General features: G+C 64.6%; 47 protein-coding genes and 1 tRNA gene (2 of these 48 running past the window's edge). 27 read left to right on the plus strand and 21 right to left on the minus strand.

What is annotated here, in order from left to right:
- The 5 genes from IPQ13_06425 to rpsU all read right to left on the minus strand — a co-directional run.
- Window positions 1–867: the 5' portion of a DUF4139 domain-containing protein gene (locus tag IPQ13_06425; protein MBL0210536.1), read on the minus strand. Its footprint begins 570 nt before the window's first position; 867 of the gene's 1,437 nt are visible here — the first part of the coding sequence; its start codon is at window positions 865–867; its stop codon lies off the left edge, out of view.
- Between the two features lie 300 nt (window positions 868–1,167).
- Window positions 1,168–1,593 carry an SRPBCC family protein gene (locus IPQ13_06430; GenBank protein MBL0210537.1) on the minus strand — a complete coding sequence of 142 codons (426 nt, stop codon included), beginning with the start codon at window positions 1,591–1,593 and terminating at the stop codon, window positions 1,168–1,170.
- A 166-nt stretch (window positions 1,594–1,759) separates the two neighbouring features.
- Window positions 1,760–3,676 (minus strand): hypothetical protein, encoded by a 1,917-nt coding sequence (locus tag IPQ13_06435; protein ID MBL0210538.1) that lies wholly within the window; start codon window positions 3,674–3,676, stop codon window positions 1,760–1,762.
- A gap of 216 nt (window positions 3,677–3,892) precedes the next feature.
- Window positions 3,893–6,325 (minus strand): Smr/MutS family protein, encoded by a 2,433-nt coding sequence (locus tag IPQ13_06440; protein MBL0210539.1) that lies wholly within the window; start codon window positions 6,323–6,325, stop codon window positions 3,893–3,895.
- Window positions 6,326–6,439: 114 nt separating this feature from the next.
- The gene (rpsU, locus tag IPQ13_06445; protein MBL0210540.1) at window positions 6,440–6,652 is read right to left on the minus strand and encodes a 30S ribosomal protein S21; all 213 of its coding nucleotides are present in this window, start codon (window positions 6,650–6,652) and stop codon (window positions 6,440–6,442) included.
- A 177-nt stretch (window positions 6,653–6,829) separates the two neighbouring features.
- On the opposite strand from rpsU, the gene IPQ13_06450 reads away from it, so the two are divergent.
- Both IPQ13_06450 and IPQ13_06455 read left to right on the plus strand, forming a co-directional pair.
- Window positions 6,830–9,325: a protein kinase gene (locus IPQ13_06450; GenBank protein ID MBL0210541.1), complete on the plus strand. Its 2,496-nt coding sequence runs from the start codon at window positions 6,830–6,832 to the stop codon at window positions 9,323–9,325.
- A 176-nt stretch (window positions 9,326–9,501) separates the two neighbouring features.
- Window positions 9,502–9,735 carry a hypothetical protein gene (locus IPQ13_06455; GenBank protein ID MBL0210542.1) on the plus strand — a complete coding sequence of 78 codons (234 nt, stop codon included), beginning with the start codon at window positions 9,502–9,504 and terminating at the stop codon, window positions 9,733–9,735.
- A gap of 95 nt (window positions 9,736–9,830) precedes the next feature.
- Here the strand turns inward: IPQ13_06455 and IPQ13_06460 are convergent, their stop codons facing one another.
- Genes IPQ13_06460 through lepA form a run of 3 tightly spaced genes read right to left on the minus strand, consistent with a single transcriptional unit; the run spans window position 9,831 to window position 12,117 of the window.
- Window positions 9,831–10,091, minus strand: coding sequence for a zinc finger Ran-binding domain-containing family 2 protein (locus tag IPQ13_06460; GenBank protein MBL0210543.1), 261 nt, complete (start codon window positions 10,089–10,091; stop codon window positions 9,831–9,833).
- A gap of 2 nt (window positions 10,092–10,093) precedes the next feature.
- Window positions 10,094–10,276, minus strand: coding sequence for a hypothetical protein (locus IPQ13_06465; protein ID MBL0210544.1), 183 nt, complete (start codon window positions 10,274–10,276; stop codon window positions 10,094–10,096).
- A gap of 2 nt (window positions 10,277–10,278) precedes the next feature.
- Entirely contained in the window at window positions 10,279–12,117 is a 1,839-nt protein-coding gene (lepA, locus tag IPQ13_06470; protein MBL0210545.1) for an elongation factor 4, read from the minus strand.
- A 74-nt stretch (window positions 12,118–12,191) separates the two neighbouring features.
- Here lepA and IPQ13_06475 point away from each other — a divergent pair, with 74 nt between their 5' ends.
- From IPQ13_06475 to IPQ13_06500, 6 genes are all read left to right on the plus strand, one after another.
- Window positions 12,192–13,712 (plus strand): hypothetical protein, encoded by a 1,521-nt coding sequence (locus tag IPQ13_06475; protein MBL0210546.1) that lies wholly within the window; start codon window positions 12,192–12,194, stop codon window positions 13,710–13,712.
- Window positions 13,709–14,182 (plus strand): nuclear transport factor 2 family protein, encoded by a 474-nt coding sequence (locus IPQ13_06480; GenBank protein MBL0210547.1) that lies wholly within the window; start codon window positions 13,709–13,711, stop codon window positions 14,180–14,182. The genes IPQ13_06475 and IPQ13_06480 overlap by 4 nt, the downstream gene beginning before the upstream one ends.
- 106 nt (window positions 14,183–14,288) lie before the next feature.
- On the plus strand, window positions 14,289–15,710 hold the full coding sequence (locus IPQ13_06485; protein ID MBL0210548.1) for a M20/M25/M40 family metallo-hydrolase: 1,422 nt from the start codon (window positions 14,289–14,291) through the stop codon (window positions 15,708–15,710).
- Between the two features lie 174 nt (window positions 15,711–15,884).
- Window positions 15,885–16,208 (plus strand): hypothetical protein, encoded by a 324-nt coding sequence (locus IPQ13_06490; GenBank protein MBL0210549.1) that lies wholly within the window; start codon window positions 15,885–15,887, stop codon window positions 16,206–16,208.
- Between the two features lie 95 nt (window positions 16,209–16,303).
- A complete protein-coding gene (locus IPQ13_06495; protein MBL0210550.1) occupies window positions 16,304–16,894 on the plus strand; it encodes a hypothetical protein in 591 nt (196 codons plus the stop codon).
- Complete coding sequence (locus IPQ13_06500) at window positions 16,870–17,709, plus strand: HAMP domain-containing histidine kinase (GenBank protein MBL0210551.1); 840 nt, start codon at window positions 16,870–16,872, stop codon at window positions 17,707–17,709. The genes IPQ13_06495 and IPQ13_06500 overlap by 25 nt, the downstream gene beginning before the upstream one ends.
- 15 nt (window positions 17,710–17,724) lie before the next feature.
- Here IPQ13_06500 and IPQ13_06505 read toward each other — a convergent pair whose 3' ends face one another.
- The 4 genes from IPQ13_06505 to IPQ13_06520 form a co-directional block, all read right to left on the minus strand.
- A complete protein-coding gene (locus tag IPQ13_06505; protein MBL0210552.1) occupies window positions 17,725–18,294 on the minus strand; it encodes a DinB family protein in 570 nt (189 codons plus the stop codon).
- 24 nt (window positions 18,295–18,318) lie between these two features.
- Entirely contained in the window at window positions 18,319–19,296 is a 978-nt protein-coding gene (locus IPQ13_06510; protein MBL0210553.1) for a hypothetical protein, read from the minus strand.
- Window positions 19,297–19,491: 195 nt separating this feature from the next.
- Window positions 19,492–21,159, minus strand: coding sequence for a hypothetical protein (locus IPQ13_06515; GenBank protein MBL0210554.1), 1,668 nt, complete (start codon window positions 21,157–21,159; stop codon window positions 19,492–19,494).
- Complete coding sequence (locus IPQ13_06520; GenBank protein MBL0210555.1) at window positions 21,156–21,629, minus strand: hypothetical protein; 474 nt, start codon at window positions 21,627–21,629, stop codon at window positions 21,156–21,158. The genes IPQ13_06515 and IPQ13_06520 overlap by 4 nt, the downstream gene beginning before the upstream one ends.
- 62 nt (window positions 21,630–21,691) lie before the next feature.
- Between IPQ13_06520 and IPQ13_06525 the strand changes: the two genes are divergently transcribed.
- From IPQ13_06525 to IPQ13_06545, 5 genes are all read left to right on the plus strand, one after another.
- Complete coding sequence (locus IPQ13_06525; GenBank protein ID MBL0210556.1) at window positions 21,692–22,657, plus strand: Gfo/Idh/MocA family oxidoreductase; 966 nt, start codon at window positions 21,692–21,694, stop codon at window positions 22,655–22,657.
- Window positions 22,657–23,097, plus strand: a complete 441-nt coding sequence (locus IPQ13_06530) for a GNAT family N-acetyltransferase (GenBank protein ID MBL0210557.1) — start codon at window positions 22,657–22,659, stop codon at window positions 23,095–23,097. Before IPQ13_06525 ends, IPQ13_06530 begins: the two co-directional genes overlap by 1 nt.
- Entirely contained in the window at window positions 23,094–24,038 is a 945-nt protein-coding gene (locus IPQ13_06535) for a beta-lactamase family protein (GenBank protein ID MBL0210558.1), read from the plus strand. Before IPQ13_06530 ends, IPQ13_06535 begins: the two co-directional genes overlap by 4 nt.
- Window positions 24,039–24,243: 205 nt before the next feature.
- Window positions 24,244–26,364: a SpoIID/LytB domain-containing protein gene (locus tag IPQ13_06540; GenBank protein MBL0210559.1), complete on the plus strand. Its 2,121-nt coding sequence runs from the start codon at window positions 24,244–24,246 to the stop codon at window positions 26,362–26,364.
- 88 nt (window positions 26,365–26,452) lie between these two features.
- Window positions 26,453–27,130: a leucyl/phenylalanyl-tRNA--protein transferase gene (locus IPQ13_06545; protein ID MBL0210560.1), complete on the plus strand. Its 678-nt coding sequence runs from the start codon at window positions 26,453–26,455 to the stop codon at window positions 27,128–27,130.
- A 19-nt stretch (window positions 27,131–27,149) separates the two neighbouring features.
- Here the strand turns inward: IPQ13_06545 and clpA are convergent, their stop codons facing one another.
- The 4 genes from clpA to IPQ13_06565 form a co-directional block, all read right to left on the minus strand.
- Window positions 27,150–29,393: an ATP-dependent Clp protease ATP-binding subunit ClpA gene (clpA, locus tag IPQ13_06550; GenBank protein MBL0210561.1), complete on the minus strand. Its 2,244-nt coding sequence runs from the start codon at window positions 29,391–29,393 to the stop codon at window positions 27,150–27,152.
- Between the two features lie 263 nt (window positions 29,394–29,656).
- Window positions 29,657–29,998, minus strand: coding sequence for an ATP-dependent Clp protease adapter ClpS (gene clpS / locus IPQ13_06555; protein MBL0210562.1), 342 nt, complete (start codon window positions 29,996–29,998; stop codon window positions 29,657–29,659).
- A gap of 116 nt (window positions 29,999–30,114) precedes the next feature.
- Entirely contained in the window at window positions 30,115–31,944 is a 1,830-nt protein-coding gene (locus IPQ13_06560) for a hypothetical protein (GenBank protein ID MBL0210563.1), read from the minus strand.
- A gap of 268 nt (window positions 31,945–32,212) precedes the next feature.
- Window positions 32,213–32,298, minus strand: a tRNA-Leu gene (locus IPQ13_06565).
- A gap of 258 nt (window positions 32,299–32,556) precedes the next feature.
- On the opposite strand from IPQ13_06565, the gene IPQ13_06570 reads away from it, so the two are divergent.
- The 4 genes from IPQ13_06570 (at window position 32,557) to IPQ13_06585 (ending at window position 38,874) form a co-directional block, all read left to right on the plus strand.
- Window positions 32,557–32,883 (plus strand): cytochrome c, encoded by a 327-nt coding sequence (locus IPQ13_06570; GenBank protein ID MBL0210564.1) that lies wholly within the window; start codon window positions 32,557–32,559, stop codon window positions 32,881–32,883.
- Window positions 32,880–33,257: a cytochrome c gene (locus IPQ13_06575; GenBank protein ID MBL0210565.1), complete on the plus strand. Its 378-nt coding sequence runs from the start codon at window positions 32,880–32,882 to the stop codon at window positions 33,255–33,257. Before IPQ13_06570 ends, IPQ13_06575 begins: the two co-directional genes overlap by 4 nt.
- Before the next feature lie 16 nt (window positions 33,258–33,273).
- Window positions 33,274–36,675 carry a UvrD-helicase domain-containing protein gene (locus IPQ13_06580; protein ID MBL0210566.1) on the plus strand — a complete coding sequence of 1,134 codons (3,402 nt, stop codon included), beginning with the start codon at window positions 33,274–33,276 and terminating at the stop codon, window positions 36,673–36,675.
- A gap of 123 nt (window positions 36,676–36,798) precedes the next feature.
- Window positions 36,799–38,874 carry a fused MFS/spermidine synthase gene (locus IPQ13_06585; protein MBL0210567.1) on the plus strand — a complete coding sequence of 692 codons (2,076 nt, stop codon included), beginning with the start codon at window positions 36,799–36,801 and terminating at the stop codon, window positions 38,872–38,874.
- 1 nt (window position 38,875) lies between these two features.
- Here the strand turns inward: IPQ13_06585 and IPQ13_06590 are convergent, their stop codons facing one another.
- Genes IPQ13_06590 through IPQ13_06600 form a run of 3 tightly spaced genes read right to left on the minus strand, consistent with a single transcriptional unit; the run spans window position 38,876 to window position 43,712 of the window.
- On the minus strand, window positions 38,876–40,966 hold the full coding sequence (locus tag IPQ13_06590) for a DUF3488 domain-containing protein (protein ID MBL0210568.1): 2,091 nt from the start codon (window positions 40,964–40,966) through the stop codon (window positions 38,876–38,878).
- A 23-nt stretch (window positions 40,967–40,989) separates the two neighbouring features.
- Window positions 40,990–42,546 (minus strand): ABC transporter substrate-binding protein, encoded by a 1,557-nt coding sequence (locus IPQ13_06595; protein ID MBL0210569.1) that lies wholly within the window; start codon window positions 42,544–42,546, stop codon window positions 40,990–40,992.
- A gap of 20 nt (window positions 42,547–42,566) precedes the next feature.
- Window positions 42,567–43,712 carry an anhydro-N-acetylmuramic acid kinase gene (locus tag IPQ13_06600; protein ID MBL0210570.1) on the minus strand — a complete coding sequence of 382 codons (1,146 nt, stop codon included), beginning with the start codon at window positions 43,710–43,712 and terminating at the stop codon, window positions 42,567–42,569.
- A 157-nt stretch (window positions 43,713–43,869) separates the two neighbouring features.
- Between IPQ13_06600 and IPQ13_06605 the strand changes: the two genes are divergently transcribed.
- Entirely contained in the window at window positions 43,870–44,595 is a 726-nt protein-coding gene (locus IPQ13_06605; GenBank protein ID MBL0210571.1) for a hypothetical protein, read from the plus strand.
- 65 nt (window positions 44,596–44,660) lie between these two features.
- Here the strand turns inward: IPQ13_06605 and gatC are convergent, their stop codons facing one another.
- Window positions 44,661–44,951, minus strand: coding sequence for an Asp-tRNA(Asn)/Glu-tRNA(Gln) amidotransferase subunit GatC (gene gatC, locus IPQ13_06610; protein MBL0210572.1), 291 nt, complete (start codon window positions 44,949–44,951; stop codon window positions 44,661–44,663).
- A gap of 183 nt (window positions 44,952–45,134) precedes the next feature.
- On the opposite strand from gatC, the gene IPQ13_06615 reads away from it, so the two are divergent.
- Window positions 45,135–47,006, plus strand: a complete 1,872-nt coding sequence (locus tag IPQ13_06615) for a hypothetical protein (protein MBL0210573.1) — start codon at window positions 45,135–45,137, stop codon at window positions 47,004–47,006.
- Here IPQ13_06615 and tsaD read toward each other — a convergent pair.
- Window positions 47,003–48,022, minus strand: coding sequence for a tRNA (adenosine(37)-N6)-threonylcarbamoyltransferase complex transferase subunit TsaD (gene tsaD / locus IPQ13_06620; GenBank protein ID MBL0210574.1), 1,020 nt, complete (start codon window positions 48,020–48,022; stop codon window positions 47,003–47,005). The two genes, IPQ13_06615 and tsaD, sit on opposite strands and share 4 nt — an antisense overlap.
- 41 nt (window positions 48,023–48,063) lie before the next feature.
- Here tsaD and IPQ13_06625 point away from each other — a divergent pair, with 41 nt between their 5' ends.
- The 8 genes from IPQ13_06625 to IPQ13_06660 form a co-directional block, all read left to right on the plus strand.
- Window positions 48,064–49,005, plus strand: coding sequence for a hypothetical protein (locus IPQ13_06625; protein ID MBL0210575.1), 942 nt, complete (start codon window positions 48,064–48,066; stop codon window positions 49,003–49,005).
- A 25-nt stretch (window positions 49,006–49,030) separates the two neighbouring features.
- Window positions 49,031–49,372, plus strand: a complete 342-nt coding sequence (locus IPQ13_06630) for a hypothetical protein (GenBank protein ID MBL0210576.1) — start codon at window positions 49,031–49,033, stop codon at window positions 49,370–49,372.
- 4 nt (window positions 49,373–49,376) lie between these two features.
- Window positions 49,377–51,656, plus strand: a complete 2,280-nt coding sequence (gene priA, locus IPQ13_06635) for a primosomal protein N' (GenBank protein MBL0210577.1) — start codon at window positions 49,377–49,379, stop codon at window positions 51,654–51,656.
- 141 nt (window positions 51,657–51,797) lie between these two features.
- The gene (locus tag IPQ13_06640; GenBank protein ID MBL0210578.1) at window positions 51,798–52,598 is read left to right on the plus strand and encodes a prepilin-type N-terminal cleavage/methylation domain-containing protein; all 801 of its coding nucleotides are present in this window, start codon (window positions 51,798–51,800) and stop codon (window positions 52,596–52,598) included.
- A complete protein-coding gene (locus tag IPQ13_06645; protein MBL0210579.1) occupies window positions 52,598–53,158 on the plus strand; it encodes a prepilin-type N-terminal cleavage/methylation domain-containing protein in 561 nt (186 codons plus the stop codon). Before IPQ13_06640 ends, IPQ13_06645 begins: the two co-directional genes overlap by 1 nt.
- Window positions 53,151–54,374, plus strand: a complete 1,224-nt coding sequence (locus IPQ13_06650) for a hypothetical protein (GenBank protein ID MBL0210580.1) — start codon at window positions 53,151–53,153, stop codon at window positions 54,372–54,374. The genes IPQ13_06645 and IPQ13_06650 overlap by 8 nt, the downstream gene beginning before the upstream one ends.
- A gap of 14 nt (window positions 54,375–54,388) precedes the next feature.
- Complete coding sequence (locus tag IPQ13_06655; GenBank protein ID MBL0210581.1) at window positions 54,389–55,021, plus strand: hypothetical protein; 633 nt, start codon at window positions 54,389–54,391, stop codon at window positions 55,019–55,021.
- A 14-nt stretch (window positions 55,022–55,035) separates the two neighbouring features.
- Window positions 55,036–57,671 carry the 5' portion of a hypothetical protein gene (locus tag IPQ13_06660; protein ID MBL0210582.1) on the plus strand. 2,128 nt of this gene lie beyond the right edge of the window, so the window shows 2,636 of its 4,764 coding nt (coding positions 1–2,636); its start codon is at window positions 55,036–55,038; the stop codon falls past the right edge of the window.

Below are 57,671 nucleotides of genomic sequence, written 5' to 3' on the forward strand. Positions count from 1 at the left end.
GGTCTGGGCCGCCTTGAGGGTGGTGGGCCGGTCCAGTGTGTACAGGTGGTATTCGAAGAGGTTTTCCTCTTGCATTTGCGGCGCCGCCGCCGCCATCTCCATCTTCATGCCTGCGCCGTTCTTGTAAGCTCTTCGCGGTTCCGGAGCCCGGTTCACGTCGCCCGCGACCAGCTGCAAGGTCGCGTTGGGATAGGCCGCGCCGCTGGTGTTGGTGAGCGTCACCCAGCCGCTCAGGTCCATGGTCTTTTCGTCCGAGGCCAGGTTCGCCACGTAGTCCGCCCGCCAGCCCAGGCCGCCCGTGAGGTAGCTGAGTTCCAGCTTCTGGGCGGCGGCGATCGGAGAGTTCAGGGAGATCACCAACGTAGGCCGCGCCCGCAGGTTCTCCGGAACTTTTGGGAAGACGATGCGCCCCACATAGCTGGTCTCGATGCGGTCGGGGAATTGCAGCACCGTGCCGCTGTTGGTCGCGAGCACCAGGGCTTCTTCCCGCTTCTCGACAGCCTTGCCGTTTTCCTCACGTTGAATCGTGATGATGCCCACCCTTTCGCCGACGTATTTTTCGAGCAGTTTTTGCGGTGTGAGCAGATCGAAATCGAAATTCTGCTCCGCGACCCAGAACCCTTCAGGGTGCGTGATGTCGCGCAACAGCGCGGTTTCGGGCCGGATCTGCGCCGAGACTTCCTGGAAAGCCAGGGCCACCTCGCCCTTGGGCAACCGCACTTCCCGGGTGTCCTTCACCAGCGCCAGGTTCTCGTTGTAGATGGTCACTGCCAGGGACTGCTGATCCTTTTGGGTGGTGGGAATCTCCTTCAACTGCGCGCAAAGCGGCAGCGCGGCCAGCAACAGGGCGAGAGGCGGCATTCTCATGGAAGGCTCCGGGATGTGCCTTCATGATGCCTTGAAAGAAAAGTTGGTGCCCATGAATGCGGCGCCGAGGACCAAGTCCCAAGTCCCAGGTCCAAAGCTCCGTTTCAGTGGATTTTCATCCGTGTGGCTTGAACTACTTTTCAATATGGGAAGGAAACCTCGGCTGATCCATCCTCTCCGATGGCAACTTGGCCAAACCAGTGTCGGTAAGGGGCTCGGCGTTCGCAGCTCCTTGCTGCTTGAGACTTGAGACTTGGGACTTGAGACTTGGGACTTGAGACTTGGGACTTGGGACTTTTTTCAGCCCAGCCCGCCCGCCTCCGCGAGTTCCTGGATCTTCGCGAGGGCGCTGTCCAGCTGGGCCTTCAGCAATTTCTCGGCGCCCATCATCTTCATCATGGGTGGCAGGTCGGCTTCATCCACGATCCGCAGGCTGCAGCCATCGCCGGCCGGCGTGATCTCGAAGCGCAGGGTGTGGTCGAACATCTTCTTGGCACCGGGCACGAGCGTGATGAGGGTGGGCGCAACCCTTTCGCCGATGAGCGCTTCCACGGGCATGGTCATGCCCATCACTTCGATCTTGTAGCGGTGGCTGTCCGCTTCGCCGCTGAAATCCTTGGCCGCGGGTTCCAAGAATGCGCGGTGGTTGGAGAGATCCGCGAGAAACGTGAATAGCTTCTCCGCGGGCAAGGCAAGGGCGGCGGCATCTGTGGCAATCGAGGTCATGGAACCCATCCTGTTTTCAAACCTCGATTGTGGCAGGTGTCGCTGGACAAAGCCTTCGCCGAAAAACACCTCCACACGGCACCCCGGCGAGGAAACAGGGCGAGTGCAGCCACCTGCGCGGATTGCGAGTTGAAAACCGCCTTTGAAATGGGTTTTGAATCCAGCCTCAAAACACCGTGAGGCTGAAATTGACACTGGAGGGCCCGGTGGAGGGGGTTCCCGTTCCACTTTGCTGGATGGTGAACCCGAGGGTCCCGGTGTTCATCCCGACCATATAGCCGGAACAGGGGAAGGAGGGGTTGATGGCCGAAGCGCTGCCCACGGGGATGGTGCCTCCGGTTTGATCCAGGTTGACGAAGGCCATGGGGTTCGAGGTGGTCCATTGCAGGGGCACATTGCCCGTGTTGGTGATGATGATGGGGGAGAAGGGAGTGGGGCAGGGAGAAACCCCGATCTGGTGGGAGAGGAATTCGGAAACCGTGGAAAAGGTGTGGGTGATGATCGCCGGCGTGCCGGAGAAATCGAGGATGCCCGTGGCCATGCCTTCCCCGAGGTAGACGCCGCCTGGGACGAAGATTGCGGGAGGATCCACGGGATCCACGTCAACTCGCCAATGGGAAGGAAGCGCAGCCTGGTTCGGGCTGGTCGCGGTGCCCGCAACCGTGACGGTGGCCGGAGTGCCCGCGATCGGATCGAAAGCTCCAATGGGCACCGGTGGGGCGGGCGGAGGCGCCCAGGGAAGGACGAGGGCGACATTGCCGTCCAGCTTGGTGAACGAATAGGTGAAGGTCCCTGCGGTGGGTGCCCAGTTGGACACGACGAATTGTGCGGGCAGGATTCCGACCCCGCCCGGGAAGGTGTAAGGCCCGCCCGGTTGCACCGTGACGATCGGAACCTTCTTGATTGGCGGGCCGGGAAGGGCCGGAAGGTGGACTAGGTAGTCCTCGACCTCGCCGGAGCTGAAGGAACCGCTGCCGTCCCAGGTGGCCGTGGAGATCTGGTCCCGGGTGAGCGCGATGCGCATCCAGGCGGGATCCGGGAGGATGTTGCCGTTGGAGAAGGCGAAGGCAGGAGGAGAGACAGTAGTGGTGGTTCCGGCCGCGGGCAGGGTGACGGGCTGGTTCTGGACCACCCATTCGGAAGCCCCGTCCCAGACGCCGTTCATGTTCTTGTCGAAGACCGTATTCAGGTACATGGTTCCGCCGGGGCTTCCCGACGGGGCGGTCACCCGCACCGTGATCGCCGCCGGGGGCGGAATCGATGTGAGGACGACGATCATGTTCTGAAGTCCATCCTCATCGGTAAAATCGCCAAGGACCGCGTCGGCGGCCAAGCTGGCCAGAGTTCCGAGGGTCCCGTCCGCGGTGCTCTGGGTCCGCGCTCCGTTGTGGGCGAGCAGGGTCGGAAAGCCACCGACCTGGGCAGGGTTGATGATCCCGAAGACATTGGGGTACCCGGTGGCGGTCCCGTCGGGCGCTTCCCCGAAATTGAAGACGGTGGGAGCCGTCACGGTCACGGTCACGCTCCGCGTGGCCGTGGCCGTGACCGCGCCCTGGGTGTTGGATGCGGTGAGGGTGTAAGTAGTGGTGGCCGATGGGTTGACGGTTTTGCATGTGCCCGTGACGGGGCCCACGCCCTGGTCGATGCTCAGGCCCGTGGCGCCCGTGACGGTCCAGCAGATGGTGCTGGGCTCGGACGCCGCGAGGCTGGCGGGCGTGGCCGTCAAACTGCTGATCACCGGGGCGGGCACCACGATCACGGTGGCGGTGGCGGTGGCGGATCCGGTGGCGTTGGTGGCGGTGAGGGTATAGGTGGCGGTGGCCGCCGGGCTCACGGTCTTGCTGGTGCCGGTCACCGCTCCGACACCTTGGTCGATGGCCAGGCTTGTGGCCCCGGAAACACTCCAGGACAGAGTGCTGCTCTGTCCGGCGGGAATGGCGCTGGGCGTGGCCGTGAAGGCAGCGATCGTGGGCGCAGGTGCGGGCGTGCCGCCGCCTCCGCTGCTTCCCCCGCAGGACACGAGCATGGGGAGGGACGCTGCCAGAAGCGTCCAGGAAATGATTCGCAGCGACCGGATACGCATGAATCCTCCAAAGAATGCGCGGCGAGGGCAACTGAGGATGAGTCCAATTTGAACGGAATCGGTGCCCAAATATGCGGCCTGGGGAAGGAAGCGCAAGGGGAAAAATGGAGGGCAGGGGACGCGCTCCAGCAGACTCCCTGTGGTTGGGATAGACGGAAGGCCGGCTTCCGGATCAGGGGACTCCCGGAGTGGCTTCGTTGGTCCCGCGAGGGATCCTCAGCGGAGCGTGATGAGCGTGGCTCCGGCCCCGCCCTGGCTCAAGGGGGCGTCCTCGATGCCCTTGATGCCAGGGTGCCCCTGCAGCGCTAAGCGCACGGCACTCTTCAGGCGGCCGGTGCCGTGGCCGTGGACGATGCGGATGTGCAGCCGCCCCCCTGCGATGGCGCTTTCCACGAAACGGTGGACCTCCATGTCCACGTCGTCGCTGGCGCGGCCGATGAGGTTCAGTTCTTCCCAAGCTTCGCCGCTGTCCACCCGCACCCGCACCCGGCCTTCGCTGGCCTTCGGCGGTTCAAGTTCTTTGCGATGGAGGGCGTCGAGTTCGCCGGCCCTGGCTTCGAACCGCTTGCCGGGAGCCACTTCCAGGGTCACCCGGTCGCCCTTCATGGCGACCACGCGGCCTTCCAATCCCAGACCTCGGTGGCGGGCGAAGCCGTCCAGCTTGAGGCTTGGAAGATCTTTGTCCGGATTGGATTTGGGGGATTTTGGCTTCAGCTCGGAGGCGGCGATTTTCGTGAGCAGCTTCACCCGTTCGTGGGCCTCCATGCCGATGCGGTCGGCATTTTCTGAAGCCCTGGATTTCGATTTCAGCTCTTTCACGAGGCGCTTGCCTTCGTGATCCAGGAAATCCAGCACGCGCTCCACTTTTTGGGCCCCGTCCCGCTGGGTTTTTTCCTGGGACTCGCGGAGCTGCTCTTCACGCTGCCCCAGGATTCTGCGGTCCTTTTCGAGGCTCTGCTGGCCCAGGCGCAATTCGGCTTCGAGCTGGAGCACCCGCAGGCGGTCCGCCTCGAGTTTCCGGAGGAATTCCCGCCAGTCCTTTTCCCGCCTCCCCAGGACCTGGTCGGCGTGGTCGAGGACCTGGGGCGGCAGGCCCAGGCGCCGGGCGATGGATAGCGCGCGGCTCTGGCCCGGAAGGCCCACCATCAGGTGGTAGGTGGGCGCGAGCTTTTCCTCGTCGAATTGCACGGAGGCGTTCTGGAAGCGGGGGTTGGAAAGAGCCCACTGGCTGATCTCGCCCAGGTGGGTGGAACAAAGCACCCAGGCGCCGCGGCGGCTCAGGGCCTTCAGGATGGCGATGCCCAACGCCGCGCCTTCCTTGGGGTCGGTGCCGGTGCCCAGTTCATCCAGCAGCACCAGGCCGCCGGGTTTGGCATGCTGGAGGATGCTTTTCACATGGAGGATGTGGCTGGAAAAAGTGGAAAGGCTGCCCAAGAGCGATTGGTGGTCCCCGATGTCCGCGTGCAAGCTCGGCAAGGAGGGCAGGGAGCTTCCTTTTTCGGCGGGAATGGCGCAGCCTGCGTGCCCCAGGCAGGCCAGCAGGCCCACGGTCTTCAGCACCACGGTCTTGCCGCCGGTGTTGGAACCCGAGATCACCAGGCCCGGGCGGTCCTCATGCAAATCGAGGGACAGGGGCACCACCTCGTGGTCGAGCGGCTCCAGCTCCAGGGCATCGCGCACCTTGGCCAGCAACAGCGGGTGGCGGGCGAGGGCCAGATGCAGCCGAGGGGCATCCAGTTCCGGCAAGCAGCCTTCGCAGAGGCTCTGCCAGCGGAGCAGCGCGAGGATCTCATCCACCTCCCCCTGGAAGCTGCGCCAACGGACGAAGTCTTCGCGGCGCTCCCGCAGCTCTTCCAGCAGGCGCCTCAGGAAAGCCTGGACCGCTTGCGAATAGGCGCTGTCGGCCTCCACAAAATCGTTGTTGAGCGGCACCGCTCCCATGGGTTCAAGAAATAGCGTGGCGCCCGTGCTGGAACGGTCCAGCACCAGGCCCTCCACCTGTCCCCGGCGGTCCGTGCGGACCGGCAGGCAGAATCGCCCGTTGCGCTCCACGATGGAGGCTTCCTGGAAGGCATCCGCCTGTTCCCTGAGGTACCGGTTCAACCTGGCCTGCACCGATTGGAAGGCGCGCTGGCGGTGGCTGTGCAGTTCGGCCAGGCCAGGCACTTTCAGGGCGTCCAACAGGCCGTCTTCGGTGAAGACGCGGCGGAAACGATCTGCGAGCGGGGCCGGGTCCGGAAGCAAGCCTGCGGTGATGTGCAGACAATCGATGCCCGGATGCGTGCCTCCGGGTGGATCCAGATCCGCGGGCCAGCCGATGCTTGCGACCGACTTCAGCAATTGTGACAAGGCCGGAAGCCCCTCCCGGAAACTCCGCCAGTGATCCGGAAGCAGCCAACCTGCGGGGTTCAGCAATTCATCGAGGGCGGCGTCGAGGCTGGAGATGGGTAGAGCCCCCGGGCGCTCCCGCCACAGCGGCTCCAGCTCCAACTGCCGCAACCGCCGGATGGCCGCCCGGCCGTCGAAAGGATGCATGGCTTCGACTGCCGCACGCGCGGCCTGGGTCCTCGCCCCGGACTTGATCAGCTCGCGCAGGTCCGGAAATTCCAGGGCCTCCAGCTCGGCTTGGGTGGGTTTGGAAATGCGCATGGGTTGATTGTGGATTCGAAGGCTCGGGAACGGGGGTGCCAATGGCTTCGGCTTCAAAGAAAAAGGCCCGTCTGAACGGGCCTTTTTCTTCCTCGACAAGTTACTGGCCTTGGATCAGGCGCCCTTCATGAGGCGGCGCTCCTGGGAGAGGCGCTTGAGGGTCTTCTTGCGGGCGGCGAGCATCTTCCGCTTCCGCTTCGCGGAGGGCTTTTCGAAATGCTGGCGCTTTTTGAGCTCGCTCAGGATCCCTGACTTCTCGCACTTGCGCTTGAAGCGTCGCAGAGCGTTTTCGAACGTCTCGTCTTCCTTGATTTTAACCAATGGCATGCAGTATCACCCCTTCCGCCTCAGATTCCGCCGGACCTGGAGGCCATGGCGGCCTTTCAGAATACACGAGAAGGGCTTTAAATCCATGCCTGAATTCCGGACCCGCCCCTGGCACGGCCGCTTTGGTTGCCGCTATCCTCGTACAAAGGCTACACTTTCATTTTATCAGAAGAAGGCATGTCCCGACCCCTCCTCCTCGTTGTGGATGGCGAGTCCTTAAAATCGCCAGCTTTGGTCGCTACCCTTGAGTTGGATGGCTGGGATATCCGTTGGGCCTCGAACCAGGAGGCCCGCCACTTCATTGATTGGGGCCTGGAACCGAATCTGATCCTGTTGGACCCAGCTCATGGCGGCGAAGCCTCCTTCGAGGTCGCCAAACTGTTCCTGGCCCGCCTTCCGGGGCTTCCGGTGCTGGTGCTGCAGGGGGAGGAAACGGCACCTTACGCGAACTTTCCGAAGGTCTTCAAGGGCTACCTGTCCAAGGATGATGCGGTCCAGACTTGGCCTTCGGCCCTCCGGGCCTATAAACCGGACCTGTCGCGGAGTTCTGGCAGGTTCAGTTCCGAGGACATCTTCGGGGATCTGCTGGCGGATATCGAAGGCGAAACGGCGCCGCCTGCCAAGGATGTGAAGCCGCGCCCGGAAAAGGCCAGCCCGCCGGCACCTCCAGCCCCGGTCGCGCCCAAGGCAGCGGCAGCGGCTCCGGCAGCGCCTGCGGCTCCGGTCGTCCCGGCGCCAGCGCCGCCCAGGCCGGCCACTCCCAAGACCGCGGAAACAAAACCCGTGGTGCCGAAGATCCAGCTTCCGAAATTTCTGTTGCCCGCGCCCAAAGCGCAGCCGGCGCCACCGGCCCCGGCCATCCCGAAAATCACACTGAATCCAGCCTCCAAGGCCGCGGTGAAACCAGTCTCGGCGGTGCCGAGCTCGTCGCCTTCGCACAGCGCCCTATCGATCCCTTCCCCCGCGGCCACCCAGGCCATGAAGATCGAGCCTTTTGTGCCGCCACCACCAGCGCCGCCGCCACCGAAGGCCGGACTGGACAGCGATGACATTTTCGGCGGACTCCTGGAAGAGCTTGAAGGGAACGCCGGCGGAGGCATCGGCGCCGTGCTGGCGCAACCGGCCCCTGACCCCGAAGTCCGGAAACCCGAAGCGGCGCCCCCTGTGCCCCAGCCACCGGCTGCGGCCGCAGCGTTGGTTCCGGAGGCTCCGAAACTGGCAGCCCCGCCGCCGCCTATGGCCCAGGACAAGTCCTCCGAGGCGGTTCCCAAGACTGGCGACCAGCAGGATGACGAGTACACCCTCAGCGGCATTTCCGGCATCTTTGATCCGTTCGCCCTGGAGGCCGAGGCCACGGGTTCGGCGAGCATCGCAGGCCCCACGATCATGGACCGCCCACCGGCGCCCCTGCCGCCCAGCCTTATGGGAACCCAGGCCTTTCCGGACATGTCCGAACCCGCGCCCGCCAATGTGCTGGAGGAGTACGGGAACTACTACCTGCTGGAAAAGATCGCCGTGGGAGGCATGGCGGAGCTCTTCAAGGCCAAACAGCGCGGCGTGCAGGGGTTCCAGAAGATCGTGGCCATCAAGCGCATCCTGCCTCATCTTTCGGACAACGAAGAGTTCGTCACCATGTTCATCGACGAAGCGAAGCTGGCGGCCCAGCTGACGCATCCGAACATCGTGCAGATCTTTGATCTCGGAAAGGCCTCGGGATCCTACTACATCGCCATGGAGTACGTGGATGGCAAGGACCTCCGCTCCCTGCTCCGGAAGGTGCGGGAATACCGGCTGCCCTTTCCGGAGCCCGTGGCTGCCTTCGTGACCATGAAAGTGGCGGTGGCCCTGGACCATGCCCACCGCAAGAAGGCGCTCAACGACCGGGAACTAAAGCTGGTCCACCGGGACATCAGTCCCCAGAACATCCTGATCAGCAGCGACGGCGCTGTGAAGCTCGTGGACTTCGGCATTGCCAAAGCAGCCACCAAGAACACCCAGACCCTGGCAGGCGCCCTGAAGGGGAAGCTCCTGTACATGAGTCCGGAGCAGGCCCTCGGCCAGCCCCTGGACAACCGGTCAGACCTCTATTCGCTGGGTCTCGTGCTCTTCGAACTTCTGACAGGCGAGCGCTGTTTCCACGCGGATTCCGAGCTGGGAGTGCTCGAAAAGGTGCGCATGGGCCGCATCAGCGATGTGCAATCCATCAATCCATCCATCTCCCGGGAGATGGCGGCCATCGTGAACAAGTGCCTGCAAAAAAACGTGGAGATGCGGTATCCGTCGGCCCGGTTCCTGGAGCGGGATCTCAAAGATCTGCTGGTGCGCCAATCCAGCGAACCCACGGATCACGATGTGGCGGAATACGTGAACGCCCTGCTCAAGGGCACGAAAGAGCAGGTGGAGGAAGTCATGTCCGCCCGGTTTGCAGTCCGGGTCTCGGATCTGGCCTTGAAAAAAGGCACTGGGATGCAATCCGGGGAACTGGCTCGGACCAAACTGGAGGATCAGCCCACCACCACCGCAGTGGTCCAGAAGCGGGCGCCAGCGCAGATTCCCATCCCCTTGCCGGAGCTGGAATCCATGGAATCCACCCGATCACCGTGGCTGGTCCGGGCGATCGTGCTGCTCCTGATCATCATTCCAGTCCTGATCTGGATCGCCTGGCACGCCTGAAGCTGGTTCCGCACGAACCGCCACTCTGGCCTCCGGGTAGTTGTTGAAAGACGGCTTAAACTCTGGCAAACCACTTTTAACCTTTGTATGCTTGGTTCCCTTGCTCTAGATTTGAAACCTCGATCACCCTTGTAATCCTGTTCCATCCACTCCACCATTTCCCAGGGAGGCCCCCCATGGACCTGAGCAACGACCAAACCCAGTTCTACGAACAGACCCGCGGACGCTGCAAAGCGGAAGTGGAGCAGATCAACAACACCATCGCCTCGGAAGTGCAGCGGGTGAAGGATCTGCTGACGAATCTGAGCAACCGAAAGGCCGCGGTCCTCCAGATGTACAGCGCCGCCTGCGCTGTGCTGGGCGAGGAAAACGAACTCGCCGGCGAAGAAGGCATGGATATCGAGTTCTAGCCGCCAAGAGGCTCCTGGAAAGCGCGCCCCGGTGGCGCGCTTTCCATATCTGGCTCAAGCCCGGGGGCGGCTGCCCAGGGCTGATACCTAGACGATCAAAGTCCCTTGCTCCCGAATAACGGAGCCGAACACCGGGAGCAGTTGGTCCGGTGCGTGGGGTTGCGGTGCCCGCAGTGGGAACAGATTTGATCGCGCTGGCGCTTGCGCATCCACAGCCGCAGATAGAGCAGCGCGCCGATCAGGATGATCAGCTGCAGTTTCATGCTGGGCGTCAGCACGTACCAAGGGCGCGGCCCGGCGGGCGGCTTGGGCGGTTCCTGCTGGAGTTCGACGGCGGGCTGGCGCATCAGTAACATGCCTAGTTATCAACTTTCAGAATGGCCAGGAAGGCTTCCTGCGGGATCTCCACATTGCCGATGGACTTCATGCGCTTCTTGCCACGGGGCCCCCTCCGCAAGGCCGCAGGCCGAGCGGGAGCACAGGACTTGATGTCCTGTGCGTTCGGGGGGTAGTCACGAGGAAGGCCGAAGCGCATGAACATGCCTAGTTATCAACTTTCAGAATGGCCAGGAAGGCTTCCTGCGGGATCTCCACATTGCCGATGGACTTCATGCGTTTCTTGCCTTCCTTCTGTTTCTGCAGCAGCTTTTTCTTTCGGGACACGTCGCCACCGTAGCACTTGGCGGTCACGTCTTTTCGGCGGGCCTTCACATTGGTGCGGGCGATGAACTTGGCGCCGATGGCCGCCTGGATGGCCACATCGAACATCTGCTGGGGGATCACTTCCTTCATCTTCTGGCAAAGCGCGAGGCCCAGGGCATTGCTCTTGGCGCGGTGCACCAGGATGGAGAGCGCGTCCACGGGCTCGCCATTCACCAGCAGATCCATCTTCACCAGATCCGATTCCGTGTAGTGCTTCATATGGTAATCGAAGCTGGCATAGCCCTTGGAGAGGGATTTCAGCTTGTCGTAGAAGTCCAGCACCACTTCGTTCAGGGGCAGCTCATAGACGAGCATCACCCGGTCGCTGCTGACATATTCCAATCTTTGTTGCAGGCCGCGGCGCTCTTCGCAAAGCTTGAGCAGGCCGCCCACGAAATCCGCCCGGGTGAGGATCGTGGCCTCGATGATGGGCTCTTCGATGCGGGCGATCTTCTGGAGCGGGGGCAGCTTCGATGGGTTGTCCACGATGACCTCGTCGCCGTCGGTCAGGTACACGTGATAGCGCACGCTGGGCGCGGTGGTGATGAGGTCCAGGTTGAATTCGCGCTCCAGCCGCTCCTGCACGATCTCCATGTGCAACAGCCCAAGGAAGCCGCAGCGGAAACCGAAGCCCAGCGCCGTGGACGTTTCGGGCTCGTAGGTGAAGCTGCTGTCGTTGAGGCGCAGCTTGTCCATGGCGGTGCGCAAATTTTCGAAATCATCGCTGCTGGTGGGGAAGATTCCCGCGAACACCACCGGCTGGATCTCCTTGAAGCCCTTGAGCATTTCCGTGGCCGGGGTGGTGCTGTTGGTCAAGGCGTGGGTGATGGTGTCGCCGACCTTCACATCGGTCAGCTGCTTGATCGAGGCCACCAGGTAGCCCACTTCGCCCACGGACATGGTTGGCTGCTTGCTCATCTTGGGATCGAAGATCCCGATCTCGTCCACGCGGTATTCGGAGCCGTTGGACATGAAGCGGATCTGGTCCCCGGCCTTCAGCGTGCCGTTGAAGATGCGGATGAGGCTCACGATGCCGCGGTAGGGATCGTAGTAGCAGTCGAAGATGAGCGCCTGGAGCGGGCCCAGCTTGTCGCCCTGGGGCGCCGGGATGCACTTGACGATCTGCTCGAGCACCGCCTCGCAGTTCTCACCGGTTTTTGCGCTGACGTTCACGGCGTGCGCCGTGTCCACCAGCCCGATGACCGTGTCGATCTGCTCCAGCACCCGCGCGGGGTCGGCGCTGGGGAGGTCCGTCTTGTTGAGCACGGGAAATACTTCCAGGCCGTTTTCCAGCGCGAGATAGGCATTGGCCAAGGTCTGGGCCTCCACGCCTTGGGTCGCGTCCACCACCAGGATGGCGCCTTCGCAGGCGGCGAGGCTGCGGCTCACCTCGTAGGTGAAATCCACGTGGCCAGGCGTGTCGATGAGGTTCAAGGTGTAGGTCTTGCCGTCCTGGGCGGGATACATGCAGGTCACGGCGTGGGCCTTGATGGTGATGCCGCGTTCCCGCTCCAGGTCCATGTCGTCCAGCATCTGGGCCTGCATGTCCCGGTGGGCCACGGTCTTGGTGAGTTCCAGCAGACGGTCGGCCAACGTGGATTTGCCGTGGTCGATGTGCGCCACGATGGAAAAATTGCGGATCAGTTGGGGATCAGTCACGAAGTGCTCCGAACCCGCCATTGTAACGCTGACGGGCCTTCCCCTGAAGCGGGAATCCGGTGGGACTTCGGCCGCCGGCTCTGAGACAATGCCCCATGCACCGATTCCCGCTGATCCTGGCCACCCTCGCATCGCTCGCTCTGCGCGCCCAGGGACCGGTCTCCGGGCAGGTGACCGATGGCCAGCGCGCGGTCGCTGGCGTCCGCGTCTTCGTGGACGAGGGCATCCGCACCGACCAGGACCGCAACGCCTTGATGCCTGCGCTGCGCGGCTATTCCTGGGACATCACGGGAAGCGACGGCCGGTTCTCCTTGCTCGGATCGGCGGAGGACACCCATCCGGTGCTGATTTTCGAAAAGGAGGGCTGGGCCAGGGACATGGTGCACATGCGGAATGGCGAAGCGGCCACCATCGTGCTCCGGCCTGCGAATCAATACCGGGTTGAAAAGGTCCTCGTGGTGCGCCTGGATTTCGCAGACGAAGCGGTGACCATGCCTGACGACGACTTGCGGAGGCTCCTTTTCAACCGCAAACCCGGCCAGGCCAGCGCGGCCAATTTCCTCTATGAAGTATCCAAGGGCAACCTCGCCCTGGAAGAGGGCGCCATCCTGCATTTCACGGACCCGCAGCACACCAAGCCGCGCAATGACGATCAAAGAGCCGGCATGGTGCGGTTCGTCCTGGAGAAATTGAAAGGCCAGGACCTCCACGATTTCGATCGCGTGGACAACCGCACGGGCGCTATGAAGCCCGATGGGAAACCGGACCACCTCTGGATCTTCGCGCCTGGCGAACCGAAATCCATCACCAACAACGACGCCCATCTCCGGCCCGTGACCTTCATGATGCCTCTGCCCTGGAACCCATCGTCCACCTGGCCCGTGGTGTTCATGACTGAACAGGCCCCGCTGGGGAACATCGTCCACGAATCCTTCCACGCCATGGGCGAGCACGCCGTGGACGACTTGTACCTCGGCTGCGAGGACCCCAATACCGCGGGCATCTGGGATCTGATGGACGCCGGACAGTACCGGGGCTGGGACGCGGCCCACGGCGACACCGGCCCTTGGCAGCAGGACACGGGCTACAGCCCTTCCCACCCCGGCCCCTGGGTGATCGGCGAATTGTGGTACCGCGGGCGCTTCGGATCCCTGGTGAAGAAGGAACGGATCAAGGGCCGCGCCTGGGACGGGTGGCTCGCGCCCCTGGAACGGGCGCCGGGAATCGACTCGCAGCGGCTGGTGGTGCCAGATCCCAGGAAAGCGGGCGCCTTCTGGGAATTTTCGGTGCGCCGGCCCTGGGGCTTCAACCGCGGCCGCGTGGGGAACCGCTGGGGGCCTGGGTTCGAAGGCCTCATCGTGGAACACATCGATCCGAGCCTATTGAGCCGGGAAGGCGAGCCGAAGGGGCCCGTGCGCATCATGGACGCTCATCCACGCAGCCCGGAACCGCCCCAGCCGAGGTTCCCCTGCGGCCGGTGGGAGCTGGACGACGCCGCCTACAACCTGGGGCCAGGCGAAACCGCCAAGGGCAGCGATGGGCCCGTGAGTTGGGAAGTGATCTCCGTGGATTCCTTTGGAAGCATGCGGATCCAGGTGAATTTGAGGATCCAATGAAGGAGGTGGCCATGCTGCTCTTCATGCCTGCCCTGGCGATGAACGCGCCCGCGGCGCAGACGCCCGGAGACGTACTCGACCTATGGCATCTCGCGGCGGCGCAGGCCGACGCGGAGCTGTACTTCAGCCTGATGGCTCCGGGCGCGGTGTTCCTGGGGACCGACGCCACCGAACGCTGGACCAAGGACGAATTCCGCGTCTGGGCGGAACCCTATTTCAAGAAAGGCAAGGCCTGGGCCTTCAAGTCCGTGAAACGCCATATGGGCTTTTCCAGGGATGGAAGCACCGCCTGGTTCGACGAGGACCTGGACACGCCGAACCTGGGCCCTGCGCGGGGATCCGGCGTGCTCGTGAAGCAGGGCGGCGCCTGGCGCATCGCCCAGTACAACCTCAGCGTCCCCATTCCAAACCCGCTGATGAAGCAGGTGAAGAAAGAGATCGAGGAGCATCTGAAGGCGGTCGGGAAATGATCCGGATGCCATTCGCGGCCGCTGCTTTTTGACGATCCGTCACGCTCTCCAGGGATTTTCTTCCGCCAAAGCCTCTACCCAGTAACATGAGGGCCAGGAGATCCCCATGCGCGCGATGGTCAAGGCGGTCCTTGTTTTCACTTTGATCCACCTGGTCCCCTTCGTGGCGCAGGCGCAGGCGCCAACCGAGCGCCACCGCCCCGCCGCCGCGCGGATCCTGGGCGCTTCGCTTCAGTCGTCCACGGCCTACGACCAGCTCGGGGAACTCTGCGACCAGGTGGGGAACCGCATCAGCGGTTCCGAGCGGTTGGACAAGGCCATCGACTGGGCCGTGAAGACCATGAAAGCCGATGGACTGCAGAACGTGCACACCGAAAAAATCCTGGTGCCTTATTGGAGACGAGGCGCGGAAAAAGCCTGGACCATCACGCCCCAGCGGCATGAACTGTCCATCCTGGGCCTGGGCATGAGCGTAGCGACGCCCAAGGGCGGCATCACGGCGGAGGTGGCGGTGGTGGGCAGCTTCGCTGAACTGGACAAGCTCGGCGAGGCCGGGGCCAGAGGCAAGATCGTGCTCTACGACGTGCCCTTCACCGGCTACGGCCAGACCGTCGCGTACCGGGTGTTCGGCGCCTCCCGCGCGGCCAAATACGGCGCGGTGGCGGCCCTGGTGCGTTCGGTGGGCAGCCTCAGCTTCGACACGCCGCATACCGGAACCCTGGCCTACGACGAGAAGCTGCCGAAGATCCCCTCCGCGGCGGTGTCCATCGAGAATTCCGCGATGATGGGGCGCATGGCCCGGCGCGGCGAGACCATCCAGCTGCATCTGGAGCTGGAGAACGAACTCATCCCCAACCAGCCGTCGGCCAACGTGGTGGGAGAGATCGTCGGTTCCGAAAAACCCCTGGAGGTGGTGCTCCTGGGCGGCCATCTCGATAGCTGGGATGTGGGGCAGGGGGCCCAGGACGATGGCGTGGGCTGCATGATCTCGCTGGGGGCCGCGAAGGCGATCCTGGACGCAGGCCTGAAACCCAAACGCACCGTCCGCGTGGTCTTCTTCACCAACGAGGAGAACGGCGACTTTGGCGGCAAGGGCTACCGTGACGCGCACCAAGCCGAGCTTGTGAATTTCGTCGCGGCCCTGGAGAGCGACAGCGGCAACGGGCCCGTGAAGGGCTTCAGCCTGGACTTCCAGGGGGAGGGCCGCAACAAGGCCGCCGCCGCCACGCCCGAAGCGAAGGCGCGCGCCGACAAGGGCCTTGCGTTGCTGAAATCCGTCGCACCGCTGCTGGAGCCCCTCGACGCCACCCGGATGGAGATGGGCGGCAGCGGCACCGACATCGGCCCGACCGTGAACGCGGGCGTTCCCGGCGTCGGCGTCAACCATGACACGACCCATTACTGGGAAATCCACCACACCAAGGCCGACACTTTCGACAAGATCATCAAACTCGACATGCAGAAGAACATCGCCGCCGTGGGAATCATGGCCTATGTGCTGGCAGAGATGGAGGAGACGCTGCGGTAGGGTTTCGCCGGGTGGGGCCGCCTGGCGCCGCTGGAAATCCGGAGTCCGCCACACTACGGGCCGTGTCGGCCCTGTCTTTTCCTTGACTGAAGCAGGCGGAGGGCGTATCCAGAAACAGGAACCCACCCGTCCGATCCCCTTGGGATGAACCGCATCCCTTTCCAGGAGTAGTCCGTGCGAAAAAAGGCCTTCGATCCGACCCGCGATCATCGCATCACCCGGGAGGAGGCCGCCGGCCTCGTCAAGGCCTACCAGGACAAGGCCGATAAGGGAGCGCATCACGCTTCGGCCTTCAACCGAAGCGCCTTTGAACAGCTTCTGGCCCAGCCCGGAGCCGCCGGCATCCGCATCTACCACGCCCAGCACAAGGACGGATCGCCCACCATGGTGATGGTGGCGGTCGATGGAAAGGGCGAGGATCTCGCTGGCCCCGGCAATGTGTTCACCCAATTCGGGACCGACTGCCCCCCGTTCTGCGCCTCGAAGTCCTGGACCTAGCTGCCCAGCTCCGGATGAGCCAGTTCACGGTCATTCTTTGGATTGGTTGGGGGATTCAACTGATCAGTCCCCTCTTTCCTGTTTCGGCCGCTCTCGTGAACCGGAGGACTTCCCGGTTCATCAACCTGCCGTGGATGGATCGCCTCGCGGTAGCCGTGGGTTTCGATCTCGTGGTGAATTGGGCCCTGCTCGGGATGGCCTTCCGCCACGTCCATAACGCCTGGCTCACCGACTTCGCGATGGTGCCCCAGGTGTTGCTTTCTCTGTGGGTGCTTTCAGGCCTGGGGCCACGACCCATTCCGCCCAGGATCCTGGCGACGGCCGTGGTCGCCTTCCTGGGCAGCGCCACGCTGGAGGCTTCCTTGATCGGATTCGGCCGGAAATGGCCGGTGACCCTGATCCTGGCGAGCCTCATCCTGCTCGGATTCTGCCTCTGGCGGCTGAAGGACCTGATTGCCCAGCCGGAGGGAGAGACGGTCTACAGGCAGCCCGCATTCTGGCTGCTGGGCGGCTGGGTGCTGGGGCAAGGGATGCATCTCACCTTCATCCCCCTGGCCGATCTGTTCCTGAAGAGCCTTCCCAAGGCTTGGATCCTCGTACCCTGGATCATCACCTATTTTCTTGGCCTGTCCCTGAACCTCGTCCTTTCTAAGGCCTTCCTGTGCCGGAAATCCGCCTGGTCCTGAGCTTCATCCTTGGAACCGTCTTCCTGTTGGCGGTGGGGGGGCTGGCGCTGTTCGCCATGGCTCAGGCCAAGAACCGCATCATCCGCGAGCAGCGCCGCTCCCTGGAGGCGGAACAGCGGTTCCGGAAGACCCAGGAAGCCTTCATGGACAACGCCCACCACGAGTTGAGGACACCCCTGCAGGTGCTGACGGGGCACCTCCAGATGCTTGAGGTCCTCGGCCCGACACCTGAGCAGACCCTCATCCTGGACAAAGCGAGGGGCGCCGCCGATCGCTTGGGGCGCCAGGTCGAGGGCCTTCTTGATCTTTCAAGCCTGGCCCAGGGCACCCTCGTCCTCCGCCCAGGCTTGGAGGATCTCGGCGCGCATCTTCAACCCATCGCCGATGACTTCAGGGCCCAGGCCCTGGCCAAGGGGCTCACCCCCGCCGTTGCGCTGGACCCGCTACCCCGTCCGGTGCGCTGCGATGCCCCGAGGCTCTGCAAGGCTCTGGAAGCCTTGCTGGACAACGCTCTGGGATTCACCGAGCGGGGCAACGTCGCCTTCCGCCTGAGGGCCACCCCCGAGCCTGGAGCATGGCATCTCCGCTTCGAGATCGAGGATGAGGGCCCGGGCCTGCCGCCGGACTGGGAGCGCCTGATGCACCCTTTCGAGCAGGAGGAGCGCAGCCTCCGCCGTCGCCGGGGCGGCCTTGGCATCGGCCTGCCCCTGGCGGTGGGCATCGTGGAGTTGATGGGCGGGCGATTGGGGTTGATTCCAAAGGCGACTGGAACGCAGGCCTGGGTGGAGATCACCCTGAGCGAGTCCGCGGTTTGATTTCGAACCAGAGCGCTACTTCTTGCGGCTCGCCGGCGGAATGATGCCGTTCATGCGGAGGTAGACGGCCATCTGGCCGTAGTGGTCCATGCCGTGGAAACCAAGGAGGGCGGCCATTCCCAGGGGCGTCATGGTGCCTTCGCCGAAGGGGCTCTTCATGGCCTTGGTGCCGTTCTGGGGCGTGATGCCCTTGATGGCCTTGCGGGCGTAGTCGAAGGAAGCCTTCAGGAAGACCGCGATATCAGCCTTGGTTTTGAGGTTGTCGGGGCCCATTTCGGCATTCCCGAGCTCGACCGGGGGCTTCTCCCCGAGGACGGCGGCGCCCACGAGGTAGTTTACGGCCGCCACGTGCTTGACCTGCTGGGCGAAGGTCTTGACGCCCTTGAACTCGCCTTGGGTAGGGGCCCAGTCGTATTTGTCTTCGGGCATGGCATCGGCTGCGGCGAGGAACTGGCCGGGCACCCATTGAAAGGTGCCATCGATGGCAGCGCCGATGGTGGGCTCGGCCGCGGGCGCCGGCACGGGTTTCGCGGCCGGAGTCTGCGCCGCAAGCGACAGGCCGAGCAGGAGAGCAACTGGATTCATCCGCATCAGATCCTCCGTGAGGGCTTAGTTATTGGGTGTGCTTAAGGACCGGACTTCGAGCGCCGGGAGGCAGGGGGAGGGCGGGTTGTTGGTGGTATTTGCGTCTGAAAGCCTGAAGTAGGGATCGAACTGGGTGGTCTGGACGGTCGGAGCCAGGGTGGCCGTGGCCGAGTTCTGGATGGTGTTCCAGTAGAGGTTCAGCGATGGGAAGACCCCGAACGGCGTGGCGAGCTTGGTGGCCATCCGGGTCTGGGTCACCCTTGATGTTCCCGTGTAGGTGTTTCCGGCATTGGGCCCCGCCAGCACGTTCCATTGGAAATCCCCGGTGACCGAACTGAAGCAGATCAGGGAATTGCCCGAATCGTCCAGGAAGCTGGTGTCGTAAGCGGGAATGATGTTGTAGAAAATGGTGCCGTTCCAGATGCGCGGCGAGAAGGTGTTGGCGAAAGGATAGGCTTTGCCGAAGCCGTGGTAGATGGTCAGATCCGAATTGGAATAGTCGGTGGTCCCGTTGGTGTACCGGATGACACCGAATCCGATGGGGCTGGTGCTTGTGATGTAGAAGGCATAGACCTGCCCCGCATCAAGGGTCAATCCGCCTACGGGGAGCGGCGTGGGCACGTTGTCGCCCAGGCTGGTGACGACGGAGCTTCCGAGGAGGGTCCAGGCTCCGGCGTTCGTTTCGAAACCCACGGAAGTCCCGGCCTTGTAGTAGACCTCCATCGTCGTGGATGGGTAGCTGGTTGAAAGGTTGATGGCGAAACTGGTGATGGTGATTTTATTGATGGTCTGGACATCGAACATGTTGCCGTTCTGGGAATTGTTGCCTGCAAACAGCGTGGTCAGGCTGCCGGTGGGAACCACGGGCGGGGTCATCAGGGCTGTCAGGGCTTGGGGTACTGGACCCGCCGGAGTGCCGGAATCCTGGGCAATCTGCCCGACCAGGCTCGTCGAAAACGAGAGCAACAGGGCGGCAAAGAGTGGGCGGAAGGTCCTTGGCATCGAGATCTCCTGTGAGGAAGGGGTGTGGGTAGATTATTCCCTACTGAGAATTCGCCGCAATAGTATTTTCCTTTGCCAAATCAAATTTTGGGCCATCTTCCAGGAGTTGGGAGGGTTCCTGGTAGTGCCTGTGATGCACGCGACCCTCGGAGCCGCCAGGGCCGGTCGCGTGGCGGCCTGATCCTGCCTAGCTCGTCACTCGGCCTTTTTGGCGGACGGTCCCGGATCCGCACCCACGATGTCATGGGCCCCACCCACCGCCAGGATCGGGAAGCGCAACGGCTCGCCCCAGGCGCCGTCGCTGCGCAGCAGACTTTCGTGGAAGAATCCCCAGGTCACCAGGCCATCGGGGCTGCGGGGATCCAGCAGGTAGAAGGCGACGCGGCCCAGGGGCTGGTCGAGGGGCACGTAGAGCGCCTGGTCCAGGTCCACCCGGGTCCAGCGCGGAGCCTTTGGGAGCGGGGATTCTTCGGGGGTCCAGGCTCCCTTGAGGGTGAGGCCGATGCTGCCCTGGAAGAATTGGGCAGCGACCGTGCGACTGGTTTCATGAAAGAAATTCAAGGGCGACCTCGGCCTGGCCGACCCCGGCAACACCTTGATGCCGTGGGCCTCCAGCACCGGCCGCACCTTGAAGGCGTAGGCCGCGTCGACCAGGTAGCCCTCCGGCACCGCGATGGATTCCCGGGGCGCCCAAGTCACGAAACTTGGCAAGTCGAGGGTCGCGCGGGAAGCTTCGCCGATGACGCGCCCATCGGCATCTTTCAGGGGCTGCACCACGTCGAAGGAATGGCGCTCTGTAAGGGCGAAATCCGCGGCAAGGGGCAGGCTGGGCGTTCCGGCCTGCCAACTGTCCATCCAATGCCGGCGCGCTTCTCCGAGGACGCGCCGCACCTCGCCGCGGTGGGCGGCGATCCAGTCCAGGCAGGCCAGCACGAAGGTCCGGGTGTCCGCGATGCGGTCCGCGTAGCTCCGGTAGACGTAGGCTTCGGACAGGATCGCCAGGCGGTTTTGAAGCCCTGGATAGTTGCTCAGGTAGCGGGGCCGGAAATCGAAAGTCTCCCAGCCCGCCGGGACCTCGCCCGGCTTCAGGGACTCGGGGCGGAAGTTGCCGTAGTCATAGGCCGGAAGGCCTCGGCTTTTCAGGCCGTCGCGCACCTCGTTCAGCAGGCGGCGGTTGAAGGTCAGCAGGTCCGGATCCGCTCCCAGGGCCAGGCTCGGCGCGTAGGTCAGGTGGAAGCCGTGGTAGCTCCCGTTGGTGGTGTGCAGGTCGAAGACCACGGCCGGGTCGAAGTCCTTGAGCATCGCAAGGAACCAGCGGGTGTTCGCAGCCTGGGCCTTCATCAAGTCGCGGTTCAGATCCAGGCCACGCGAATTCTCGCGCCGGCCGACGCCGCTTTCAGGGTTCGGCTGGTACCTGCGGATGGCCGGATCCAGGGCATCCGTGCCGTCGGCGTTGTAGGCGGGGCAGACCACCAGATCCAGGTGCCGCCGCGCCGCCGGATGCAGTCCTTGCAGGAACTCCCGCACGATGAGCTGCACCGCCTCCTTGCCTTCGACCTCGCCCGCATGGATGTTGGCGTTGAGGTAGACGCGCAGGGCGTCCTTGGATGCGGCAGGCAGACGCCAGGCCAGCAGCGGTTTTCCAGCCTCGGTGGCCATGGGCGCATGCCGTGGCCGGTAGGGCACCAGCGCCGGCGCGCGGCGGCTTAGGGCTGCCATGAATCCGCGCACCTCCGCCACGGTGCTGGTGCGGGCGTGTCGGGTGGATTCAGGGACGGTGCGCGGCCAATCGCCCGCCGATGGCATCGCGCAGGCCAGCACCGCCCATACCAGGGGCGCGGGCGGATGGTTCCGGAGGATCAACGGCCCGCGGGAACGGTGCTGTCAGGCGCGGACTGGGCCATGGGGACCGGCATGGGTTTCGATTTTTGGCCGAAGATGCCCTGGTTGTACATCACGAAGCTCGCCAGCATGAAGAGCAGCAGGGCAAGCATCGCCGCGCCGCGCTTGCCTGCAGCCAGTCCCTTCGGCGCCATTTCCGAGCAGGCCAGGAGAATCAGCACCAGGGTCAGTTTGACGTGCATGAAGTGTTCCAGGAGAAGGTTGCTCCCGGCCTTCAAATAAATCAGGAAAGCGCCGATGCCCGCCACCAGCGCCAGTCGGAAGCCCCAGCCCACCGTGCGCTTCCATACCGTGGCCGCCAGGCCGCGGAGGTCCTCGCGTTCATCTTCGTAGCCCGAAAGCAGCAAGGCCACGACCGCGCCGCCCCCGGCCACGGACAACAGGATGAAGTGGAACCATTTGACGAGCGAGAGGGAATCGAATGCAGGCATGTGGACCTCGAAGTTCCCAATAGCTTAGCTGATGCTCGCCTACACTGTTGGGGGAGGATTCCATGTCCAGATTTCGCGTCGCCGTGGTGGGTGTGGGGCACCTGGGCCAGCACCACGCCAGGATCGCATCCAGCTCGGAGACCGTGGACCTGGTGGCGGTGGTGGACCCTTCCGCCGAACGGGGAAAGGAGATCGCGGAAAAATTCCATACGCGCTGGGCGCCGCAGGTGTCGGATGTGCTCGCCGAGGTCGATGCGGTGCAGATCGCAGCCCCCACGGGGCTCCACCACGCGATCGGCGTGGAAGTCCTGAAGGCGGGCAAGCATCTGCTCATGGAAAAGCCCCTGGCGGCGAATCTCCTGGAGGGTGAGGCCTTGCTGGCGGTCCTGGCGGTCGCGCGCAAGACCAACCCGGACTTGGTGGCCTGCGTGGGCCACCTGGAGCGGTTCAATCCGGCTGTGGTGGCCCTTCGCGCGGCGAACTTCAAACCCAAGTTCATCGAAGCCATCCGCGTCTCGCCTTTTCCCATGCGCTCGCTGGAAGTGGATGTCGTGATGGATGTGATGATCCATGACCTGGATCTGCTGATGGCGCTGGTGCAGCGGCCCGTGGTGGATGTGGAGGCCGTGGGCGTGCCGGTGCTCACGAAATTCCCGGACCTGGTGAACGCGAGGCTCAAATTCGAAGGCGGCGCCTTCGCCACGGTCACCGCCAGCCGCGTGGCGCGCAAGAAGGAGCGGACGCTGCGGGCCTTCGGAAACCAGGAATACGCCAGCCTGGATTTCGCCGCCCAGAAGCTGGAGATCCTGCGTCTGAAGATGGGCGAAAACGGCCCGGAAGTCATCCCTGAGACCGTGGACATCGAGGAAGGTGAACCGCTCAAGCTCGAAATCGAAGCCTTCTACCAGGCCTGCCAAGGCCGAGGCCAGGACTACGTCTCGTGGGCCGACGGCCTGGAGGCCATGCGGGTGGCGGACCAGGTGCAGAAAGCGGTCGAGTCGAGCCTCGCGGCGATGCTGGAGGATTGATGGGCTTCATCCACCGCAGCGATATCGTCCCGGAACCCAAGGCCATCGCGGAACTCTACGACGCGGCCAAACTGCGTCGGCCCACTGCGGATCTGGATCGCCTGAAGCGCATGTTCCAGGGCTCCAACGTGGTGCTCACTACTTGGGAGGAGTTCGAGGATCGGGGCGGCCAGCGGCTCGTGGCGCTGCTGCGGGGCTGGACCGACTACGCTTACGATGGCTATGTCTGCGACCTGGCGGTGCATCCGGACTTCCAGAACCGCGGCCTGGGCAAGGATCTTCTGGAACGCGCCCAGAGCCTCGGAAGGCCTGATGTGCAGTGGGTCCTGCAGGCATCGGTGATCGCTGAGCGTTACTACGCGCATGTTGGCTGGCAGAAGATCGAAAACGGCTGGAAATGGCCGCGCGAGAACTATCCGCATCCTGCGGATCCGGCGTGACCTTCCACGACCTCGCCTCGCTCGCCAAGCCGCTGGCGACCGCTACGCTGGCCCATGCCTACCTGGATCTCGATGTGGACCGCCGCTGGGAGCTGGGCTTCCACGATCGTGAGCATCCGCTGACGGTCCGGCAACTGCTTTCCCATTCGGCGGGCCTGCCGCCCTGGCTCCCTTACACCGGCGAACCCCTGGCGGCGCAGCTCCGGCGGACGCCGCTGCCCGGGAACCACCCACTGCTGAAGACGTCCGAAATGGGTGTGTCCACGTATTCAGATCTGGGTTATCGCCTGATCGCCGAGCTGCTGGAGCTGGAGCTCCGGCTGCCCTGGAAACAGCTCGGAGCCGCGGCCTCCGGCCTCAGCCCGGCGCCCTGGACCGGAACGCCCATGCCCATCCCGGCGGGCCAGGATTCAACCGCCTGGGCCATCGCGGCGCCGGAACTCGACTACCCCGGCCCCGATCCCCATCTGCCCCACGATGCCAATGCCCGGGCCGGCATGATCGGCCACGCGGGGTTCGGCGCCTCCGGAAAACAGCTCGAATCCGCGCTGGAGAAATGGATGGCGGCCCGCTGGCCGGACCGCATGGCCATCGAAACCGCCCGGAGCGAGGACGGCGAGATCTGGGGCCTGGGTTTGCAACGCGCCACCGCGCCGTACGCGGATCTGCTGGCCCGGATTCCGCCCGGTGCGGGGGGCGTCAAGGTCCTGGAATCCGCATCCACGGACTGGCCGGCGATGGATCCGGCGGCGGCGCAGATGTCCGAGCCATCGGCCTTCTGGCAACATCTGGGCTATACCGGCGCGGCGATTTTCGTCCGGATCGAAGACCGCTGCTGCGTGGCCCTGCTCTGCAACCGCGCGGGCCCCGGCGGGGAACTGCTCAGCCTGGCGCAGCTCCGCGGCCGGCGCAGGCGGATGTTGCAGGACTTCCTCAGCTAAGTCGCCGTCACAAAATAAACCTTCCGCTTCGATTTGATGAGCGACATAAGACGCGGTGTCCGGGCTGGGGGGGGGGGGGGGGGGGAGACCAGGGGACGCAGAGGAAGCGAAGCGACCGGGCGGTCCCCCTCGTTCATGACAGTGGCCGTAGCGAAACAACCAGAAAAAGCACTGGTTGTTTCGTAACGGCCACTAAGCTGGAAGCATGAATCCCAGAGTCCTGTCCACATCCTTGCTGCTCGCCGGTCTGGTGCATCCCGTCTCGGCGCAGGCCCCGGTCCGCATCGGCCTTTCCACCGAGATGAGCGACTGGCAGGTGACATTGGACGGCGGCGGCGACCTGGTCACGCGGGGCGGACGCCTCGTCATGAAATTGCGGGATGGGGAAAAACTGCGGATCTGGTGGGACAGCCGGGGCGAAGCCGATCCACGGGACGAATACCGCATCCGCGTGGGTGGCGACATGAGCGCGGCGGCTGCCGCGGAAACCATGCGCCGGTTGCGGGAACTCGGGGAGCAGCCAGAAAAGATCTTCGTTCCCGACGGGGCGTCCTGGAAAGTGCTGACGGGCCATTTCAGCCGGGCCGAAGACACCGAGCAGATTCTGCAGAAATTGAGCGGCAACGGCTTCCCTGAATTGTGGGTGTCCTCGGAGCACCTTCCCGGGAAACCGCGCAAGGGCCGTGCTCTTTATGCCGTGACCGAACGCTACGAGCGGCGGCCGCTGCCCTCCGAAGGGGTGCTGTTCCGTTCGAACAACGGCACCGTCCACGTTCTCGGCAAGGGCCGCTACCGCGGCACCGTCGAATTCTTCCCCAATGGCGACGGCCGGCTCACGGTGGTCAACCAGGTTGCCTTGGAAGACTACGTCCGCGGCGTGGTGCCGCGCGAGATGGGCGCCAATGAATATCCGAATGTGGAGGCCCTGAAGGTGCAGGCGGTGGCGGCGCGCACCTACGTGGTGGCCAATCGCGGCAAGCGCAAAGGCGCCGGTTTCGACCTGCTGGACACGCCCCTGGACCAGGTCTACGGCGGTAAGGACGGCGAGCAGCCGCTGGCGGACCGCGCCGTGGCCGAGACCGCGGGGCTCATCGCCACCTACGGCGGCGCGCCCATCCAGGCCCTGTTCACGGCGGACAGCGGCGGCGCCACCGTGGACAACAGCTACGTCTTTGGCGGCCCCCAACCCTACCTGAAGGGTGTGAGCAATTATCCGGACAAGCCCATGGCCATTGCCTTCCTGGGCGCCGTGGACCCGGGCGCCGACCAGTCCTGGTTGAACCTGGAACTGCTGCGCCTCGCGGCCTTCGGAATCATCCTTCCAGACGTCTTGACCAGCGAACGGATGGAACAGCCGCTCCGCAGCGGCGATCTCACGGAACCCATGGCCCGCCTCTGCCAGCGGCTGGGGCTGCCGGCTCCGGAACGCCCGGTAGCCGGGGATCTGCAGCTCTATCTTTGGATGGCGAAGACGCTGGGGTTCGATCGGGTGGTGGACGGCATGGAAAGATCCCAGGACGCGGATTATTTCGTAGGACCCGCCGTCACGAGGCCCGGGGACCGGCCGCTCGCAGCCTTCCTGGCGCGGCGAGGCATCGTCTCCACCGCCATGTGGCATGGCCGCCCGACCCTGAGGGACGGGCTGACGGCCCTCTCACGCATGTGGCAGGAGCTGGAAGCGCCGGAACTGGCGGAGGGCACCCTCCTGCGGGATGGAACCGTCCGCCGCAAGCTGCCCGGAGCGGTGCCGGAACCGCTGCCGCTGGCGAGTTTCCTGTTCCTCGCGGAAGAAAGCATCGGCGGCCAGCTGCGGCTGGTGTCCGAAGCCCGGATCCAGGTGGGGGACCGCGTGAAATGGATGCCGAGGGAGGGCGGATCGCGGTTGCTCATCCGCCGCCTCGATCCCGATGGCGCCGCTTGGGACCGCTACAATCCGGCAGCCCACTGGAAGGTGGAGCTGAAGGACAGCGATCTGCTCGCGAAAGTGAAATCCCGCGTGGGCGTGAGCGGCATCCGCGCACTGGAGCTGGACCATAACGAGCATGGGCGCGTGCTGAAGCTCACGGTGCGGGACACCCGCGGCGTCGGCCATGAATTCACCGGCATGCGCATCCGCGCCCTGCTCGGCCTCAGGGACAATGTGTTCCGCTACATCACGGTCGGCACCGGGGACAAAAAACGATGGATCTTCTATGGCCGCGGCTGGGGGCACGCCGTAGGCATGGACCAGACCGGCGCCTACGGCATGGCGCTGGAAGGCTACACCTACGACCAGATCCTGAAGCGCTACTATCGCGGCATCGAGATCACGGCGATCCAGCCATGAGGCATGAGGTGTGAAGCATGTGGCGAGATGAGCGAAGCTTATTCACCTTCTTCCCCTCGCCCTTTGTGCCTCGTGCCTCATCCCTGCCATGATCTTCACCCTCGACGCCCGTCCCGTTTTTCCGCCGCCGCATCAGTCGGAGCCGGACGGGCTGCTGGCCGTGGGAGGCGATCTCCGCGAAGCGAGGTTGCTGGAAGCCTATCGCTGCGGCATCTTCCCCTGGTACTCAAGCGGGGGGCCGATTCTGTGGTGGTCGCCGCCGGAGCGGGCGGTGTTCCTGCCCGGCGATGAACACCTGCCCTCCCGCACCAAGCGGAAGCTGCGCAGCGCCCCCTTCGAGATCCGCGTGGACACGGCCTTCCCGGAGGTGATGCGGAACTGCGCGACGGTCGGCCGGAGCGGCGGCCCGGGCACCTGGATCACGGACGGGATGTTGGCCGCCTACGCGGCGTTGCATGGATCCGGTTACGCCCATAGTTTCGAGGCGTGGCAGGGCGGCGCGCTGGTGGGCGGCCTTTATGGAATTTCCCTGGGTGCCGCGTTCTTCGGCGAGAGCATGTTTTCAAAGGTGGACGATGCCTCCAGGGCCGCCTTCGCAGCCCTGTGCGCGTGGTGCTGGAGCCGGGGGTTCCACTTCATCGACGGCCAGGTGCCGAACGAGAACCTGGAAAAGCTCGGCGCCCGTGTGATGGACCGGGAGGAATTCCTGGCAAGGCTGCGCCGCGCGCTTGAGCTGCCGACGCGGCGGGGGCCCTGGACGGCCTGATGACCGGCGATCCGCTGGATCACCGGTACTTGAAGGCCGGCTCCCCGTCAGACAGCACCACTTCGGCTTTCCCGCCATCCTTCAAAGGGCCGAACAGGATGGCTTCGGCCAGAGGCTTCTTGAGCCTGTCCTCGATGAGGCGCGCCATGGGACGGGCGCCGAAGGCCGGCTCGTAGCCTTTGGCCGCGAGCCATTGCCTGGCTTCAACGCTGACCTTCAGCTTCACGTTTTTCTCGTCGAGAAGCGCCTGGAGCTCGGCCAGGTTCTTGTCCACGACCTTCAGGATCTCGGGGCGTCCCAGCGGCGCGAACGGAACGATGGCGTCCAGGCGGTTCCGGAATTCAGGAGTGAAGGCTTTTTCGATGGCGCCCCGCGCTGATCCGCCTGCGGTGTCGTTGAAACCGACGCGGCGCTGGGACAGGTCCTTGGCGCCGGCATTGGTGGTGAGGATGAGCACCACATGGCGGAAGTCCGCCTGGCGGCCGTGATTGTCCGTCAGCGTGGCGTGGTCCATGACTTGCAGGAGGATGGCAAAAAGGTCCGGATGGGCTTTTTCGATCTCGTCCAACAGCAGCACGGCGTGGGGGTTTTTCCGGACCGCATCCGTGAGCAGTCCGCCTTCGTCGAACCCCACATAGCCCGGCGGCGCGCCCACCAGCCTCGATACAGCGTGCTTCTCCATGTATTCGCTCATGTCGAAGCGCAGGAAGGGAACCATGAGCAGGTGGGCCAGCTGCTTCGCCAATTCCGTCTTTCCCACGCCGGTGGGACCGGAAAACAGGAACGACCCCGTGGGTTTCTCGTGGCCCCGCAGTCCCGAGCGGCTGAGCTTGATGCTGGAGGCCACTTTTTCGATGGCCGCATCCTGGCCGAAAATGACCGCGCGGAGCTGCGCGTCGAGGTCCGCCAGCCGCGACCGGTCGTCGCCGCTGAGGCTCTGCAATGGCACCCGCGCCATCTTGGCCACGACCGCTTCAATGTCCTGGGCCTCCAGCGTTTTCTTGCGCTTCCGGGCGGGCAGGAGTTTTTGGGCGGAGCCGGCCTCGTCCAGCACGTCGATGGCTTTGTCCGGCAGGTGCAGATCCCGCAGGTGGCGGGCGGACAGGCGAACGGCGGCTTCCAGGGCCGCGTCGCTGAAACGGACCCCATGATGGTGTTCGAAGAGCGAGCGCAATCCCTTCAGGATGTCTAGGGCTTCGGCCTCGCTGGGCTCGCCGACATCGACTTTCTGGAAGCGGCGGGAAAGCGCGCGGTCCCGGTCGAAGGAATGCTTGGCGTCCAGGAAGGTGGTGGCGCCGATGCAGCGCAGCTCCCCGGCGGCCAGGGCGGGCTTGAGCAGGTTGGAGGCGTCCAGGCTGCCCCCGCTCACGGAGCCCGCGCCGACGATGGTGTGGATCTCATCGATGAACAGCAGCGCGTGGTCCTTGGCCTTCAAGGCTTCGATGACCGCCTTGACCCGCTGTTCGAAATCGCCCCGGTAGCGCGTGCCCGCCAGCAGGGCGCCCAGATCCAACGCGAAGAGGCTTGAGCCCCTCAGCGCCTCGGGGACCTTGCCCTCGTGGAGCCGCAGGGCCAGGCCTTCGGCGATGGCGGTCTTGCCGACTCCGGGCTCCCCCACCAGCAGGGGATTGTTCTTCCGGCGGCGGCAGAGGATCTGGATGATGCGGTCCAATTCCGCCAGGCGGCCCACCAGGGGATCGATCTTCCCTTCGGAGGCGCGGGCCACCAGGTCCACGGTGTAGGCCTTCAGAGGATCCGCGGGCGGGGTTTCGCTATCTTCGCCAGGCGTCTCCGTGGGTTCGGCGGTCTTGGGCGGCGCGGGTTCCGCGGCCCCATGGGAGAGGTAGCGCAGCAGAGCCAAACGCTGGAGCCCTTCAGACCGGAGGTAGTGGGCGCCGAAATTTTCGGGTTCCTGGAGCACCGCGGCCAGGACGCTGCCTACGTCCACGGTGGCTTGCTCCGAGGACAGCGCGTGCAGGATGGCCCGCTCCATCACCCGCTGGAAGCCCAGGCTGGGCGAGGGATGCAACGTCACGCCGACGGGCAGAGCCTCGAGCTTGGCTTCCAGAAAGGCGTCCAGCGAGGCCTGCAGGCTGGCGAGTTTCACCCCGCAGGCTCCAAGCGTTTTCTGGACCTCGGAATCGCTCAATAGCCCCGCCAACAGGTGCTCTACGGTGACGAGCTCGTGCCGCTTGAGGCGCGCCAGCTCGAAGGCCCGGCGGATGGCGGATTGCAGGTTTGCCTGGAGGGGCGGTGTGTTCATGCATCCACGCTTTAGAGCCTGTTTCAGAATGAGGTGTGGTCGCGACGGAGGTCAGCCGCGATGCAGCGCAAGGAATGGGCCGCAGCGGCGTATAGATCATACGCTCAAGGCCCGTGACGCCGCGATGCGCGCGGCTGGCCCCGTCCCTTCGGGCTGGGGCGGCGGGCTTCGCGGGGCTGCGTTAGCCTCCCGTGGCGTATGGTCGATATGCCGTGGTCGGCTGCCTTGCCCCGCTCGCCCGGCGCTCCCAGCGCGGCCACGCCTCATTTTGAAACAGGCTCTAGGGGCTCCATGGTGCAGAGCAGCGGGTAGTCGCGCTGTTCCGCGAGGGCGCGCACCTGGGTGATTTTCGTTTCGGCCACGTCGCGGGTGTAGAGCCCGGCGATCCCCTTTCCCTCGCGGTGCACCGCCAGCATGATGCGGGTGGCCTCGGCTTCGGCCTTGCGGAAGATGGCGGTGAGCACGAAGACCACGAACTCCTGTGTGGTGTAGTCGTCGTTGTGCAGGATGACTTTCCACATGGACGGCGGCTGGAGTTTTGGCTTGCCCTTGGTCTTCGTGGCGAGGCCGGTTCCACCTTCGGGCTGGCTCTTGGGGGTGGGCATCTGGGGCTCCGACACACAGTTTAGGCCATTTAGGCCCACAGACCCGGGCCGGGCGCTGTGGACCCGCAGACTCCGGGCCGTACGCCATTCAATTCCACCCAGCCGGACGTCCAGTTCTACTTTTTATCCCACCACCTGCTCGCGCCCTTCTTGGCGTAGATCCACTGGATGCGGCCGGTGTTGTTGACGTTGATGCTGAGCACAAGGAGGTCCGTGTGGATCTTCCGGCGGCCGCCGCTGCCTTCGCCGGTTTTGAGGTTCACGGTCGCCCAGGGACCAGGCAGCGAGACCTTCGCGCGCATCGTCGCGCTGCGGCGCCCCTTCCCCGCCGGCAGGCTGAGCACCCAAGCGTTCAGGGCCGCTTTCCTCACTTCGGGACCAGGGTTCAAGGCCTGGATCTCCCATTCGGACGTCGGACCGATGGGCGAAATCTGAAGCTGGGCCGCCCGCGGCCCATCGGCCACGAGCGTGATGTCCATCATGAAACTGTCGCCCTGCTTCAAGGTCCCGGGCGGCTTGGGCCAGGACGCCTCCATGTGGAAGCCGTCCTGGCTGCTGTCGAACCACAGGCCCTCCGCCTCGATCTTCCACTTGGAGGTGGACGTGGCGCCATTCTGGCCGTCCTGCCACTCCTTGGTCTCGCCGTTCATGGTGTCGAAGGACAGCGGCTCGAGCAGGAACTCCACGCCCGGCGTGGCGTCCTTGTCGAGGGACAGCTCCAGCTCGTAGCTCATGGGCAGCCAGGGATCCGGGTTGTAGACCGCGACGCACATCGCAGGCAGCTCGGTACCAAGGCCTTTGACCTTGGCATTGCCGCCGCTGAGCCGGGACCAGGATGCCTTCGATCCATCCGCGGGAACCTTCAGGAGCACCGCGCGTTCCGAGGAGACGGGGCCCGATGCGGAGGTTTGCCGCAGGTGCACGTTCACCGAGCGCGGCAGCTTCAGGCCCGCGGCGCTGACCGCGTAGAGCCGCGCCGTGAGCGGGGGCAATTCCACCCGGGCCGGGAACTTGAAGGGCTGCGCGCGCCGGGTCTCGTCGACGATGCGCTCGAATTGGGGGATCTCCTGGCTTCCCGGCGTGTCGTTCTCGGTCCGGTACAGGCGGGTCTCCCCATCGGTCTCGAAGAGCCTTGCCGTGGACCAGAGCCCCGGGGTCACGAAGCCGATGCGCAGGTAGCCCCCGACGTACTCATGGAAGCTGTTCGGGAAATCCGCGGCCTTCACCAGTTCCTCATAGAAGACGCGGCTGGTGATGGCGTTTCCATTCAGGGCGCGGCGGATGTAGCCGGGGCTCTTGGTCTCCGCGTGCTCCACCATCATGCAGAAGGCGTAGGCCATGAGCTTTTCTTCGTAATTCTCGGATTCCTGCACGGGCACGGAGAGCCAGTACTTGTACCGCTTCATCTCGTCCCGGGCTTGGTCGGCGGTGTAGGGGCTGCCGTACTTCAGTCCCGCCCATTCCGCCGTCGCCTCGAACCACCAGTGGGCGCGCACGCCCGACACCATCATGTTCGAGTAGGCATCCTGCAGCGCGTGGAAAAGCTCATGGCAGAGCGTGATCTTGAGGCCCGGAAGGTCGTTCTGACCGATGACGGGATCCACGTTGATGTAGCCGTTCCAGGACAGGAATTTGTACTCGGCGTTCACGCCGCCGCCGATGCGCATGATCTGCACATCCATGCGCTTGCCGGGATTCAGCCAGCCCATGGGCGCCTTGCCGTCATCCTGCTTGAAATCAGTGTTGTAGGCCTCCCATGCCTTCTGCAGCGAATCCGCCACGACCTTGGCGAACTCGCGGTTGCCGGGCTCCTTGAAGACCACGCGGAAGACCTGGCCGGGGGCCTCGTAGACTTCTCCGGTGCGCATGGCCTGCGCCCGGATGGGTTGTACGGAAAGCAGCAGGCCGATGGCCAGTTGCAGCAGGCGCCATCCAGTTATGCGCATGAGTCACCCTCGGGGAGTCTGGACCCATCATAGTCCCGGGGTCCGGGCCTATGGCAATGGGATCATCCTCCCGGCTAACGGAGCGGTTGGGCGGAGCGGCGCGGGGCGAGTGGGATTGAGCACCATCACATAGCCCTAAGTTTTCACAGGACATCTAGTCCTGTGTGCCTCTCTTCGTCCAAGTGCTCGCGATTGCGAGGCTGAGCACCATCACATAGCCCTAGGTTTTCACAGGACATCTAGTCCTGTGAAAGCCAAGGGCTATGGATGGTGCTCCCACCCGGGGTCGAACCGGGACGCCTTTGCGGGCGGCGGATTTTAAGTCCGCTGCGTCTGCCATTTCGCCATGGGAGCACTCCTACAGCCTAAGCCACCGATGGAAAATACACCAATCGCTACAGTTCGAGGGTTTGTGGGCGGCGCTGGCCTTCCGCCACCGGATGGGCCTGAATCTTGGAACCGGACCTTTCACGGATTGATGGGTGGTCCATTGTTGAAGGCACCGGCCGGTTCGCCGCCGCCACGGACATCTTTTCCATGGAAAACCGGGGCTTCTGCTGCTTTGGCCCTTAACTTTTCACATGATATGGTTGCAAGGATTTTGGGAGTCACATGCGTTTTAATAAATATTTCATCATCGCAAGCTGTTCGCTGTCCCTCGTGTCCGCGGAGCCGAAGGACTTGAAGTTGTTCTATCAACGGACCTGCGCGGCATGCCATGGCGTGGACGGCTCGGCCCGGGGTGTGAATGGCCAGAAGTTGCCAGGCCGGGTGCTCAGCGATGCCCGGTGGCAGGGCAATAAAAAGGATGGCGACCTGGTGAAGGCCATCCTCAAAGGCAAGGGCGGCATGCCTTCTTTCCAGTCCCAGCTCAGCGAGACGGAGGTGGAAGCCCTGGTGACCGAGATCATCCGCCCTCTGGCTGCGAGGAAAAAATGACCATTCCCTTCTCCAAACCGGCCCTGGCCTTCCTGTTGCTGGCCGGGTTACCGGGCTTCGCTTTCCAGGATGCCGAAAAAAAGGATCTGCGGGCTTTTTACGCGGTGAACTGCTCGGTGTGCCATGGAGCCGATGGAAGCGCGCGGGGCGCCGATGGCTCGCGGCTCAAGGGCCAGGACTTCACGGATGCCAAGGAAATGAAGGCCTTCACCGATGCCGAGCTGGCCAAGGCCATCCGGAAAGGCAAGAGTTTCGGCCGCATGCCCTCCTTCAAGGATCGGCTCAGCGAGGCCGAGATCATGGAACTGGTGCAACAGGTGGTCCGGAAGGCCGAAAAGGGCAGGGCCATCGGGTCCGAAGCCCCCGCGAAATAGGCCGCTAGAATCAGGGATGCCCCAGGACTCCATCGACCATCCCGACAACCATCCCCTGTTGCAGAACCTGAATCCGCCCCAGCGGGAAGCCGTCATGCACACGGATGGGCCGCTGCTGATTCTCGCGGGCGCAGGGTCGGGCAAGACCACGGTCATCACGCGCCGCGTCGCCTGGCTCATCGAGGAGAAGGGCGCGCATCCCGGTTCCATCCTGGCCATGACCTTCACCAACAAGGCCGCCGAAGAGATGCGGGACCGGGTGGCGCAACTGGTCTCGGTGCCGGTGGCGCAGCTCTGGGTGAGCACCTTCCACTCCTTCTGCACGCGCATATTGCGGCGGGAGGGCGACCGCGCGCCGGTGGGCCGCGACTTCGTCATCTTCGATCCCTCCGACCAGAAAAGCCTGATGAAACAGGTGCTGTCGGAATTGAAGATGTCCGAGAAACAGTTCCATCCGCGCCGCGTGCTGGAGATGATTTCCGACTTCAAGAACCGCTGCCTGCTGCCAGAAGAAGCGGCGGAGGAAGCCCTCGACCCCTGGACCCGCAAGGTGCTGGAGGCCTACACGCTCTACCAGAAAGGCCTGCGCAACCACCGGGCCTGCGATTTCGACGACCTGCTGCTCCACACCGAACGGCTGTTCCGCGAAGACGCCATGCAGGCCATCTATGGGACGCGGTTCCAGTACCTGCTGGTGGACGAGTACCAGGACACCAACCGCGCCCAGTACCTGCTGGTGCAGCACCTCGCGCGGAGGCACCACAACCTGTGCGTGGTGGGCGATGAAGACCAGTGCCTCATTGCCGGCACCCGCATCCGCATGGCTGATGGCAGGGATCGCCTCATCGAAAAAATTGATTCGGGGGACGAAATCTGGTCCGGCTTTGGGTCCGGTGATTTCCGTCCTGCCAAAGTGGTCCGCGTGGCCCAGCGCACCCGGACTGGGATGGGTATCGAAATCAAGACCGCCGCTGGACGCAAACTTATCAGCACGCCCGAACACACGCATTTCGCTGGCTATCGGCTGGGCGCGGCTCCGCAGTGCCACTTCGTCTATCTCATGCGCAAAGAGGGCATCGGGTGGCGCTTGGGCACAAGCCAGATCCATACGCGCGGCCAGGTGAAGCCAGTGGTGGGGTTCCTACAGCGGGCCAGACAGGAACACGCGGATGAGCTGTGGGTGGTGGGTGTCCATGGCACCGAGAATGAGGCGCGCCTGGAAGAAATGATCCTGTCCCTGCGGTACCGGATCCCCACCCTTCCGTTCGTGCCTAGAAAAGGCAATAGCACCCATGGACTCGTGCATGACGCATCCATGATCGCCAAAGTTTTTGAATCCGTGGATTCAGAAAGTGGCGCCCGCCTGCTGCTTCGAACACGAGGCCTCGATCCCTCCCATCCTCACCATCGAGCCCAAGGCGCCGTGGGAAGGCGCAATGTGTTGGTCACGCTTTGCGGCGACCGGCGCGGCAGCACGCCCATGCACCGGATCTCGATGGCGGGGCAAGATTCAACAGGAAAGCGGAAACTGGAACAGCTTGGTTTTTCCGTGCGACCGGCGAAAGCGGGGTCAGGAAGCTGGCGTTTCGAAACCTGCCGGAAGGAGTTCAAAGAACTGATGCGCATCGCCCATCAACTGGAATCCGAGTTAAACGCCAGAATCGTCCTGCAGGCGCGGCTGGGCGGAAGCGGTGGCGCGCGCGAATCCAATTCCCTGCCGATGATTCCCGCTTCCAATATTCAGCCAGGGATGGTGCTCTTCGATGGAAATGGGGGCTACGACCCGGTGATTTCGGTCAAGCGCGTAGCCCTCTCGAAGCCCGTCTATGACCTGGACGTGGAAGGCACGCATAATTTCATCGCCAATGGCCTGCTCACGCACAATTCGATCTATGGCTGGCGCGGAGCCGACATCCGCAACATCCTGGACTTCCAGCGGGATTTTCCCGAGGCCATCCAGATCAAGCTGGAGCAGAACTACCGCTCCTCGCAGTCCATCCTCGACGCGGCCTCCACGGTCATCGCCAACAATGCGCAGCGGCTCGGGAAAACCCTCTGGACCGACCGTGGCGCGGGGGAGCCCATCACCTTCAAGCTCAGCGATGACGGGCGGGCCGAGGCCGAATGGGTGGTATCGAAACTGCAGGAAGCCCGGCGCTACGACGCGGGCATCAAGATGGCCGTGCTCTACCGCGCCAACTGGCAGTCGCGGCAGATGGAAGAGGCCCTGCGGGCCGCGAACCTGCCCTACAGGCTCGTGGGCGGCACGAAGTTCTACGAACGCCAGGAAGTGAAGGACCTCCTCAGCTACTTGCGGCTCATTTCCAATCCCTACGATCTTCAAAGTTTCCGCCGCGCCGTCAGCAGCCCGTCGCGCGGCGTGGGCCCCACCACCCTCGGGAAGATCGAAGCCGCCATCCCCGAAAACGGGACGGCGCTGGAAGGCGTGTCGATCCTGCTGAAGGCCGGCGAGCTGAAGGGCCGCGCGGGCCGGGAACTGCACCGGTTCGTGGAGCTGTTCCACCGCGCCGCGAACGAGGCCACCTCCCTTGGGCTGGCAGGCCTGGTGCGCTGGACCTTGCACGAGAGCGGCTACCTCCAGATGCTCGAAGACGAAGGCACGCTGGAAGCCGAGGGACGCGTGCGGAACCTGGAGGAATTCCTTTCGGCCGCGGCGGAATCCGAAGCCCTGGGCCTGCGGCTTCCGGAATTCCTGGACCGGGTGACGCTGGCGGCGGACACGGACCAATTGGACCAGGCCGTCGAGCTCTCGCTCATGACGATCCACTGCGCCAAGGGGCTGGAATTCCCCATCGTCTTCCTGGTAGGTATGGAAGAGGAAGTCTTCCCCAACCGCCAGGCGCGGGAGACCGATGAAGGCCTGGAAGAGGAACGCCGGCTCTTCTATGTGGCCATCACGCGGGCCAAGGCCAAGCTCTACCTCAGCGGCGCCCGGCGGCGGCGCATCATGGGCAGCGAAGTGCTGGGCATGCCCAGCCGGTTCCTGCGGGAACTGCCCAGCGGCGCGTTGGACACGCCGATCCGGTGGGGGACGGAGCTGTACCAGGCGGGCCAGGGGGGCTGGACGCCGGAGCGCGCCCGGGGCGGCGGCGGGGCATCGGTGGCCACAGAACTGAACCGCATCCGCAGCTTTTTCGACAAGGTGCGGGCCGCGGCCGAGGTGGATTCAGAAGGCAAAACCATGCCTGTGCCCTTGGCGGTGTCTCCAAGCGCATCCGCTCGAACCGTTTCTCCGGAGGCCTGGCCCAAGGGGACGCGCATCCGGAGTCCGCGCTTCGGCCGCGGCGTCATCACCGCCGCCACCGGCAGCGGCGAAGGGCTCACCTACACCATCCGTTTCGAGACCGGCGAGAAGCGCATCGTGGCCAGGTTCGGGATGCTGGAGCGCGAGAGCTGATTTGGACCGGGCAGGCCGCCGAGAACCGCACCCCGGCGGCCGCAGAAGCAACCCGCGCCGCGCCTATGGACGAATGCTGGCGGTGGCTTCACTCTGGAGTGGACCATCTATCCAAGGATTCCCGTGAACGATTCCGCGCCGATCCACGCGCAGGGCGACCGCACCCTTGTCCTCCCGGCGGCCACCATCGGCCTCGGGGCCTTCCTGCTGTTCTTGGTGCAGCCGCTCCTGGCCAAGCGCATCCTGCCCTGGTTTGGCGGCTCGGCGGCGGTGTGGACCGCCTGCATGCTCTTCTTCCAGGTGCTGCTGCTGGGCGGCTACCTGTACGCGCATCTGCTGCAGAAGCTCTCCGCGAAACGGCAGGCGATCTTGCATTTGCTCCTGCTCGCGGCGAGCGTCCTCGCGCTTCCTTTGAGCCCCAATCCCGGGTGGAAACCCGGCATCACGGGCGATCCGACCTTCCGCATCGTGGGCCTGTTGGCAGCCACCGTGGGCTTGCCCTACCTGCTGCTGTCCTCCACGAGCCCGCTGGTGCAGGCCTGGCTGGCCAGGGAACGCCCGGGCTGGCAGCCCTACCGCCTGTTCGCGCTTTCCAATGCGGGCAGCCTCGCGGCGCTGCTGGGCTATCCGGTGCTCATCGAACCTTTTTTCCGCCTGGGCATCCAGGCCTGGGTGTGGACCGCGGGTTATGGGGTCTACCTCCTCTGCGCGGTGGGAATGGTCTGGCGGGTGAAGGGATTTCCGGAAATTCCGGATCGCGCGGCGCCTGCCGCGGCTGATGGCGCGGAGCCAGGGCCCGGCCTCCGGCTGCTTTGGATCCTGCTGGCTTTCGCGCCTTCATTGTTGCTGTTGTCGGTGACCAGCCACCTCTGCACGAATGTCGCGCCCATTCCCTTCCTTTGGGTGCTCCCGCTCTGCCTGTACCTGCTGAGCTTCATCATCTGTTTCGACAATCCCCGCTGGTACGTGCGCAAGGCCTTCGTGGGACTCCTGGTTCCCGCCCTGCTGGGCATGGGCTGGCTGATGATGCCGGACCACATCCACGCCCCGGTGAGGATCCAGGTGATCGTATTTTCAAGCGCGCTCTTCGTGGCCTGCATGACCGCCCATGGCGAATTGGCGCGTCTCCGTCCCGCGCCGGACCACCTCACGGGCTTCTACCTTTCGCTCTCCTTCGGCGGCGCCCTGGGAGGGATCTTCGCCGGCCTGGTGGCGCCCCGGATCTTCTCGACTTTGGTGGAATTCCCCATGGCCTTGGTGCTGATGGCGGTCCTGGTTTTCATCGCCTGGATGCGGGATTCCGGCGGAGGAACGCGGCGGTCCGTCAGGCAGGGCGGGGGGCTGCTGCTATCCATGTGCGCGACGGTCCTGGCGGTGATGTCGGTGAGGCTCGAGCATGAGCAAGCCCGCACCTCCCTGGTGCAGGTCCGCAATTTCTATGGTCCGCTGCATGTGGTCGAGCGATACCAGGACCGTGATCGCATGCGGCTGCTGGTCCACGGCAACATCAACCATGGCGGCCAGTTCCTGGCGGGGGATCTCGCCAGGAAACCTACCACCTACTACGGCCCCGACTCCGGGGTTGGGCTTTCGTTGCGGCTGCTCGGCGAGCAGGGCCCGCTGAAATTCGCCGTGGTGGGCCTGGGATCCGGCACGCTCGCCGACTATGCGCGGCGCGGGGACACGGTCCGGATCTACGAGATCAACCCCCTGGTCTCGGACCTGGCCCGCGGCTGGTTCCAGGCCATTCCCGAATGCGACGGGAAGGCGGAGGTGGTCATGGGCGACGCGCGGCTTTCCATGGAGCGCGAACCGCCCCAAGGCTACGACCTCATCGCCGTGGATGCCTTCAGCAGCGATTCCATTCCAGTCCATCTGCTCACGCGCGAGGCCTTCCAGCAGTACCGGCGCCATCTCCGTCCGGGTGGCGTCGTGGCGGTCCACATCTCCAACCGCTACCTGGATCTGAAACCCGTGCTGCTTGCGGAGGCCCAGGAAGGCGGCTGGACGTCGCTCGAAGTCTCCAACGAGGAAGACGACGAGGCGGGCATCTTCAGCTCCGATTGGGTATTGATGAGCAGGGACGGGCTGCTTTTCAGGCGCGAGGAGATCGCGAATGCGGCCGTGGCCTTGGAACCCGGGCGCGGTGTCCGGCGTTGGACCGATGACTTCAGCAACCTGTACAGGATCCTGAAGTAGTTCATTTCCTCCAGTGGTTCAATTCGGTCTTCACCAGGTCCTTCAGATCCTGTTCGCCGGTGCCCGCTCCGTAGGCCACGGATTCCGCAGTGGAGGCCAGCTTCCGCAGGGCCGGTTCCCGGTCCGGCCTTTCCTTGGCCAGGCGCAGCAGCCATGCGCGCAAGGTATCGCCTTTCTTGGGAGGCACGGTGGCGCGGGTGCGGCGCAGGAGCGGGCGCAACGGCCGGAGGCTGCGAAGGCCTGGACTGCCAGGCCCGGCCAGGCCCAGGCGCCCCAGCCAGGAAGCGCGGGCGCGCCAAAGCACGATCGCGATGCCCGTGGCCAGGGCCAGCGCCACCAGCGAAACCGGCCAGGACGGGCCTGTTCCTTTGAGAGAGCCGAAATTCCACGATTTCACATTGCCAAAGGCCGAAAGCTTGGCGGTGGCCCAGTCGAATCCGATGGACTGGTCCTCGCCGGTAAAACGCACCACATGGCGGTCCCATCGGAACCGTACGGCGTCCGCCCACCGCTGGACCGCCCCCATGAACCCTTGCGTCAAAGCGCTGTTGGGCGGCGCCGGGGGCGTGGGATCGGACACCAGCCACAATCTCGAATCCGGATCGTAATACTCCACCCAGGAATGCGCTTCGTTCTGGGTCACCATGAAATACCCGCCTTCGGAGATCCAGGGGCCTAGCCGGTAGCCGTTCACCACCCGCGCGAAGACGCCGCGGCTGCGCAGCATCAGGGCCATGCTCGAGGCGAAATATTCGCAGTGGCCGGCTCTGGAATGCTCCAGGAAATCAGCGATGGGATCCTCCGCGGAGCCCGAAGGATTGTCCAACGTGTACGCGAAGCTCCGCAAGCGCCCGGAAAGCCGCTGGGCCAATTCCCGGGCCGGCAATTCTCCGGGCACGGTCTGGTCGGCGAAGCGGCGGGCCGCGGTCCCGGTGCTGCCGGTGTAGAGCAGGATGGCGCGCCGCGGCCCGAAAGGCTGGGGCTCCTTGACGTTGAATTTCGCACCCTGGTCCTTGGTCCTGAACGGCTCGGCGGCCCCTGCTGCTTCGCGCCGGTCCAACCCGAACAGGTTCAGATACTGCCGCCCCGGCGGTTGGTAGGACCAGCGGATGGCGCCCCCCAGGCCCCGGGTGAGCGGGATGCCGCGCGGGCTCTGGAACATCGGGTAGTCGCAGTAGGGCAGCGCCACGATGGGCGTGGAGCTGGGTTCCAGGATGATCTCGAGCGGGGGTTCATTGTCGGGCCAGATGCCAGCGGCCACCATGGACCAGGGCGCCCGCGGCGTGGCCGCCAAGGTGTCCCACCGCGCCCCGTCCAGCTTTTCCAGCGCCACGCCCCGCAGGAGAGCCAGCCGGTTGGCCAGAACAGGAATCTGCGACGGCGCCATGCCCTGGGGCGGCTGGATGCGCATGACGATTTCCGAATTGCCGGAGATGCGTCCGGTGCGTCCCAGATCCACGCTGTCGCTCAGGCCCGCGGATGTGCCCGCGAACGCGGAAACGCTCCAGGGCAATGGGCGGAGGCCGAGGGTGATGCGCGGCAGGAAGACGAAAAAGGCGCCGGCCAGCAACAGGCAGGCGAGGGTCCAGCGGAGGGTCCGGGCGTAGGGCGGGATCGGCACCGGGCCCCTGCGCAGCAAGGCGGAGGGCTCCCAGGCCTGCTGCAGCAGCACGAGGGCCGTCCCGGCGACCCAGGCGGCGGCCCAGGCCATGAACTCCAGATCGGCGGTGCTGATGGCGGTGGTGAGGAAGAGCAGGAATCCCATCAGCAGCAACTGCCGCCGCTGGGGCAATTCCCTGGGAAGCGACAGCCGAAGGCCCATGAGCATGAACAGGAGGTGCACCAGGATGGCCAGGAAGCTGCCGGACTGCCGCCGCAGGATCGGCACTTCCAGCGCGAGCAGCAGGATCAGCAGGGTCTGCAGCCAGCGGCGCCAGCGGCCCAGGTCCAGCCTCGCGGCTTCCACGCCCGCAGCCGCTCCGAGGGGAACCGCCATCCAGGCCACCTCCCAGGGCTCGTAGATCCCCGTCGTGGCCACCGCGCCATAGGCCAGCCAGGCGGGAAGATGATCGGTCCAGCGGGAATATTTCATGACCTATCCAAGATACCCCGCGCCTACTTGGCCCACACGCCTTGAAAATCGCCCACGGCATTGGGTTCCAGCTCGAAGCCAGGCCTGGCCGCCACGACCTGGTCGGGCCACCAGAGGAAGGCGTACGGAGCCTGGTCCACGATGCGCGCCTGGGCTTGCCGCAGCAGTGAAAACCGCAGGGATTCGTCGCCCGCGGCCCGCGCGGAATCCAGCAGGCGGTCCGTTTCGGCATCGGCGTAGCGGCCGCGGTTGAAGCCCGCGGGCGGCGCCATCCGGGAGTGGAAGGTGCGGTGGAGCATCTCGGGATCCGCGATGCCCACCCAACGCAGGGAAGCCACGTCGAATCGGCCCGCCATCACCTCGCTCAGCAGGGTGCCGAATTCCCGGGTGAGGATCTGCAGGTCGATGCCCAGCCCCGCCCATTGGGCCTGCAAGGCCAGGGCCTTCATGCGCGAATTGATTTCGGCGGTGGCATGCATGCGCAGGCTGAAGCGGATACCCTTTCTGCCGCGTCTGCATCCGGCCGCGTCCAGGGCATCATTCGCGGCGCGGAGCCTAGCGGTCCGGTCTGCCGGCGTGTTGGGCCGGGTCCGCGCATCGAGCCCGAAAGGCAGCTCCGGGGGGAAGAAGCCCCAGGCCTCCCGCGCCAAGCCGCCCATCAATCCCTGCACCAAGGCCGGGCGGTCCAGTGCCAGCGAAAGCGCCCGCCGGACCCGCGGATCCTTGAGCACTGGATGCTCGCAATTGAAGGCCACGTATTCGAGATTGGCGCCGGGGCGCCGATGCACCTGGAACCCGGCCGGTTCGCGCAGCAGGTCCGGGGGCAGGTTGTTGAGGCACACGTCGACGCTGCCATGGCGCAGGGCCAGCAGGCGCGACGTGGCATCGGGCAGCCAGCGTATGTCCAGGTCCAACGGCAGCCCCGCGTGCCTGGCGAAATCCGGATGGCCAGGCTTGGCGTTCAGCCTGATGCGCTGCTCCGGCACCAGCTCCCTGATGGCGTAAGGCCCAGTCCCAGCTTCTCCCGCACCCCCCGCGCCATTCTGGGTGATGCCCAGGATGCCCCGGACGAGGTTCGCGGGAAAACCGGGATCGCTGACCTTCAGGCGGAGGACGAGCTGATCGGAACTCCCCTGGTTGACGATGTGGATATCCGCGATTTCATCCTTGAAAGGCCCGGCTTTGGGACTGGAAAGGGTCGGATCCATGAGGGCCCGGATGCTTTTCAGGGCGTCTGCCGCGCGGAGCGGGCGGCCCGGGGCGAATTCGGTCCCGGTGTGGGGTCCAGGAGAATTCGGGAACGTGAAAGCCAGTTCGGTGTAGGGCTGGATCCAACGCCAGTCCACGCACGCATCCGGCAACAGTTCGAGGTCGGGTCCGCGCTTCAGCAAGGCCTGGTGGGTGAGTGAAAGCAGTTTCTGGCTGGCCTGATCCTGCCCCTGCCGCGGATCCAGGCTGATGGGAAAATTCTCCCAGGCCAGGACGGCCGCCTGGTTCCGTTCTACCCCCGGGCGCGAGGCAGGCTGGCAGGCCAGAATTCCGGCCAAGACCGGACTTGTGGCGATTCGAACCAGGCGCATCAAGACGATCGGCTGCTTGCTCAGGGGAGCACCCAGGCGCCCAGGGCGGCGGCTCTCGAAGCGCCGGTGACTTCGGGCACGTTGCCCGCTAGGCCGCAAGCGCTGGCGGCTCCGAGCAGGGCCCAGGAAACGGCCTCGCGGGCGCCGTTCGGGAACTGATGATCATCCGCGAAGGGCAGCTCGGGGAACCGGACGGACAGCTCCCGCCGGAGCCGCAGATGGCGCGCACCGCCGCCGCTGGCGAGACCGCGGAGGCTGGCCGGCAGCGGGTCCAGGCGCCTCAGTTCCGAGGCCACCGACTGGGCCGTGAAGGCAGCGAGCGTCGCGAGACGGTCAGGCAGGGGGAGGGCTTCCAACGGGGCCGATTCCATCTGAAGCCAGGCGGCGCCGAATGTTTCCCGGCCGGTGGACTTGGGCGGGGCCGCGGAGAAGAAGGGATGCGCCATCCAGCGGGCCAGCAGCGATTCATCCACGTTTCCGGAGGCGTAGGCGCCCTGGGGATCGAAGGGGATGCCGAGCCATTTTCCCGCCGCGAGGTCCAGCAGGGACATGCCGGGGCCCACGTCCCAGGCCCTCAGGTAAGCGCCGTCCCAGACTGTGATGTTGGCGATACCGCCGAGGTTCAAGGCCGCCCAGGGTTCAGCGCGGCCCCGCAACCACAGCTCCGTGAGCGTCACGAGCGGCGCGCCCTGGCCGCCCAGCGCCATGTCCATGCGGCGCAGATCGAAGACCACCGGGCAGCGCAGGGCTTCACAAAGCGAGTAGGGGTCCGCCAACTGTAAAGTCGCGCCATCCTGCGGGTGGTGCTGGATGGTCTGGCCATGCAGGGATGCCATATGGGGAGCGCCTCCCGATCCATCGGCCATCCGCCTGGCGGCAAGGGCGTGGTGGTCCCCCAAACGCCGCTGGAGCACCGTGATCTGGGAGGGCCTGAGTCGGTCCGCGGCGGCTTCCACCACCGCCTCGCGCAGATCCATCGGATAGGGCTCGTGGTGGTGGGCCAGCAGCGCGAGGAAGGGCAGGCCGCCCTGGAATCCATGCGGATCCACTTCCACGAGCGCCGCATCCAGGCCATCGGCGGAGGTCCCGGACATGAGTCCCAGCACCCGCCAAGGCCCCTGCTCCGGAAGCCCCGGGATGCGCCACTGGGAAGGTTCGGAGGACATGGAAGGATGATGCCAGGAATCGGCAAAGGGATGAGGCAAAGCGGTATGGGGCGGTGAGGCGCGAGGCGGCGAAGTTTCATGTGGCCGCGCCCGATCCCCATTACCCCGCACGCTCCGCGCCTGTCTTCGCTATGCTTTTCCTTTCCACGGAGCCGCCATGGCTATGTCGTTTTCCTTCATGGACTCGTTGACCTACGGCGCGCTGCTGATGAAACGCCGCGACGAAGCGGGCGGAGGATCCTCCATGGGTTGCATCATTTTCCTGATCATCGTGGGGATCGTGGCCTTCATCATCATGAAGAACCGCAGCAGCGCGCCAGCTTCGGGCCCGCTGCCGGCTCCGGGGAATCGCCAGGGGGGCGGCAGCGGAGCCGCGATGCCCAACTTCGTGAACCCCTACGACAAGTGCCCCAATTGCGGAGCCAAGGGCGACAAGATGAAATCCACCTGGGACGGCATGCGCAAGGTCCAGTGGACATGCGGCTACTGCGCTTCCCTGGCCGGCGTGCAGGAGCTGAAGGATGAGGAGCTGCCCGCTTCGGCCAAGGCAAGGCTGGGCATCGGCCAGGCTCCGGGCGCCCAGAACATGATGGGAGGCCCGGGCTATCCAGGCAGCGGCAGCGGCGTGGGCGGCCTGCTCACGGGCATGATGCTTGGCAGCATGCTGGGGGGCGACCATCACGATCATTCCGGCGACGGCGGATTCGGTTCCAGCGGCACCGGCGGCACGAGTTCCAATTCCGATTGGGGCGAATCCGGCGGCAGCGGCTGGGGTGATTCCGGCTCCTCGGATTCTGGCTCTTCCGATTCCGGCGGTGGCTGGGGCGATTCGGGCGGCGGCGACTCCGGCGGCGGAGACAGCGGTGGCGGCGGGGACTGGTGATCCATTGATCCGATCTGTTCGGGGGGCCGCCAAGGCCCCCTTTTTTCTGCGGCCTTCTGCGGACCTCAGCCCGGCATCACCTTCGGCACGACGAAATGGCCTTGGTCGTGTTCCGGGGCATTGGCCAGGGCCTGGGCCTGGGTGAAGCACTCCAGTACCTCGTCCTCGCGCCGGGGCAGGATCAGGTTCAGGCCATGGGTGGTGGGTTCCACGCCCTCAAGAGGCAACGCGTCCAGGCTTTCAGCGTGGCTCAGCATCCGGGCCATGGCCAGCCGCATGGGTTCGATTTCTGTTTCGTCCAGCTGGAGGCTCGCGAGCTTTGCGCAGCGCAGCACATCTTCGCGCGTGACTTCCATGGTCCCTCCTCCGCTGCTCCGGCAAAACCCACCCCCCGGCACGGGTCCGGCATCAAAGGTGGCTAAGGCCTGATGCTGGATGCAAGCAATGGGATGCCAGCCTCCCTGACCAGTAGACCCGAATCCATGGGCGGCCGCCAGCCGCCTCTGCGATACGATGGAGCATCCAATTCGAGGCCTGCCGTGAAACTGATTCCTGCCCTGCTCTCCGCTTCCCTGCTCGGTTCTCCCCGCGTGCCCTTGGCGGCCCAGGAGGCTCCGGCGGCAGCCCCTCTGGCGCCGGTGCAGGAGATCGCCAAGGTTGATGCGCTGGGCGCCATGGCCTGGGTCCCGAAGGGCGCCAGCACGGTCATCCTCGTGAACCACCCGGCCCGCACCCTGGAAGCCATGGGCCGCCTGGCCAGCCACATGAAACTGAAAGGCGCCGCCCTGATGCGGCAGACGCTGGTGGATGATTTCGGCGGCGAGCCGTTGATGGATCGGGAGACGAGCCTGGTGGAGTTCAACTATCCGCTGCAAGGCGAGAAGAACGAATCCGCAAGCAAAACCGTGCAGCTTCGGATCATGCGGGTGCCCTCCATGAAGGATTTCACGGCCAGGTTCAAGGCCAAGCCCATGAGCGGTGGATTCTTCGAGGGCCAGGTCAAGGGCAAGCCGGTCCTGGCGGCCTTCCGCAGCGGCTACGCCATCCTGGCTCCCAAGGCCGATCTCGCGGTGCTGAAGGCAGTCCTGGCGGAACGGGAAGTGTTTCCCCTGCCTCCCCAATCCCAGCGGGGATGGTTGCTGGAGCAGGACGTGGCCATGCTGTTTCCCGTGGCGGTGCTGGCGGAAGCGGCCAAGACGGAAGCCGCCAAAAAAGAGGGAAAGAAGGAGGCATTGCTGGCGCCCATGGACGGGCTCATGGAACTCGTGCGCAAGAATCCGGAGGGCGAAGTCAGCCACATTGCCGTCGGCGCCAAGACCGAAGATGGAGGAGGCATCTCCTTCGAAGCGCGCCTCGGATTCACAGAGATCGGCCAGGCGGCCCGGATGGCAGCCGGGGTGCAGGGTTCCCTTGCGGACGTGGTGGGCGTCGCCACCAAGGGCCTTCCCGCTTCGGCCTATGCCCTGGCCATGACCGCGGTCATGCCCTCTGGCTATGTGTCCTGGTTGAATTCGACGTCCGCTTCCCAAGGCGCGGCCATCACGGCCGGGCAGAAGGAGCGTCTCGCCGCCCTGGGCGGGGTGTTGCAGGGGCTCAAGTCGTTCGCCTTCGTGTGGAGCCTGGATGCTCCGGGCGAGCCGGGAGCCGCCAGCCAGAAGCCGCTCCAAGGGGCGCTCCTGTCTCTGCAGGTGGAGGATGCCGAAGCCAGCCTCCGAGCCCTGGAAGCCTATGCCAGGCTCAAGCCCGAAAGCGGGGAGTCCATGGCCTCGGAACGGGGCGAGCACATGGGTCGGACGCTGCTCAAACTCGTGGTGCCAACGCCCAAGCCCGCAGCCCCCAAGGAGGGCGAGGAGCGGAAAAGGCCCATGGTGGATCCCTCGGCGATCTTCGGCAAGGACCCCGTCGCCACGCTGCTGTGGGCCTACGACCCGCACACGGTGCTGGTGGGCTTCGGCGATGCCCCCGCCGCCTTCGCATCGTCCATCCAGGCCCTGGAACATCCTGAGAAAAGCCTGGGGCAGCTACCTGCTTTCGCCCTGACCCAGGACATGCTCGGCACGGAACAGCAGATGCAGGTGTACTTGAGCCTGCAGGACATTCTTGGCGCCGTCACGCGCATGCTGCCGATCCCCATCGAGCTCTCCGCCAGCGCCCGGACCGCGCCGCCCCTGGGGCTGGGCTTCAGCCTCGCTGCTTCGGGGATCACGGTCCGCGCCGTGGCGCCCGGCGAGACCGTGGAACTGGTAGGCACCATCCTGGAATCCGCCATGAAGATGAGCCAAGCTGCCAAGGCCGGTGCCAAGGCCGACATGAGCCCCGAAGAAGCCTCGGCGGAAGAGAAGGCCGAAAAGCCCGCGCCCAAGAAAGCGCCGGCGAAGTCAGCTAAAAAAACCGTTAAGAAAAAGCCTTAGCCGAGCGCCAATCCCGAATCGGCGTTTTCAGCCCAGGGCGCTTCCACCGCTGGCAGCATGGCTCCGGCCGCCGCGATCATGGCGCCGTTGTCGGTGCAGAACCTGGGCTCGGGGATGGCCAGGCGCAGGCCCAGTCGCTGCGCGAGCTGCGCTGCATCGGCCCGCAGCCTGGAGTTGCAGGCCACACCGCCGGAAATGATGAAACTCCGGGCCCCGATGGCGTCCGCCCATTCGGCCACTGGTTTGAGCAGCCAAGCGGAAACCGCATCCTGCAAACTGCGGCAGAGGCTCTGGACGTTTGGGTCGCCGGCCCCGGCGAAGGCCAGGTCCGGATCCGCTGCGATGCGCAGTTTCATGGCCGTCTTCAGCCCCGAAAAGCTCCAGGCGGGTTTGCCATCGCGGAATTTCGGCGGCGTGAAAGCCGCTGCGGCCTTCGAGGCTTTTTGAGCGCAGGCGTCCACCAGGGGGCCGCCGGGATAGCCAAGGTTCAGCATCCGCGCGCCTTTGTCGAAGGCCTCGCCGGCGGCATCGTCCCGGGTTTTCTGAAGCAGTTCCAGATGGGTCCAGTCCACCGCCCGGTAAAGATGCGTGTGCCCGCCGCTGACCAGCAGGACCAGGGCCGGGAAGGCCAGGTCCGGCGCCGCGAAGCGCGCGGCGTTGAGATGCCCCAGCAGATGGTGCACGCCCACCCATGGAATGCCCATGCGCCAGGCCATGGCTTTGCTCGCGGAGAAAGTGGTGAGCAAGGAACCCACCAGGCCGGGGCCTTGGGTGACGGCGATGCGATCAATCCCTTCGAGCGGGATTCCGGCATTTTCCAACGCCTCGGCGATGGTGCCCCGCACCTGCAGCAGATGCTCGCGGGCCGCCAGCTCCGGCACCACGCCCCCAAAAGGACCGTGCAGCGCGTCCTGGCTGCGACGCACCAGGGAGCGCAACACAGGCCCCGAGGCAGTCTCCTCCACCACCGCCGCAGAACAGTCGTCGCAGGAACTTTCGAGGCCGAGGATGAACATGGGTATAGGTATCCTAACCTCTGATTCCTCCTGGAGCCCGCGTGCGAAAGACCCTCTGCCTAATCCTCATGAGTGCTGGAGCGGTGTTGGTGGCCCAGGCCCCTGCTACGGCACCACCCATGGTCCGGCTGCTGGAGATGGGGCTCCAGGAATTAAAAATCGGGACCCTGATCGTTCTGGATGATCCAAAGGGCGAGTGGAAACCCAAGGTGGATGCGATGGTTTCAGATCCTGCCTGGATCGATCTAGAACTTTCCATTCGCTACTACGGGCAAAAAGCCCCCGAGGTCGGTGCCTGGCTGATGGCCAAACATGGGGTCGGCCCCGGACCTTGCTGGGCGCTTTTCGCGGAGAAGGGGCGGCTGGTGGCATCTGGGACCACGGTCCCGAAAACCGAGGCCATAGCCACCGCGGCCCAAGAAGCCGGTATTAAAACCTCTTGTGGCCTGCTTCGTGAGTTCCTCCGAACCAACCCGGACCACCTAGAGGCCCAGCAAGTGCTTCTCCGGCTCCTCACCACGAAGGCCTCCACCAAGATGAAGGTGAAACTTGGAGAGAAACTCAAGCCAGTCCGACCTGCCGATGAAAAGCAGGACTTCGAAAAATACCGCCGTGAATACGAAGCCGAACAAGAGGCGAAGGAGGAGGCGAAAGCGAAGGCAGCAGCCGAAAAGCCCCCTCAGGATCTTCAAGCAGAGGAGGACCAGGCGATCTGGGGTGAAGTGGCGGACCGCCTCGCGGTTCTTTTCCGAAGCGGGGATTGGGCTTTGGCGGATACGTGGGGGAATTTCGTGCCAAGCGAGATTGCCGCCCGGAGTCCACGGATCAGGGACGTTAGCCTCCGGGCCCTGCCGGAAGTCGAAGCAGCCCTGGCCCGGAGACCCAACGAGTGGTCGCTTTGGTCCATCTGGCTGGCGCTGTCCAAAATGGTCGGGGGGCGGCCCATCCGCCCCTTGCTGGATTCACTGACCCCGCCCAACTAGCTCGGCAAGTGCATGGCCGCCCTACATGGTCCGCGATGCCTACGTCAAAGACGCACGCGCCAGGAATGACTGGCAAGGCATCAAGGATTTGTTGCTGCCGCAATGGGAGATGCAGGAACTCTGGCGGCCACTTGAGGGGAACTCCAAATGGGTGCAGCAGGTGGATGGAAAGATCCAGGAAAGTGTGGAGACGGGCTCGGACTGGCGGGGCTTCACGGAGCCTTTGGCAGAGGCGCTCCTGCGGCTCGGGGAAACCCACTTGGCAGACCGCATCGTCACTTCCTCCTTCAACGCGCGCCAACGGCCCGGCTGCAACCAGCCTGGCCTCGCTGCCCAATGGGGGGCGCTCGTCCCCCCTGTGAAATAAGATTGTGCCCCTCGTCCCCACCCGCATTGAACTGGCGCGGCCGCTGCCGCCGCTGACCTACCTGGCGCCGGAAGGAATTCCGTCCGGCGTGCGGGTGCGGGTGAAGCTGCGCAACGGCGCGGCCATGGGGGTGGTGCTGGGCGCGGACCCACGGCCGCCTTCGGTGAAGCTGAAACCCATCGAATCCGTCGTGGATCCCTTCCCGCTGCTGCCGCCGAAGCTTCGCGACCTGCTGGCCTTCGCCGCCGAGTATTACGCCGTGAGCATCGCGCACCTCATGCCGCTCTGCCTTCCGATTGCCTTGATCCCGGATTGGGAGATCGAACTCGAGAACGGCGAACGGCTGGCGGATCTGCGCGATGCGGGACGGTGGGCCGAGTTGGCGGCGCACGGCGAGGCCTGGCATCGCGGCGAGGAAACCCTGCGCGGTCTGTTGCACAGCCGCGGCCGCCGTGGCGCCGGCCTGACCGAAGTGCGCCGCACCGCGCTGCCGCACCCGCTGAAGGTCACGCCCACACAGGCCAAGGCCCTGGTGGACCTGGAAGCAGCCGGCGGAACGATGCTGGAATCGGAGCTTAGGGAACGCACGGGTGCGAGCGCGGCGATACTCGCGGCCCTGGAAGCCAAGGGCCTGATCCAGCGCACCCGGCGGCTGGATCTGCTGTCCCGGCGGCGGGAGGAGGGCATTGATCAGCGCGTCACGCTGAACCATGAACAGTGGGTGGCGGCCGAGGCCGTGGATAGGTCTGATTTCGGCGTGCATCTTTTGTCGGGCGTGACGGGCTCGGGCAAGACCGAGGTCTATCTCGAACTGGCGGAACGGGTGTTGCGCCAGGGCAGGCGCGTCCTTTGGCTGGTGCCGGAGATCGGCCTGACGCCTGGGCTGCTGGCCAGGCTTGAAGCCCGCTTCCCGGGACAGGTGGCCCTTGGGCACGCGGAGCTGAACCTCTCGGAAAAGCAGGCGGATGTGGTGCGCCTGCTGCAGGACGAGGCGCCCATCTTCGTGGGAGTCCGGAACGCGGCGCTCGCGCCCCTCCGGAACATCGGCCTCATCGTGGTGGATGAGGAACACGAGGGCTCCTACAAGTCCGAGGAGCACCCCCGGATCCATGCCCGCGACCTGGCCATCAAGCGGGGGCAGATCGAGCACTGCCCGGTGGTCCTGGGATCGGCCACGCCCTCCCTGGAAAGCTGGCAGGCCGCCCAGCAGGGCCGCTACAAGCTGCTGAAGCTCACCCAGCGGCCCAGTGGCATCGACCTTCCGGAAGTCCAGGTGGTGGATCTGAGGGACGCCTTCCGCGAACAGCGGAAGCGGGTTGTTTTTTCGAAGCCGCTGCTGGCGGGCATCTCCGAGTCGCTGGCCCGCGGAGAGCAGGCCATGCTCCTGCTCAACCGCCGGGGCTTCGAGAATTTCTGGATGTGCCGTTCCTGCGGCAAGCCGCTGGATTGCCCCCATTGCGCCGTGAGCCTGACCTACCACAAGGGGCCGTACCGGCTCCGCTGCCATCTCTGTGGATTCGAAGCGGTGCCACCGGAGGTCTGCCCCCATTGCCATGCGGACCACCTGCGCGGGGTCGGCGAGGGCACCGAGCAGATCGAAGACCAATTGCAGGCGCTGTTCCCCAAGGCGCGCATCCTGCGGTTGGACCGGGACACCACCACCCGCAAGGGTTCCATGGAAGCGGGCCTGCTGGCGGCGGAGCGGGGCCAGGTGGACATTCTCGTGGGCACGCAGATGCTGGCAAAAGGACACAACTTCCCGCACCTGACATTGGTGGGGATCCTCAACGCCGACCAGGGCCTCCGTTTCCCGGATTTCCGCGCGGCCGAGCGGACCTTCCAATTGCTGACCCAAGTCGCGGGGCGCTCCGGACGGGCCGCAAAACCCGGTCGCGTGGTCCTGCAGACCTACAGCCCGGACCACCCGGCCATCGCCTTTGCCATCCGCCAGGATTTCGAAGGTTTCGCCGGCCAGGAACTGGACTATCGGGAGGCCCTGGCCTACCCGCCGTTCACGGCGCTCGCGCTCTTTCGCAGCGAAGCGGATTCGATGGAGGCCGCGAAGCAGGCCCTTGAAATCCAGAAAGCCAGGTTCGCCTCCGTGCCGGGCTTGCGGTTGCTGGGGCCGCTGGAGGCTCCGGTATCCAAAGTCAGGGACCGTTTCCGCATGCACCTCTTGGTGAAGGCCCGTCAGAGAAGCGGGATTTCCGCCGCCCTCCAGGCAGCGCCGCTGTTGGCTGGGGGGCCTGTGGTGCTGGATCGCGATCCCATCAATTTCGGGTGATGTATAAAAAATAGTCATATACTCGACAATATCCCCTTGCGGGGAATTCGGATGAATCTAAAATTACTGAATAAACCACTTAAAAAAATTTGCGGGACTCACCCGCAAAACCCATCCTCAACCCTGCGCCCGAGGCCTCCCATGAAGCACCCACCCAACCCCCAGAAGGGCTTCAGCCTGATCGAGCTATTGGTGGTGCTGGCCATCGTCGGAGTCCTGGCTATCGCAGGGATCTCCATGATGGGCAACCGCACCGGAGGCGCGGTGCGTGGCCTTCTCGACGAACTCGAGGGCGGTCTGCTCGATGCCCACAAGTTCGCGGTGGCCACGGGCAGGGATGTGACCATCGTGTCCCAGGGCAAGTGGACCCCGGGCGAGCCCCTGGTCATGGTCCGTGGGGACGCCACCATCACCACCCTCGCTCCTCTGCAGTGGAGCAACATCCTGAATGACCTGAGGGATGGCCATCCGGACCTTCCCACCACCGACAAGACTGGGTTCACCACCAATCAGATCTCTTCGCTTTCCCTTTCCTTCCGCCTGAATTCCACCGCCACGAGTCTGGCACGCGAGCATATGAATGCGGGCATCGCCGTGCAGGGCAGTCCCTGGTGGGCGAACGCCATGATGGTTTCCGGTGGAAAACAGAATGAGGACATCACCAGCGTGGAGCCCTTCAAGTCCGATGCGGGTTTCAACGCGGCGGTCACGGCCCCGAACTTCCTCTTCGATGGCGCCGGAACCCCGAACCATACGGAAATCAGCGGCGCCAACAAGCGGTTCAATTCCACCTTCGTGATTCCGGTCGTCGGCATCAGCGGCGGCAACGCCATTCCGGGCGGGGCCATGGGCCTGATCGTCGTGCAGAACAATGGGGCAACCATCTACAAGTTCTACAATCCCGGCGTCCGTGATGGTGACGGCAAATGGCGGAGGATCTGATGCGTCTAACTTCCAATCGCAGCGCGGCTGGCCGGCGGAAGGGCCAGGCGGGGTTCAGCATGATCGAGATGCTGATGACCGCCTTCATCCTGGCCATCGGAATTCTCGGCCTGTCCATGCTCCAGGTCATGTCTCTCAAGGCCTCCCGGGGCAGCCGCAGCCTCACCACCGCGGTTCAAGTGGGCGAGAAGGTCATGGATCAGGTCGAGATGGAGGGCCGCCTCAGCTGGCTCAACATCACGGACAGCCAATACACCGTCCCCCCCGCGGTTCCCACCCAGTATGTCTCGCTGGCGGCCAGCGCCCCTCCCGCAGGCGGACTCGAGCAGGTCTTCAACATCAAGGGGCAGGATCCCCAGCCCAGTTCCACAGACCCCGCGGACAAGAACCCCTATTTCACGGTGACGACCTACCGCCTTCCGGACGCGGTCGGTGGGGGAGCCACCGGGAACATGAGCAATTTCGTCGTGCAGGTTGATTTCGTGGACATCGTCAACGCCACCACGAACGCCCAGGTCCACCGCACGGTCACCCTCACCCGGAGGATCCTCCATGGCTAGCTTCCCAAACACTGCCGAGCGGCATTCCAGGATTCCGGCTGCCGCGACTTCGGGTTTCTCGTTGGTGGAACTGATGGTGGCTCTGCTGTTCACGGGCCTGCTCATGACGGGCATGGCCCAGGTTTTCAAGTCGAGCCTCACCAGTTTCTACACCTCGGGGGAAGTCCTTTCCAGCGCCCGACGCAACCGCGCTTCCATCGACCTGCTGTATGACGACTTGAATTCCGCAGGCATGTACCTGACCAGTCTTTCCGCCCCCCCCTCGGAAGTCGCTGCCACCAATCCCGCCTTTTACGTGTTGCCGAATCAGGCCGTCGTGCCCGCCGGCGGACCGGATGATCCGGCCACCGCGGACCAACTGCTGTTCTACCTCGATCAGCCCTTGGCTTTCGAAGGGTCGATCTCGACGGCCGGACGCAGCGCCGCTGAAATCATCGGCGGGGGCGGCGTGGTGGCCACGGGCGCCGGCGGCGACAGCGAATTCCAGATCGACTGCGGGGACCCGGCCTACGCCAATCTCCTGTCTTCCGCGGTCACGGCCGCGGCGGCCCAGGTGCCGCCCGCCGGCCTATCCATGGTTTTCAAGGACTCCTGGGAAACCTTGTACTTCAACGCAGCCACGGTTTCCGGAAGCACGGTCACCATCAATGCCATCGGGGATCCTGGGGTCGCCATCTCTGGACTCGGCTCCCAGGGAACGCCCGCCAAGGCGAAGCACATCCCGGGGGCGGCGGTCCTTTTCTACCGGCCCTCCCAGATGGTCCGCTACAGCATCAAGATGAAGCAACTGGATCCCCAGAACGCCAATGGCATTCCCTGCCTTGTGCGGGACCAGGGCACCTATGCCGCCGGAGCCTTCGTCGCGGACCCGACCCAGGAATCCATCATCACCGAGAATGTTTCGGGCTTCAAAGCCTACCTGAGCGCCGACTCCGGAAACACCTGGGCGGGACAGGGCGCGGCGTATACAGACTGGGCCTCGCTCCGGGCGGATCTTGACACGCAGCTGGTGGCGGCAGGCCGCAAGGACTACACCACCACCCAAGGGAACGAACATTGGTTCCGGAAGATCCCCACCCTGGTCCGCCTGGACATCACCACGCGCACCGCCACCAAGCGCTCCGAGTATTCCGCCAATCCGACCACCGCGGCCTACCGTGAACTGGTCCAGAGCCTTGTCATCGTGCCCCGGCACTTTGGCTTGCCCCTGAACTGAGCCAGGAGATCCTGATGTCGAAAACCGACCGCACCCAGACCTTCACCCCACAGACAGGCGGCATCACCATCCTGGTGGCGCTGGCCCTCCTGGTGCTGCTCACCATCGCCGCCGTGGGCATGTCCCGCAATTCCTTCCGCGAAGTGGTCATTTCGGGCACCAGCCGACAGGGAGCCATGGTCCGCAACACCGCGGATGCCGGCGTTGAATGGTCCATCTATTGGCTGGATCTGGCCAATGCGCCGAGCGCGACCTTGACCAGCCTCAAACTGCAGGCGCTGAAGAACAGCCTGCTCCTGGATGACACCAAATCCGGCCGGGCCTGGGATGTGATCGGGGGGGCCGCCGTGCCGTACACGACGCCGCCGAGCGTGACGAGCCTGCCTGCCGATCAGATCTTTTCCACGGTCGCCGATAACAGCCAAGGATTCAGCGTGGCCTTGACCCGCATGGGCAAGCTGCCCATCACCGACACGAGCCAGGGCACCACCCAAGCCGGATTCACGCCGGCCCAGGGCGGTGTCTCCAAACAGGCCCCGGATCTCTGGGCGGTCCGTTCCGACGGCCAACTCCAAGTGGGCACCGGCGTGCTCGCGCCCACCTTCCTCCATTCCAAAGAAGCCTGGATCACCACCCCCGTCCAATAAGTCAGGAGGCCACCATGGCCAGCTACTTCAAAGCCGCCTTTCGTTCGTTCATCGGTCTGCTGCTGGGCCTGGTCCTAGGCGCGGGGCCTCTGTCGGCCCAGGTGGATCCCCGGCTCCAGTCCACCAAGACCGACTTCCTGGACCTCTACCAGCAGTCCAGCAGCGTCAAGGTGAAACCCGAGATCGTTACGGTCTTCGACTTCTCGGGATCCATGGATGCCCTGATGTTCCACTCGACCTTCCCCAATACGCCTACCGGGGATGTGGGTGGAAACAGCATGAGTTTCAGCATCTCCGGAGGCGGTGGCAACAACACCTACACCGTCAAGGCTGTTTCGCGGCAGGATTCCAGGGTCACGGCCTCGGTGGATCTCACCGTGGATAGCGGCGGGAATGTGACGGCCTCGAATTACGTGACGGCCTATCCCCACAGCACCAATACCTCTGGTCATAACGTGAGCAGTGTCTATACAAAATCCTCGCCGATCTCCATCGCCGGGACCAGCGGGAGTATTTCGATTTCAATAACTATCTATATTTACAACAATACCAGTGGCAGCAGAACGGTGAATACCGGCATCAATCCCTGGTCCGTCACCCCGGCAGGTTCGACCCTCAGCCCCACGACCAGCACTTTTTCGTCGTCGCTGGCCAGGACTACCCTCACCTCCAGGCTCAACACGACCACCTGGACCGTGCCGGCCTACACCCCTCCCACGCCTCCCACCTTTTCAGCTTCCATCAGCGGCGATACGGTCACGCCGACCTTTGTCGCCCTGGTGAAGCCGGATGGCAGCCTCGTCACCGCCGCCGATGCGGATTCCAGCAAGGCCTCCGGCTCCACGCTGTTCGGCGTGTCCTTTGGTTATAACGATGTCCGCAACTGGGTGCGCGCGGCCAGCCACGCCCGCTATTCCTATTCCGATGGGGGCACGCTGCGGACCATCGATATCCCGATTCCATGGAAAATCACGGATGGCGCCTCCACGGGAAATCCGCTGAGTTCCTTGACTGCCTACGATCCAGTGGTGACCAAAACCGTCAATGGCAGCCCGGTCACCTATGGCAGCGGCCTGAATGTCGAACTGGACCTGAACTACAACATCAGCAATGGGCAGTATGTGCTGGCGGGGTCTTCGGCGAGAGCCACCTCTTCCTCCACCAAGAATGTCACCTACCGCGGCGACTTCGTGGATTGGCTCTTCAAGGGCAAGTACACCGCCGGATCCTATACGGGCAAATACGTCATTTTTGATGCGGTGAATGCCGCCCTGGCCGGGGGCCAGGGGAGCCCAGCCTGGGGCCAGGGATATGGCTCAGGGTTCGGGGGCGCCACGATCAAGGTGCCGGTGCTCAAGCTGGACGGCACCTATTCCGGCAGCGAAGTCGACAAGGCTGCCTCGCTGAACATCATTCCCGCAGTCTCGCGCACCCAGGCCGTGAAACGGGCCGCCATCAAGACCTGGATCCAATATCAGAACGATGTGTTCTGGGCCTTCCGCCTGCTGGACAACACCGAATCCGGGAGCGGCAGCGCAGAGACCTTGTCGAACAGCACCACGAGCTATTCACCACTGACGGGTCCGATCTCCACGTACACAGGAGGCGATAATTCCGCCTGGGTCCTGATGAACGGCAATTCCGTCAACGGCATGAACATCATGGCGAGCCTCTTCGCCGACACCTGCACGCCCTTGACCTATGCCACGGCCCGGGCCCTCGCCCAGTTCACGGACATCAACAGCGTCTTCAACGCGGTCGAAGTGGGTGACTACAAGCCATCCCAGTGCATGAACCACTACCTGATCGTGTTCACCGACGGCCTTGACAACAATTCCTGCTACGGCGCCAGCACCAGCGCGACGCCCTACGTCACGGGCGCCGGCACCGCCGCGGACCCCTACATGGTCAATGCGAAGAACGGCAATGAGCAGATCATCGCCGCTCCTGGCAGCGTGGACCGGTGGGGCGCCAACTGGAACATGTTCACGTTCAGCGCCATCGCGGCCCATCTCTCGGATTCATCCCTGGGCGCCGTGAATGCGCAGTACATGCCTGCTCCGGCCACGGCCGTCACCTCAGGCGTCCCGTCCGCCCTCCTTCCTTTCGCCATCAAGAAGCGTGGGAGCCCGGTCGTGACCTTCGATAAGGACCACCGGATCACCACCATGACCCTGGGCGTGAGCCTCGGCGGCCTGTACACCCAGGCCGGTCCGAAGCGGAACATGTTCCTCGCCGCTGCCCTGGGCGATCCTGCCCTGACCTCCTGGCGCCTGGATACCCTGGAACCCTTCGTGTGGGTTCCGGATCTGGTGGATCCAAGCACCGGAAAGAAGAAGGACGGCAGCATCTTCTTCTTCGACGCGAACGATCCGGAGAAACTCCTGTCGGATCTCGGGCATGCCTTCCAGTCGGCGCTCGGCCCCTCGAATATCAATTCCACCACCAACCCGAACCTGCCGTTCATCGGCGCCAGCCTTGGCAAGCAGATCTTCATCGGCAAGTTCCAGCCGCCCGCGAACGGCGGACCGATCTGGCCCGGCGATCTGCTCATGTTCGCTACCAAGGAAATCAACAACCAGACCGTGATCCTCAACAACAATGCGGATGTCACCACCACCCTGGACGCCTCCACGGCCCAGTGGTCGGC

The sequence above is a fragment of the Holophagaceae bacterium genome (assembly GCA_016720465.1).
Lineage (GTDB): Bacteria > Acidobacteriota > Holophagae > Holophagales > Holophagaceae > JANXPB01.

Bases quoted from the DNA above. Each gene is read 5' to 3' on its own strand.
- IPQ13_06595 (MBL0210569.1), bottom strand. From the start codon at position 42,546: ATGCGCCTGGTTCGAATCGCCACAAGTCCGGTCTTGGCCGGAATTCTG.
- rpsU (MBL0210540.1), bottom strand. From the start codon at position 6,652: ATGCCATTGGTTAAAATCAAGGAAGACGAGACGTTCGAAAACGCTCTG.
- tsaD (MBL0210574.1), bottom strand. From the start codon at position 48,022: ATGTTCATCCTCGGCCTCGAAAGTTCCTGCGACGACTGTTCTGCGGCG.
- IPQ13_06525 (MBL0210556.1), top strand. From the start codon at position 21,692: ATGTCCAGATTTCGCGTCGCCGTGGTGGGTGTGGGGCACCTGGGCCAG.
- IPQ13_06570 (MBL0210564.1), top strand. From the start codon at position 32,557: ATGCGTTTTAATAAATATTTCATCATCGCAAGCTGTTCGCTGTCCCTC.
- gatC (MBL0210572.1), bottom strand. From the start codon at position 44,951: ATGGAAGTCACGCGCGAAGATGTGCTGCGCTGCGCAAAGCTCGCGAGC.
- IPQ13_06630 (MBL0210576.1), top strand. From the start codon at position 49,031: ATGGTCCGCGATGCCTACGTCAAAGACGCACGCGCCAGGAATGACTGG.
- clpS (MBL0210562.1), bottom strand. From the start codon at position 29,998: ATGCCCACCCCCAAGAGCCAGCCCGAAGGTGGAACCGGCCTCGCCACG.
- IPQ13_06510 (MBL0210553.1), bottom strand. From the start codon at position 19,296: ATGCCAAGGACCTTCCGCCCACTCTTTGCCGCCCTGTTGCTCTCGTTT.
- IPQ13_06600 (MBL0210570.1), bottom strand. From the start codon at position 43,712: ATGTCCTCCGAACCTTCCCAGTGGCGCATCCCGGGGCTTCCGGAGCAG.
- IPQ13_06505 (MBL0210552.1), bottom strand. From the start codon at position 18,294: ATGAATCCAGTTGCTCTCCTGCTCGGCCTGTCGCTTGCGGCGCAGACT.
- IPQ13_06605 (MBL0210571.1), top strand. From the start codon at position 43,870: ATGGCTATGTCGTTTTCCTTCATGGACTCGTTGACCTACGGCGCGCTG.
- IPQ13_06650 (MBL0210580.1), top strand. From the start codon at position 53,151: ATGGCTAGCTTCCCAAACACTGCCGAGCGGCATTCCAGGATTCCGGCT.
- IPQ13_06645 (MBL0210579.1), top strand. From the start codon at position 52,598: ATGCGTCTAACTTCCAATCGCAGCGCGGCTGGCCGGCGGAAGGGCCAG.
- IPQ13_06560 (MBL0210563.1), bottom strand. From the start codon at position 31,944: ATGCGCATAACTGGATGGCGCCTGCTGCAACTGGCCATCGGCCTGCTG.
- IPQ13_06450 (MBL0210541.1), top strand. From the start codon at position 6,830: ATGTCCCGACCCCTCCTCCTCGTTGTGGATGGCGAGTCCTTAAAATCG.
- IPQ13_06655 (MBL0210581.1), top strand. From the start codon at position 54,389: ATGTCGAAAACCGACCGCACCCAGACCTTCACCCCACAGACAGGCGGC.
- IPQ13_06545 (MBL0210560.1), top strand. From the start codon at position 26,453: ATGATCTTCACCCTCGACGCCCGTCCCGTTTTTCCGCCGCCGCATCAG.
- clpA (MBL0210561.1), bottom strand. From the start codon at position 29,393: ATGAACACACCGCCCCTCCAGGCAAACCTGCAATCCGCCATCCGCCGG.
- IPQ13_06460 (MBL0210543.1), bottom strand. From the start codon at position 10,091: ATGTTACTGATGCGCCAGCCCGCCGTCGAACTCCAGCAGGAACCGCCC.
- IPQ13_06440 (MBL0210539.1), bottom strand. From the start codon at position 6,325: ATGCGCATTTCCAAACCCACCCAAGCCGAGCTGGAGGCCCTGGAATTT.
- IPQ13_06530 (MBL0210557.1), top strand. From the start codon at position 22,657: ATGGGCTTCATCCACCGCAGCGATATCGTCCCGGAACCCAAGGCCATC.
- IPQ13_06480 (MBL0210547.1), top strand. From the start codon at position 13,709: ATGAAGGAGGTGGCCATGCTGCTCTTCATGCCTGCCCTGGCGATGAAC.
- IPQ13_06520 (MBL0210555.1), bottom strand. From the start codon at position 21,629: ATGCCTGCATTCGATTCCCTCTCGCTCGTCAAATGGTTCCACTTCATC.
- IPQ13_06465 (MBL0210544.1), bottom strand. From the start codon at position 10,276: ATGTTCATGCGCTTCGGCCTTCCTCGTGACTACCCCCCGAACGCACAG.
- IPQ13_06640 (MBL0210578.1), top strand. From the start codon at position 51,798: ATGAAGCACCCACCCAACCCCCAGAAGGGCTTCAGCCTGATCGAGCTA.
- IPQ13_06575 (MBL0210565.1), top strand. From the start codon at position 32,880: ATGACCATTCCCTTCTCCAAACCGGCCCTGGCCTTCCTGTTGCTGGCC.
- IPQ13_06430 (MBL0210537.1), bottom strand. From the start codon at position 1,593: ATGACCTCGATTGCCACAGATGCCGCCGCCCTTGCCTTGCCCGCGGAG.
- lepA (MBL0210545.1), bottom strand. From the start codon at position 12,117: ATGGCGGGTTCGGAGCACTTCGTGACTGATCCCCAACTGATCCGCAAT.
- IPQ13_06580 (MBL0210566.1), top strand. From the start codon at position 33,274: ATGCCCCAGGACTCCATCGACCATCCCGACAACCATCCCCTGTTGCAG.
- IPQ13_06485 (MBL0210548.1), top strand. From the start codon at position 14,289: ATGCGCGCGATGGTCAAGGCGGTCCTTGTTTTCACTTTGATCCACCTG.
- IPQ13_06455 (MBL0210542.1), top strand. From the start codon at position 9,502: ATGGACCTGAGCAACGACCAAACCCAGTTCTACGAACAGACCCGCGGA.
- IPQ13_06590 (MBL0210568.1), bottom strand. From the start codon at position 40,966: ATGAAATATTCCCGCTGGACCGATCATCTTCCCGCCTGGCTGGCCTAT.
- IPQ13_06435 (MBL0210538.1), bottom strand. From the start codon at position 3,676: ATGCGTATCCGGTCGCTGCGAATCATTTCCTGGACGCTTCTGGCAGCG.
- IPQ13_06475 (MBL0210546.1), top strand. From the start codon at position 12,192: ATGCACCGATTCCCGCTGATCCTGGCCACCCTCGCATCGCTCGCTCTG.
- IPQ13_06540 (MBL0210559.1), top strand. From the start codon at position 24,244: ATGAATCCCAGAGTCCTGTCCACATCCTTGCTGCTCGCCGGTCTGGTG.